The sequence below is a fragment of the Microvirga roseola genome (assembly GCF_020866965.1).
GTDB lineage: Bacteria > Pseudomonadota > Alphaproteobacteria > Rhizobiales > Beijerinckiaceae > Microvirga > Microvirga roseola.
The window spans coordinates 1-57,384 of the sequence record NZ_JAJATX010000006.1 but is presented as its reverse complement, the minus strand read 5'-3'; the positions used below and the strand labels follow the sequence as shown (position 1 = coordinate 57,384).

Here is a 57,384-nt window from a genome sequence, read left to right as displayed (position 1 = left end):
CGTGCCGCTCGATGCGGGCCGCCGCCGCGTCATCGGCCGCAACTACGCCAAGGACGGCTCCGTCGGTTCCGTCTTCGTGAAATTCGCGAACGAGGAGGATATCGAGCCCGGCATCGAGAGCATGACCGAACTGCTGCGGCAGCGTCACCGCATCATGGGCGAGGAGGACGACTTCTCCATCCGCAACCTGACGGAGATCGCCAATACGGCCTCGGCTTCCGCCAACACGCTCTCCATGCTGCTCGCGGCCGTGGCCGCCGTATCCCTCCTCGTTGGCGGCATCGGCATCATGAACATCATGCTGGTCTCCGTGACCGAGCGCACGCGGGAGATCGGCCTGCGGCTCGCGGTGGGCGCGCGCCCGCGCGACATCCTCAGCCAGTTCCTCATCGAGGCGACGACGCTCTCCACCATCGGCGGAGCCCTGGGGGTGGGCCTCGGGGCAGGCGCGGCCTATCTCGTGGCGCAGCTCGCCGGCTGGCCGTCGCTGGTTTCGACCAACGCCATCATCCTCGCCGTCGGCTTCTCGGCCCTGGTCGGCATCTTCTTCGGCTTCTACCCGGCGCAGCGCGCCGCAAGGCTCGATCCCATCGAGGCTCTGCGGAGGGAGTAACCAATCTACTCCGCCGCCATCGGCCGGTAATTCGCCGGATCGTAGTTGAGGATGGGGCTGAGCCAGCGCTCGACCTCCGCCACGCTCATGCCCTTGCGCGCCGCATAATCCTCCACCTGATCGCGCTCCACCTTGGCGACGCCGAAATAATAGGCCTCCGGATGGGACAGGTAGAGGCCGGAGACCGAGGAGCCCGGCCACATGGCGAAGGACTCGGTGAGCGTCACGCCGATGCGGCGCTCTGCCTCGAGCAGACTGAACAGGGTCGCCTTTTCCGTGTGGTCGGGCTGCGCCGGATAGCCGGGCGCCGGGCGGATGCCCTGATAGGCCTCGCGGATCAGGTCTTCACTGGAGCAGTTTTCGTCGGGCGCATAGGCCCAGAACTCCTTGCGCACGCGCTCATGCATGCGCTCGGCGAAGGCCTCCGCCAGACGATCCGCCAGCGCCTTCACCAGGATGGAGCGGTAATCGTCGTTGGCGCGCTCGAACTTCTCCGCAATGCGCACCTCCTCAATGCCGGAGGTCACCACGAAGCCGCCGACCCAGTCGGGCTTGCCGCTCTCGACGGGAGCAACGAAGTCGGAGAGGCAGACATTCGGCTTGCCGTCGCGCTTGGAGAGCTGCTGGCGCAGGCCGTGGAAGGTGGCGAGGTCCTCCGAGCGGCTCTCGCCCGTGTAGAGGCGGATGTCGTCGCCCATCGCATTGGCGGGCCAGAAGCCGATCACCGCCTTCAGGTTGAGCCAGCGCTCCTCGACGAGGCGCTTGAGCATGGCCTGCGCATCCTCCCAGAGCTGGCGCGCTGCCTCGCCCTGCTTCTCGTCCTCGAGGATCGCCGGGAAGCGGCCCTTTAGCTCCCAGGTCTGGAAGAAGGGCGTCCAGTCGATATAGGGCACGAGCTCCGCCACATCGTAGCTGCGGAACACGCGCGCGCCGGTGAAGGTGGGCTTGGGCGGAGAATAGGAGTCCCAATCGAGCTTCGGACGATTGGCGCGCGCCTTCTCGATGGGCAGGCGCTGCTTGTCGGCTTCTGACCGGGCATGGGCCTCCGCCACCCGGCGGTACTCGGACCTCAGCGTGTCCACATAGCCGTCCTTCATCTCGGACGAGAGGAGGGAGGACACGATGCCGACCGCGCGGCTCGCATCCGTCACATAGACGGCTTGGCCCTTGTGGTAGTTCGGGTGGATCTTCACCGCCGTATGGACACGGCTCGTGGTCGCACCGCCGATGAGCAGCGGAATATCGAATCCCTCGCGCTCCATCTCGCTCGCCACGTGCACCATCTCGTCAAGGGACGGCGTGATGAGGCCGGAGAGGCCGATCACGTCCACCTTCTCCTTGCGCGCGGTCTCCAGGATCTTCTGGGCCGGCACCATCACGCCGAGATCGATGACCTCGTAGTTGTTGCAGGCCAGAACGACCCCGACGATATTCTTGCCGATGTCGTGCACGTCGCCCTTCACGGTCGCCATCAGCACCTTGCCGGCGGCGGAGCGCTCGGTCGAGCCGGACGCCTTCTTCTCCTCCTCCATGAAGGGCATGAGATAGGCGACCGCCTGCTTCATCACGCGGGCGGACTTCACCACCTGCGGCAGGAACATCTTGCCCGCGCCGAAGAGATCGCCCACCACGTTCATGCCCGCCATGAGCGGACCTTCGATTACGTGCAGCGGACGCTCGACCGCCTGGCGCGCCTCCTCCGTATCCTGCTCGATGAACTCGGTGATGCCGTTGACGAGGGCGTGCTCCAGGCGTTTCTCGACCGGCCAGCTCCGCCATTCGAGATCGACGATCCTGGCAGCTCCCGCGCCGTCCCCCTTGAAGCGCGGCGCAGCTTCCAGCAGGCGCTCCGTCGCATCGGGGCGGCGGTTGAGCACCACGTCCTCACAGAGTTCGCGCAGCTCGGGATCGATCTGCTCGTACACGGCGAGCTGGCCCGCATTCACGATGCCCATATCCATGCCGACCTTGATGGCATGGTAGAGGAAGACCGAGTGCATGGCCTCGCGCACCGGCTCGTTGCCGCGGAACGAGAAGGAGAGGTTCGACACGCCGCCCGAGATATGGGCGTGCGGCAGCGTCTCGCGGATGATGCGCGTCGCCTCGATGAAGGCGACGCCGTAGCCATTGTGCTCCTCGATGCCGGTGGCGACCGCGAACACGTTCGGATCGAAGATGATATCCTCCGGCGGGAAACCGACCTGCTCGGTCAGAAGCCTGTAGGCGCGCGTACAGATCTCGACCTTGCGCTCCAGCGTATCCGCCTGACCCTGCTCGTCGAAGGCCATGACGACCACCGCCGCGCCGTAGGAGCGGCAGATCCTCGCCTGCTCCATGAAAGCCGCCTCGCCCTCCTTCATGGAGCTCGAGTTCACGATGGCCTTGCCCTGGATGCACTTCAGCCCCGCCTCGATGACGTGGAACTTGGAGGAATCCACCATCACCGGCACGCGGGCGATATCGGGCTCCGAGGCGACGAGATTGAGGAACTCCACCATCGCCTTCTCGGAATCGAGCAGGCCCTCATCCATGTTGACGTCGATGACCTGCGCCCCGTTCGCCACCTGGTCGCGCGCCACGTCGAGGGCGGCGGCGTAATCGCCGTTGGTGATGAGCTTGCGGAACTTGGCGGAGCCGGTGACGTTCGTGCGCTCGCCCACATTCACGAAAGGAATGTCGGAGGTGAGCGTGAAGGGCTCGAGGCCCGACAGGCGCATGAGCGGTTTCGCCTTCGGAATGCTGCGGGGGGCCTTGCCTGCGACCGCCTCGGCAATGGCGCGGATGTGGTCCGGTGTCGTGCCGCAGCAGCCGCCGACGATGTTGACGAGACCGGCATCGGCGAACTCAGCGAGCATCGAGGCCGTCGCCTCGGGACGCTCGTCGTACATACCGAACTCGTTCGGCAAGCCCGCATTCGGGTAGGCGCAGACGAGCGTATCCGCGACCTTGCCGATTTCCTGGATATGCGCGCGCATCTCCCGCGCGCCGAGCGCGCAGTTGAGGCCGATGGAGAAGGGCTCCGCATGGCGCACAGAATACCAGAAGGCCTCCGGCGTCTGGCCGGAGAGCGTGCGGCCGGACAGATCCGTGATCGTTCCCGAGATCATGATCGGGAGCCTCACGCCCTTCTCGGCGAAGACCTGATGGGTGGCGACGATGGCCGCCTTGGCGTTGAGGGTATCGAAGATCGTCTCGATGAGGATGATCTCCGCTCCGCCGTCGACGAGCCCCCTCACCTGCTCGGCGTATGAATCGCGAACCTGATCGAAGGTCACGGCGCGATAGCCCGGATTGTTCACGTCGGGCGAGATGGAGAGCGTCCGGTTCGTCGGGCCGATCGCGCCTGCCACGAAGTGGCGGCGACCATCTTCAGCTTGCGCTATCAGTGCGGCCTCGCGGGCGAGGCGCGCCCCTTCATAGTTCAGGTCGTAGACGATCTCCTCCATGCCGTAATCGGCCTGGGCGATGGAGGTGCCGGAGAAGGTGTTGGTCTCGACGATGTCCGCGCCGGCGCGGAAATAATCGAGATGCACGGCCCGCACCGCGTCGGGTTGCGTCAGAATGAGCAGGTCATTGTTGCCCTTGACATCGTTCTTCCAGTCCTTGAAGCGCTCGCCGCGAAAATCCTCCTCCGAGAAGCGCGAGCGCTGCAGCTCCGTTCCCATCGCGCCGTCGAGAACGAGGATCCGCTTCGCGGCGGCTTCGCGCAACGCCTTGAGGATTTCGGCGCCATCGGCGGGAGTAGGAGAATACGCGGTCATCTTGTTCTCTTTGTCACTCTGGCTTCTTCGGCCATCCACGCCTCAGGGCGCAGCAAATGGAAATGCCCGGATGAGATCCGGGCACATACAATCTCAGGCAGCCGCTTTCACGCGCTGATCGCGCAGTCCGAGCAGATGGCAGATTGCGTAGACGAGATCGGCGCGGTTCATGGTGTAGAAGTGGAACTCGCAGACGCCCCGGTCGACGAGATCGATCACCTGCTCGGCGGCAACCGCTGCGGCGACGAGCTTTCGCGTCTCCACATCGTTGTCGAGCCCCTCGAAGCGGGCGGCAAGCCAGGAGGGAACGCTCGCGCCGGTCTTGGCCGCGAAATTCGCCGTCTGCTTGAAATTCTGCACGGGCACGATACCGGGCACGATGGGGATGTCGATGCCGCGCGCCCGGACGCGGTCGAGGTGGCGGAAATAGACGTCGTTATCGAAGAAGAATTGGGTGATGGCTCGGTCGGCACCGCAATCGACCTTCTCCTTCAGCACGTCGATATCGGCATCGAGGGACGCGGCCTCCGGATGCTTCTCGGGATAGGCGGAAACGGAAACCTCGAAATCGCCGATGGCCTTGATGCCGGCGACCAGATCGCAGGTCCTCTGGTAGCCATGCGGGTGGGCTTCATAGGCAGCGCCGATGCCGGCCACAGGATCGCCGCGAAGGGCCACCACGTGGCGAACGCCGACATCCCAATAGGAGCGGATCACCTCGTCCCTGGAGGCGGCGACGCAGGTCAGGTGGGCGGCGGGCTTGAGATGGGTCTCCTGCACGAGGCGGGAGACCGTGGCGTGCGTCCGCTCGCGGGTGGAGCCGCCGGCTCCATAGGTGACGGACACGAATTGCGGATCGAGAGGGGCAAGACGCTCGATGGACGACCAGAGGGTCGTCTCCATCTCGGGCGTCTTGGGAGGGAAGAACTCGAAGGAGACCTTGAGCGGACAACAGGGTTGCCGGCTGGGGCGGAGATTGAGCGCGGACATCAGGCGACCTCTCTGTCGGGTTCTGCCAGAGGCCAATCCGTCACCACGCGACGGTCCTGGCCGAGCCAAAGGGAAACGGTGAGATGCTCCTCGCCCTTCTTGGGAGGTGCGATGTCCCGGGTGAGCGTGCAGTCGAGACCGGCCTCGTCGAGCCAGCCTGCGACCTGATCCGGGGCGAAGCCGAGACGGCGGTGGGCCTGGGTCTCGCGCAGGAATTCCAGATTGTGCGGAGCGAAGTCGACGACGAGGATGCGCCCGCCGGGCGCCACGAGGCGCGCCGCCTCGCGAATGGCGCGGGCCGGGTCGTCGAGATAGTGCAGCACCTGATGGATCACGACGAGGTCGAAGGTGTTGCGTGGGAAAGGCGGGGCGTAGATGTCCCCCTGGCGCAGCTCGATTCCGCGCAGCCCCACCTTCTCCAGGTTGGCGCGGGCAACCGAGAGCATGGCGTGGCTGGCATCCAGGCCGACCGTGCGCCGGGCGCGCGGCGCCAGCAGCTGCAGCATGCGGCCGGTGCCGGTGCCGAGATCGACGAGATTGTGGATCGGCTTCGGTCCCAGGGCATCGAGTACCGCAGCCTCGACCACCGCCTCGGGCGCATGGAGCGAGCGGAGGCGGTCCCAATCGGGCGCGAGGCGCGAGAAGAAGGCCTGCGCGGCATGGGAGCGCTGGGCCCGCACGGCCTCGAGACGCGTCCGGTCCTCCAGCAGCTGCGGATCGGACCGGTCGAGATTGTCGAGCATGGGACGGACGATGCGCAGGGCCGCGCCCCGGTCGGTGAGCCGGAAAAAGGCCCAGGCCCCCTCCCGGTGCCGCTCCACGAGGCCCGCCTCGACCAGGAGCTTGAGATGGCGGGAGATGCGCGGCTGGGACTGGCCCAGGATGTCGGTGAGGTCGGAGACGGACAGCTCCCCTTCCGCCAGCAGGGCCAGGACGCGCAGGCGCGTCTCCTCGGCGGCGGCCCGCAGGACGTTCAGGGTCAGGTCCAAAGATGGAGATGCGGTGTCCGGCACGGCCAAATCTCGCTCTTACATATAAAGATATATTTATATGTATTTTGATGCAGGAGCAAGCGCGACCTTTACTTCTTTTCCTGCCGGGACGGCAGTCCGCCCTCCTTCAGGAGAGCGGCTTGGTGCGTCGGGGAGGATCGTTCGCCGGTCCGCGGACCGCGCGCGGGCTTACCGGAACGGCGGCTCGTCGAAGCTGCGCAGCTTGCGCGAATGGAGGGACGAGCGCTGGCCGCGCAGGATGTCGAGGGCGGAAAGCCCGATCATCAGGTGCTCGCTGACGGCGCGCTCGTAGAAGGCGTTGGCGGCCCCCGGGAGCTTGATCTCCCCGTGCAGCGGCTTGTCCGACACGCACAGCAGCGTCCCATAGGGCACGCGCAGGCGGTAGCCCTGGGCCGCGATGGTGCCGCTTTCCATGTCCACGGCGATGGCGCGCGAGAGATTGATCTGCCGGCGCTCCTGGCTCCAGCGCAGTTCCCAGTTGCGGTCGTCGTAGGTCACGACCGTGCCGGTGCGCAGCCGCCTCTTCAGCTCCTCGCCGCGTTCGCCGGTGACCTGGACCGCGGCCTCCTGCAAGGCGACCTGGATCTCCGCGAGGGCCGGCAGGGGGATCTCCGGCGGCAGGGCGCCGTCCAGGATGCGGTCGCGCCGCAGATAGGCGTGGGCGAGGACATAATCGCCGATCGACTGGGACTGACGCAGCCCTCCGCAATGTCCCACCATGAGCCAGCAATGGGGGCGCAGGACCGCGAGATGATCGGTGATGTTCTTCGCGTTCGACGGGCCGACGCCGATATTGACGAGCGTCACCCCCTGCCCGTCCTTGCGCAGCAGGTGATAGGCCGGCATCTGGAACCGGTGCCAGGGCGAGGAGCCGATGAGATCCTCGACGGCGGCTTCGTCGAGCCCGCGCTCGATGGCGACGCCGCCCGGCAGGATGAGCTTGGTATATGGCCCGTTCTCGTCCGCCAGCTCCTTCACCGCCCAGCGGATGAACTGGTCCACATAGCGGTGGTAGTTGGTGAGCAGGATCCAGGGCTGAACCGAGCGCCAGTCGCTGCCGGTGTAGTGGACGAGGCGGCGGAGCGAATAATCCACCCGCGCCGCATCGAAGAGCGAGAGGGGACGCGGCTCGCCCTCACGGAAGATCCAGGTGCCGTCGGCGATCTCGTCGCCGACCTTGGCGAGAAGCGGCGTCGGGAAATGCTGGGCGAGCTCGGAGGCTGAATGCGCCCCCCGCCCCAGCTCATCGCCGCGTTCGAAGACATAAGGATAGGGAATTTCCTGATCGCTGACCCCGACCTCCACGGTCGCCCCGTAATCCTTCACGAGATAGTGCAGCTGTTCGAGCAGGTAGTTCCTGAAGAAGGAAGGCTGGGTGATGGTGATGGCGTAGGTGCCCGGCCCCTGGAACTTGGCATAGGCCCGCTGCTTCACCGGCGGCACCGAGGTCGCCCGGTAGTCGAGGCGCAGTTCCGGATAGCGGAAGCGGGATCGCTCGGCCGGCGTCGGGGCCGTTCCCGTGGCGAAGAAGTGCTCCAGAGCCTGGCGTTGCGCCTCGATGGCGCTGTCATGGAGCTGAATGAGCCGCTCGACGGCTTCTTCGGGAGTGGCGACGGACTTGAAGGCTGAAAGCTGATCGGCGGGCACGGAATGTCTCTTCTTCTATCTCGTGCCTCAAGGGTCATACACTGTTTCGTGCCAGAACCCAACCGGCATCATCGGGTTCCCCGGGATTGCCACCCAAAAGAAAAAGGCGGATCGGCATTCTAGCGCCGCCTCCGCCTCTCTCAACGATGGCTTTCTCGGGCTGAACTACCGCGAGAACTTCTTGTACTTGATCCGGTGCGGGATCGTGGAATCGGTGCCGAGGCGGCGCTTCTTGTCCTCCTCGTAATCCGCGAAGTTGCCCTCGAACCATTCCACATGGCTGTCGCCCTCGAAGGCCAGGATATGGGTGGCGATGCGGTCGAGGAACCAGCGGTCGTGGCTGATGATGACGGCGCAGCCGGCGTAGTCCTCCAGCGCCTCCTCGAGCGCCCGCAGGGTATCCACGTCCAGGTCGTTGGTCGGCTCGTCGAGGAGCAGAACGTTCGCGCCGGACTTCAGGATCTTGGCGAGGTGAACGCGGTTGCGTTCGCCGCCCGAGAGCACGCCGACCTTCTTCTGCTGGTCGGAACCCTTGAAGTTGAAGGCCGAGCAATAGGCGCGGGCGTTGATCTCGCGCTTGCCGAGGTAGAGCATCTCGTTGCCGCCCGAGATTTCCTCGTAGAGCGATTTGCTGGCGTCGAGCGTATCACGACTCTGGTCCACGTAGCCGAGCTTCACGGTCTCGCCGATCTCGATCCGGCCCTCGTCCGGCTGCTCCTGGCCCGTGATCATGCGGAACAGCGTCGTCTTACCGGCGCCGTTCGGGCCGATGATTCCGACGATGCCGCCCGGCGGCAGCTTGAAGGAGAGGCCGTCGATGAGGAGCTTGTCGCCGAAGGCCTTCTTGAGGCCGTCGAACTCGATGACGTTGTTGCCCAGGCGCTCCGCGATGGGGATGACGATCTGGGCCGTGGTCGGGCCCTTCTCGTTGGCCTTGGCCACGAGTTCCTCGTAGCGCTGGATACGGGCCTTCGACTTGGCCTGGCGGGCCTTGGGCGAAGCCGATACCCATTCGCGCTCGCGCTCAATGGTGCGCCGGTGGGCCTCGTCCTCACGCCCTTCCTGCTCGAGGCGCTTCTGCTTCTGCTCGAGCCAGGACGAGTAATTGCCCTCGTAGGGAATGCCCCGGCCGCGGTCGAGTTCGAGAATCCAGCCCGTCACGTTGTCGAGGAAGTAGCGGTCGTGGGTGACGATCAGGATCGCGCCCGGATAGGTGCGCAGGTGCCCTTCGAGCCAGGCGGTGGTCTCGGCGTCCAGGTGGTTGGTCGGCTCGTCGAGGAGGAGCAGCTCCGGCTGCTCCAGGAGCAGCTTGCACAGGGCCACGCGGCGGCGCTCGCCGCCCGAGAGCTTGTCCACGGCCCAGTCGTCCGGCGGGCAGCGGAGCGCATCCATGGCCTGATCGACCTGGGAATCGAGATCCCACAGGCCCTTGGCCTCGATCTCGTCCTGGAGACGGGTCATCTCGTCCGCCGTCTCCTCGGAATAGTTCATGGCGAGTTCGTTGTAGCGGTCGAGGATCGCCTTCTTGGCGGCCACGCCCTCCATGACGTTCTCGCGGACATTCTTGGACGGATCCAGCTGGGGCTCCTGCGGCAGGTAGCCGACCCGCGCGCCCTCGGCCACCCAGCCTTCGCCGTTCCAGTCCGTGTCGATGCCGGCCATGATGCGAAGGAGGGTCGACTTACCCGCGCCGTTGACGCCGAGCACGCCGATCTTGGCGTCCGGGTAGAAGGACAGATGGACATTGTCCAAGACCTTCTTGCCACCAGAATAGGTCTTGGTGAGGCCACGCATGTGGTAGATGAACTGACGGGACACGGGAAAAGCCCTGCTTGAAGATGGTCGTGTTGCGGGAGTTGGACGTCAGTTAGCAGGGGCTGACGGCGGGGGCAAGGCGGGCGGATGTCGCCGCTTTTCCCTTTCCCTCGCGTAGAAGGGAAAAGCGGTCGAAGCTCAAAGCCCGAACGGATAGGTCTCCAGCATGCCCTGCCCATGAGCTTTCGTGAGCGGCGTCACGGCCTTGGTCTCCTCGAACCAGACGAAGGCGTCGAACTGCTCGGCCATGACGGCCTCGAAATAGTGGCTGTAAAGCTCCGTCTCCGGGCGATAGACGACCCCGATCGCGCGCTCCAGGCGGGGCCGGGAGAGAACCTCCGTCAGGTCGGCCTGGCCGTTGTCGCGCCAGTCGGTGAGGAAGGTCCCCAGGCCGGTGTCGCGAAAGATCCTCTCGTGGCTGTCGGACCGGGCGGGGAGAACGGTCTTGACCTCCATGGGCTCGCCCCAGTCGCTGGCTGCCGCCACCGTGCCGCGGTCCGTGCCGAAGCCGATCAGGACGGCCTCGTCCCGGTAGGCCTTGCGGCAGAGTTCGCCGATATTGAACTCCCCCTGCCATCCCATGGCCGTCGCCGAGGCGTCGCCGATATGGGAGTTGTGCGCCCAGATGATGGCCTTCGCGTTCTCCCGGCGGGCGAGCAGGCTCTGGAGTGTGTCGAACATGTGCCGGTCGCGCAGGTTCCAGGACTCCGTCGCGCCCTCATACATGATCCTGTAGTAGTGCTCCGCCGCGTGGACGATCTTAGCGTTCTGGACGGCGTCGAAGAACTCCTCGCCGCCGTCGGCCTCAAGGTACTCCATCCGTTTGTCGAGCATGGACTGGAGCTGGGTGAGCAGCGCCTGGTCGCAGGGTTTCTTCTGCCCGGTCAGGACGGCCCGCCCGTAGCGCGCCGGGTCCGACTGCCACGGGCTGAGGCAGCCGTAGCGCCCCCGTGCATCCTGTGCGGCCTCAGGATCGACGGTGTCGAGATACTCCAGAACGGCCCGGATGGACGAGTTGAGGCTGTAGATGTCGAGGCCCCGGAACTCGGCCCGCTCGTCCTCCGGCCGATCCCGGTTGTAGTCGCGCATCCAGTTGACGAAATCGGCGACTTCCTCGTTGCGCCACATCCAGGTCGGAAAACGCAGGAAGGCGGCATCGTCCCCGTCGGGCACATGCCTGTGCCGCACATAGGCATCGATCCGCGCGGCATCGGGCCAGTCGGCCTCGACGGCGACGATGTTGAAGCCGTGATGCTCGACCAGCCGCTTCGTGATGGCAGCCCGGGCGCGGTAGAATTCCGACGTGCCGTGGGTTGCCTCGCCCAGGAGCACGACCTTGGCATCCCCGAACCGGTCGAAGAGGGCCCCGAAGGCTGCCTCGTCCGACAGGGGCGGCAGGGTCTCGCCCTGTTCGCGCACAAGGTCGACGGCCTCCTTGATGGAGGCTTCGTTCTCGCTCTGCTTCCAGGAAAAACGGGCCATGGCCGCACCTCCGAAAAGGACCCCGGCCGCCACCGGCCGGACCTCGCGGACAAACGAGTGCGGGACTCGGCTGGTTCCCGCTCGCAGGCCTAAAACAAAACGGCCGGGGAAGATCCCCGGCCGCGGCGGCTCCGCTGGTGCAGATCAATAGTAGAAATAGAAGTGATCGGCCTTCAGATCCTTGAGCCTGACGTTGAGCAGGGTCAGCGGGTTGTCGCCCTTGAGCCACTCGCCCGTTCCCAGATCCATGACGACGTTCTTGCCCACCTGCTTCATGTGCGGCTTGAGCGTTTCGAAGTCGACGATGCCGGAATGGTTGATGTTGTGGCGGATGAGGAGCATCTCGTTCTGGTAGACCTTGAAGTCCTGGACGATGTCCTGGCCCATGTCCGAATTGAACACGTAGCGGTCGGCGCCAGAGCCGCCCCAGAGCCTGTCATTGCCGGCGCCGGGATCGAGAACGTCGTCCCCGGCCCCACCCCAGATCTGGTCATCGCCGAACCAGCCCAGGACCACGTCCTTGCCGGAGCCGCCATAGAGCTTGTCGCTGCCGTTCTCGCCCTCGATCATGTCGTCGCCGGCGCCGCCCTGGAGGAGGTCGTCGCCTTCGCCGCCGGTAATCTGGTCGTCGTCGGCATCGCCATAGAGCCTGTCGTTGCCCTCGCCGCCGTCGAGGAGGTCGTAGCCGTTGCCGCCACGGACGATGTCGTTGCCTTCATCGCCGTAGAGCATGTCGTCGCCCTCCTCGCCGCGAACCTGGTCGTTGCCCAGGCCGCCCAGAAGGATGTCCGATCCTGCGCCGCCATAGAGCCGGTCGCCGCCGTAGATGCCGTTATTGCCTGCGCCGCCGTCGACGATGTCGTCGCCGGCATCGCCATAGAGCCTGTCGTTGCCGCCCAGCCCGCTGATGGTGTCGCTGCCCTCGAGAGCCCTGATCGTGTTGGCCCTGTCGGTCCCGGTGATCTCGTCATCGCCGGGAGAGGGCGAGGTCGAGGGGCCCGTGTCCCCCTGGCCGTTGAACACGAACCATTCCGCGGCAGGGGTTGCCGCGGTGAGGACGGTCAGGCTGCCGCCATCGGCGAAGGCGATCCGATAGCCGCCCTCGATGGCTGTGATCGTCAGGTCGTCGAAGTCCTCGGCGCCCGTGTCGTTGAGGCGGATCCGGTCGCCCTGGGAGGCGTCGAAATCGGCGACGATGTCCGCGTCATCGCCGCCCGCATAGACGAAGACATCCGCGCCTGCGCCGCCGGTCAGCGTATCATGGTTGAAGCCGCCCAGGATGACTTCGGCGGCGACTGTGCCGACGAGATTGCGCCCTTTGATGGAAGTGGGATTCTTGAAGTATTGCTCGACTAGGTCATCGGCCAGCTTGCCATGGGTGTAGTACCCGTCGTCCGGGCTCGGGTCGGCCGGAAGCTGCCCGGCATCGTAGTTCCACAGCCAGTAGCCGCCGACCCAGCCCTCGTTGGCCCGGTCGGTGATGATCTTGTAGAAGGCCTCGAACATACGAACCTGCTCGACCTCGTCGACGCGACCGCTGCGCCACGTCCACGGGTCGTAGTTGCTGCCGTCGAGGCTGCGGAAGCCCGTCTCGGTGAAGATCAGCTTCTTGCCCGCCTGTTCGGCAATCCGCTGCAGCTCCTCGATGGCGGAGATGTTCTCGCCGAACCGGTCGACGATCGGCTGGCTGACATGCCCGAACTGGGACGGCTTCGTCCAGGCATCGATCAGCTGCTGCACCGTCGGGTTCGGGCTGTCGGTGAAGCTGATATAGGGGTTGGCGCCGACGTAATCGAGCGCATCCCAGAAGCCGACATGGAGCGCCTCCGTCCAGGTGGCGGCATAGGTCAGCTTGTCGGTGTAGCCCACCTCCTCGCGGATGGCCTTGATGATGTCCTTCCAGTGCTCCGTGAAGCGGGGATGGGTCATGCTCTCGCATTCGTTTCCGATCGCGAAAGCCGTTACTCCCTGCTCCTTCGCAAGCCGCGCATAGTGGAGCACGGACTCCTTGTAGGACGCGAACCACGCATCGCCGAACTCCATCCACTCCGCCTCGGTCGGAGGCGATCCGTCCGGGTGATTGGGCGGGCCGATGAGAGCATTCCAGTCGGCATTCTGGATGTTCACATGCAGCTTGAAGATGACTTCCAGACCGCGAGCCTTCGCCTGGGAAATGGCCTCGCGGATGGAGCCGTCGCTTTCCGTACGGGGAGCATCGTCGGTGTTGTAGCCGCCGGGATCGCTGTTGTCGCGATAGACCCGGGTCGAGCTCAGGCTATCCATATAGACGGTCGGAACGATCACGACCTGGGAGGCGCCGTCGCCCTGGATCAGATCGAGATTCGCCTGCGTCCAAGGCATCCGGTAATTGCCGTCCCACCAGGAGGGAAGGCTCTCGGCCTGGAAATCGAATAAGCTCGGCATTTGGTTAGGCCCCTACGGTCTCGGCTGCGCCGTTTCAGCGCGTATTATGCAGATAATACTAAATAACGTTTGCAGGGGGTCTCGCAAGCGCGAAAAGAGCGCTCAGAGTTAAGGTTTTCTTGCCGGGCAAGGTCGGCGGAAGTATTGACCCAAGGAGAGGAAAGTGAGCGCAAGCGCTCTGCTGCTCCGGAATTTCCCTGAAAACATGAGCTTGTTTAGCCGAATACTTCCGGGCACCGGCCGCTCAGGGCATGGCGAAGGCAGCTCGTGGCGCGATGCACATGCCTCGCGCCGGAAGCGCGCCGGGCTGGCGCGCCTTTCCCGTTCCAGACTGGCTCTCAAGGGCCGACTCAGGCGGTCGCGGCCATGATCGCGGCGAAGGCCTCCTCGGCTGCGACCACGGTGGCCATCTGCACCGTATGGGCGAAGCGGTAGGCCTCGCCATAGATCGTCTCGTCGGGGAACTCGGTGATGAGGGTCAGCGGCGTGGGATGTCGCTCCTCCGCCGTGATGAGGCAGGGCACGTCGTTGATGATCTCGTAGGGCGTGCCGCCCGAGTGGATGGAGCAGATCTCGATCTGACGCCGGTTGAACTCCGCCAGTCCCGGAACAGCAGAGAGACCCTTCGTCACCGCCTCGACCAGCGTCCTCGCCGGACCGGCCCAGGACGGGTGGTGCCGCATGATGAGGAAGAAGCCCTTCGGAATCGTCCAGAGTTCGAATCCGCGCGGGAGATAGCCCGTGAAGGGCCGCGTCCATTCATGGGCCGGATAGCCGTGGAGATTGACGTGCAGCTTCGCACCGGAGAGTTCCAGCGCCTGGTTGCGCGCGCCGATCTCGTAGAGCGGCTCGCCGCGCCCGAATTCCAGGTCGTTGCCCAGCGAAGTGTAGCGCGCCGCATGGTGCATGTGGCGCGGGTTGGCCTCGCAGAGCCGTCCGTGAAGTGCGTATCCGTCGGGATTCTCGACCGGGATGAAGGCGACGTTCGTCTCCGGATTGGCGAGCAGTCGGCGCATGGCCCGGAACGCGCCGACGGGCGCCGAGGTCTCGTTCGCGTGCTGGCCGCTCGTGAGGAGAACCGCCGGGCGGGAGCCCGCGCGGTAGATCCCGCGCACCGGCCGCCCCTCGCGGGAGATGCCCTCGAAGGTCTCGCCCGGCAATTCCGCCAGTTCCCGATGGATCTGCGCGAGGCCGGGTGCGGCCTCCGCCGTCTCGAGATCCTGCTCGGGCCTTGCCGGATCCTTCGGCCGTCCGAAGGGGAGAAGCTCCACGCGCACCTGGGCATCGCCCTCGCCTGCCCGGATGTCCGGCACGATCTGTCCCGGCTGCAGGCTGCGGTCCTCGGGCGGACGGCCCGAACGGTGCTTGAAGAATTCGAGCGCCGAAAAATAGAAATCCTCGTGTAGCGCCTCGCGGGTGCTCATGACCTCGTCGCCGAAATCGAGGGCCCGCTCAATGCCGGGCATCACGACCTCGATGGCGAGCGTCTCGGCATAGGGCTCCTCGGCGGGCCATTCGTGTGACGTGATCGCGGCCATCACCTTGTGGAAGACGATCTCCGCTTCCGTCTCCAGCGGCTCGTCGACATCCGGCTCCCCTTGGGGACGCCCCGTCGCCTTCAGCCAGCCGGCCGGCGTCAGGTCGACCTGGTCCAGGTGATTGGTGCGCAGGCGGTTCGGCGCGAAGACGGAGTGATCGACGAAACGGCCGTCCTGGTACTCCGCCTCGATCCGGTAGGTCAGATCCGCCACGCCGGGTTCGAAGGCAGTCTCGACGCCCTGGAGCAAGGCCGCGAGCGGATAGGCCTCCGACAGGAAGCGCAGGCGCGCGGCCTTCTCGTGCACAGGGTAGCGCACGACGACGCGCCTGAGCCCGGCCGTCTCGATCTCCTCGAGGAAGGCGTGGACCAGGGGCTTGTAGGCGCTGCGCAGCCGCGCCTCAATGCCCATTTCGGACAGAACGGCCTGCGCGGCGCGCCGCGCCGCCTCGTCCTCGAAGAGCCAGGCCTCCAGCCGGACGCCGCGGTTTTCCGGCTTGGCCCAGCCGCGCACGAGAATGTCGAGGGTCCTTGGGATCCTCTCGTCGAGAAGAACGGTCATTTCGAGGTCTGTCCTGTCGGATCGAGATAGTCGCGCAGCCAGTCGCCCAGAAGATTCAGGCCGAGCACGGTGAACATGATGGCGAGCCCCGGAAAGACGCTGACCCACCATGCGGTCTGGAGATAGGTGCGCCCGTCCGCCAGCATGCCGCCCCAGCTCGGGATCAGCGGATCGACGCCGAGCCCGAGGAAGGTCAGGCTGCTCTCAAGCAGGATGTTGTTGGCCACGTTCAGGGTCATGAGAATGACGATGGGGCCGAGCACGTTGGGCAGGATATGGGCGAAGATGATGCGCCCGCTTCCGACGCCGATGGCGCGGGAGGAGAGGATGAACTCCCGCTCCCGCAGGGCCAGCACGGAGCCGCGCACGAGCCGGGCATACTGCACCCACTGCGTGACGATCATGACGAGGATGACCTTGTCGATGCCCGCCCCCAGGACGGCCAGGAACATGATCGCGACGAGGATGAAGGGGAGCGCGAGCTGAATGTCGACGAAGCGCATCAGCACGATCTCGGTAATGCCGCGATGGTATCCGGCCACCAGACCGACAAGGGTGCCGATCGTGACGGCGCCGAGCACGGAGACGACGCCGACGGTGAGCGAAATTCGCCCGCCGACGATGACGCGGGCCAGCACGTCCCGCCCGAGCGGATCGGTGCCGAGGATGTGGTCCCAGCTCTGGAACGGCGGAATGAGGCGGGCCATGAGGTCCATGCTCTCGCCCCCGTCCGGAAACAGGATCGGCGAAAGGAGCACCGCCAGGGTAATTCCGCCCGCAAAGAGGATGCCGAGGACGAGCTCGAGCGACTTGAACCGCGAACGCGACGAAGAGGCAGCCTGAGCCGCAGCCATGGACCCTACTCCGTCCGGATGCGCGGATCGATCAGCCCATAGGCGATGTCGACCACGAGGTTGATGAGAACGATGAAGAGCGCCAGCACGGCGATGGTGCCCTGGAGCACCGGGTAGTCGCGGTTCGAGATGGCGTCGAAAGCGAGCGTGCCCATGCCGGGCCAGTTGAACACCCGCTCCACGATCACGATGCTGCCGATCAGGTTGCCGAACTGCAGGCCGATATAGGTGACGAGCGGAATGGCCGAGTTGCGCAGGGCATGCTTGTAGAGCACCACATTGTCGCGCAGGCCCTTGGAGCGTGCGACCATGATGTATTGCTGGGAGAGCGTCTCCAGCATCGATGTGCGCACGAGGCGAACATTCGTGGCCGTGAGGATGATCGCCATGGTGAGCGCCGGCATGACGAAGCTCTCGGGCCCCTCCATGCCGCTCGGCGGCAGGATGCCGAGCATGATGGAGAACAGGAGCACCAGCATGATGGCGAGCCAGAAATTCGGGAAGGACAGCCCCACCAGCGACAGGATGCGGATGAGCTGATCCGGCCAGCGCCCCCGGTGGACGGCGGCATAGATGCCGAGCGGCACGGAGAGCGCGATGGAGATCAGAAGCGAGACGAAGGCGAGAAGGAGCGTCGCCGGAAGGGCCTGCGCGATCAGCGCGGCGACGGGCGTGGCGCCCATGAAGCTGTTGCCGAAATCGCCGACGAAGATCCCCTGAAGGAAGCTGAGATACTGGATATGGAAAGGACGTTCGAGACCGAGCGCCTGCCGGATATTCTGCAAATCCTGCTCGGTGACGTTGCCGCCGCCGCTGAGCAGCATGACGGCCGGATCGCCCGAGAGCCGGACGGCGAAGGACACGATCAGGGTGACGGCCAGGATCACGAAGATCGCCTGCAGCAATCGTTTGAGAATGAAGCCTGCCATGTCGTGGTCCGTCCGGGTCCGTTGTTCTTGCTTTTGAAAGAGGCCCCGCTCGCGCGGGGCCTGCTCATGTCATCGGTGCGCCGTCGCTCCCGACGGGAGCGACGGAACGATCCGCTTACTCCACCGTCGTCTCGGTGAAGCGGAAGCGGCGGTCGGCGGGAGCGTCGAAGTTCTTCACCCGCTTGTTCACGCCGTAGATCGTGTTCTGGTTATAGAGCGGAAGCTCGAGCGCCTGATCGGCCACGTAGCGGGCGACCTCCTGCAGGATCTTCTCACGCTCCTTCACGTCGTAGATCGTCCGCTGCTTCTCGAGAAGAGCGTCGAGCTTCGGATCGTTGCCGTACGGGTTCCACTTCTCGCCCGTGTGGTACATCAGGTAAGCCGTGTTGTCGTAGTCGAAGGTCCAGCCGCCCCAGGACTGGTGCCAGGCCTCGCCGGTCTTGCCGTTCGGGATGATGTCGTTGAGCAGAACCGGGGGCTCGTGCGGCTGGAGCGAGGGCTTCAGGCCCAGCGCCTGCAGATAGCCCGCCGTAGCCTGCGCCACTTCGCGGAAGGTCGCATCGTTGCCGCGGAAGTCGATCCGCACCGGCGCGCCGGCCTGCACCTTCGCGTCCTGCAGCATCTTCTTCGCCTTGGCGAGGTCGAAGGGCAGCGGCTTCATGGCCGGATCATTGCCGAAGGACAGCTCGGACTGGAAGCTGGCGATAGGCTTTGCATGACCGAGGAGCACCGCCTTGATGATCGCATCGCGGTCGACGCCCATGATGAGCGCCTTGCGGACATTCGCGTCCTTCGTGATGCCTTCCTTGGTGTTGAAGCGCAGCGAGACCACCGTCGGGCCGGTGATGCTGACGAGGTCGAGGTTCGGGCTCTTCTCGACCGTCGGCGCAAGGCCGAAGGGGATGAGCGTCGCGACGTCGATACGGCCGGCCTGGAGTTCGGCGACCTGGGTGTTCGCCTCGGAGATGAAGCGGGTCACGACCTTGTCGAGCTTGGGCGCACCGCCCCAGTGCTCGGGGTTGGCTTCCAGAACCAGGTTCACCTTCGGATTGTACTCGACGAACTTGAACGGGCCGGTGCCGACCGGATGGGTGTTGAAGTGGGCGTCACCCTTCTCCTGGATGTATTTCGGCGGCACGATCATCGCGCCGTAGCCGGCGAGCTTGGTGAGCAGAACGGGATCGGGCTGCTTCATGACGAAGTCGACCGTATTCTCGTCCACCACCTCGACATGGTCGATGGAGGTGTAGTTCGACTGCTGCGGTCCCTTCTTCCCCTCCTCGCCGAGCAGGCGATCGAAGGTGAACTTCACGGCTTCCGCATTGAAGGGCTCGCCATTGTGGAACTTCACGTTCTCGCGCAGCTTGAAGCGGATGCGCTTGTTGTCGTCCAGGAGCTCCCAGGACGTGGCAAGACCCGGCTTCAGCTTCATGTCCGCGCCGCGGGCGGTCAGTCCGTCGAAGATGTTGTTGGCGGCGGACGACCAGTCGACGAGGAAGGTATCGATCGGATCCCAGCTGCCGGGATCGATGGCGACGGCCGTCGTCAGGGTGCCGGCGGCCTGGGCGCTTGCCGCCATCAACGGCGACAGGGCCACCGCGGCCGTGAGGCCGAGAGCCTTCATGGTATTAGAGAACTTCATCCTAGTCTCCCTCTTGGTTTTTAGGAGTGTTATGCCGCCCCGCGAAGCCCTTCGGCTTCGATGGCAACCCAATGCCCGGGCTCGACTTCGTGCATGCGGTGAATGGCGGGTTCCTGACCGACCGGACGCACCGGGCTCGGGATCTCGCCTTCGATCCGCATCTTCGCGCGCTCGCGTTCCGGGTCCGCGATCGGCACGGCCGACAGCAGCTTCCGGGTATAGGAATGCCGCGGGTTCTCGAAGATGGCCTGGCGCGTGCCGATCTCGACGATCTGGCCGAGATACATCACGGCCACGCGGTGACTGATCTTCTCCACCACCGCCATGTCGTGGGTGATGAAGAGATAGGACAGGTGCCGCCTTTCCTGCAGCTCCATGAGCAGGTTTACGATCTGCGCCTGGATCGACACGTCCAGCGCCGAGACCGACTCGTCCGCGATCACGAGCTTGGGATCGCTCGCCAGCGCACGGGCGATGCAGACGCGCTGCCGCTGACCGCCGGAGAACTCGTGCGGATAGCGCTTGGCGTGCTGCGGCTGCAATCCGACCTGCTCCAGCAGTTCGTGGACGCGCCGCTCGATGGCCTTACGGTCATTGATGAGGCCATGCACCACGATGGGCTCCGCGATGCTGTAGCCGACCGTGTGGCGCGGATCGAGCGAGGCGAAGGGATCCTGGAAGATGTACTGGATCTGCTGGCGCAGACGGCGGCGCTCGCCCTGGCTCATGGCGGCCATGTCGCGCCCCTCGAAGCGCACCGTGCCGCTCGTCGGTTCGACGAGCTGCTGCAGGGTGCGCCCGATGGTGGACTTGCCGCTGCCGGATTCACCCACCAGCGCCAGGGTCTCGCCGGGATAGATGTCGAAGCTGACCTCCTCCACCGCATGGACGCGATGTGTCACGCGGCCGAAGAATGTCTTGCCCACATCGAAGCGCGTGGTGAGCTTCTCCACTTGGAGGATGGGCTTCGCGTAATCGGCCGTATCCTGGACATGGGTGTCGCCGACCTGTTTCGGCTCGCCGCCGTCGATCACCATGACGGGCGTGCGCTTCGGCAGCGGCTGGCCCGTGAGGCTGCCCAGACGGGGCACGGCGGAGAGAAGCGCGCGGGTATAGGGATGCTTCGGCGCGGCGAAGATCTCGCGCACCGGCGCCTGCTCCACCTTCTCGCCCTTCCACATCACCACCACGTCGTCTGCCATTTCGGCCACCACGCCCATGTCGTGGGTGATGAAGATGACGGCGGTGCCCATCTCGGCCTGAAGGTCGCGGATGATATTGAGGATCTGCGCCTGGATCGTCACATCCAGCGCCGTCGTCGGCTCGTCGGCGATCAGGAGCTTCGGATTGCAGGCGAGAGCCATGGCGATCATCACGCGCTGGCGCATGCCGCCCGAAAGCTGGTGCGGATAGCGGTCGAGGAGCTTGTCTGCGTCAGGCAGACGCACCTTCTGCAGCAACTCCCTGGCGCGAAGCCGCGCATCGCGCATGTTCAGGCCTTCGTGCAAGATCAGCGTTTCCGCGATCTGGTTGCCGATGGTGAAGACCGGATTGAGGGATGTCATCGGCTCCTGGAAGATCATCGCGATGTCGTTGCCGCGGATCTGCCGGAGCTTGCTGTCGGGAGCCTGGACGAGATCGACGGCCGCCGCCTCATCGGGGCGGAACAGCACCTCGCCGCCGACGATGCGGCCGCCTGTATAGTCGGTGAGGCGCATGATCGCGAGCGACGTCACGGATTTTCCGGAACCGGACTCGCCGACGACGGCCAGGGTCTTGCCCGGACGGACATCGAAACTGACGTCCTTGACCGCCTTGAAGGGTCCCTGCCCCGTGCCGAATTCGACCGACAGGGAGCGGACGGACAGGAGAGGTTCGTTCTGAGGGCTCAGCTTCGCAGTGCTATCCGACATCAACCGTGCTCGCGGGAAGGACAGGGCCCGGCGAGCCGGACCCTACCTCTTTGATACCTGCCCTCAATCACAGCCGGAGCGCTCGTCAGTCAACCCCTTGTTTGTGCGGGACAGGCATTCCGGCGCGATGTTAAGCCCAGTGCGACACCAGATGCGAGTCTTTTGTTATTTCGTCACCCACTCGCCGCTGCGCATGAGCGGTTCGGCCTGGCCATCCGCCGTGATGCCGTCCACGTCCACCTGATCGGATCCGATCATCCAGTCGATATGGATAAGGCTGCGGTTGGAGCCGCGCGCCGCCAGTTCGTCCTCGCTCATGCCGCCGCCGTCGCGGATGCACTTGCTGTAGGCCTGGCCCAGGGCGATGTGGCTGGACGCGTTCTCGTCGAACAGCGTGTTGAAGAAGAGAACGCCGCTCTGCGAGATCGGCGAGGAATAAGGCACCAGCGCCACTTCGCCGAGGCGGCGTGCGCCTTCATCCGTGTCGAGAACCTTGTTCAGCACGGCCTCTCCCGTGCGCGCCTTGCTCTCGACGATCCGTCCGCCCTCGAACCGCACCTGGATGTCCTGGATCAGAGTGCCGTTGTAGGAGAGCGGCTTGGTGCTCGTCACATGACCATCCACCCGGTTCTTGTGCGGCGTCGTGAAGACCTCCTCGGTGGGAATGTTCGCGTTGCAGACGAGACCGTTCTTGGCCGTGGTCGAACCGCCGTTCCATTCATGCCCGTCCGCCAGACCGACCCGCAGATCGGTGCCTGGGCCGCGGAAGTGAAGCGCCGCATAGCTCTTGTCGTTGAGCATGCGGGTGCGCGCCTGCAGGTTGGCGTTGTGCGCCTCCCAGGCGGCGATGGGGTCTGGCGTATCGACCCGCGACGCGGCGAAGATCGCCTGCCACAGCTTGGCCACGGCCACGTCCTCCGGATCGTCCGGGAAGACGACCTTGGCCCAGGCGGGCGTCGCGGCAGAGACAATCGACCAGTTCGTGTCGAAGCCCGCGATCAGGTTGAGGGCCGGCATATAGGCCTTGGAGCGCGCGCGGTTGGCGCGGGAGACCTTTTCCGGATCCTCCTTGGCGAGCAGGGACGGATCCTCACCGACGATGGCAAGCCGCGCCGCACCGTTCCTGTAGGCTGCCGCCATGCCTTCGTAGAGCCAGGCGGCCGCGGTATCGAAGCTCTCGTCATGCCCGTATCGGTAGCGCATGAGCATCGCCTCCTCGTCGGAGAAGAACGTGGTGACGAGGGAAGCGCCCGCCTCGTAGGCGTGCTCCGTGATGCGGCGCACCAGGGGGACTGCATCGAGCGGCGCGGTCAGGACGACCTCCTGCCCCGGCTTCAGCCCGAGCCCCACCCGCACGGCGACTTCCGCCAGGCGGTCGAGGAGCATGGCATGGGACTGGGCGTCGGGCAGGTTCCGGATTTGCTCGTTCATGGGATCTCTCGAAAACGAAAAGGCTGCCCGGAAGGCTACACGCCTCGCTCGCCGGCGCAACCGCTATGAAGCAGGCCTCACAGATCCCGCTCGCCTCCAGCGCCGCCGAGCACCTCCCGGTCGAAGGCGATGCTCTTGATGATGGCGTGGACGGGAAGCCCTGGCCTCAAGCTCAACCGTTCAGCCGATTTGCGCGTGATGCGGGCGATAAGACTGTCTCCGCCGCAATCGACTTCGACGTCGATGCTCGGCCCGTCCGGCTCCCCGAAAGAGGAAATGGTTCCGGGCAGGATGTTGAGGGCGCTCATGCCCTCCGGCGGGGTCAGGGAAAGGATGATGTCGCGGGCGCGAAGGCGCACCCGCACCGGCGTCCCGACCGGCAGGTCGAGGTTCGGGACGGTGAGCGTTCCGGCTCTCGTCGCCAGCATCGTCAGGCCGAAAGCTCCCTCGTGTCCCGAGACGCGCGTCTCGATCAGGGCGCCGGTTTCCGCCGGGCCGGCCTGCGGGAAGAAACTCGTGTGGCGCAGGATCTCCGCGGCCGGTCCCGAGGCAATGACCCGCCCGTCCGCGAGAACGACGATCGACGTGGCGAGCCGGGCGATCTCGGCGACGGAATGGCTGACGAGGACGATGGGAACGCCGCCCTCGTCGCGCAGCCGCTCGATGTAAGGATAGATCTCGGCCTTGCGCGCCTCGTCCAGCGAAGCGAGAGGCTCGTCCATCAACAGAAGATGGGGATCGGCCAGCAATGCGCGGCCGATGGCGACGCGCTGCTTCTCGCCGCCCGACAAGGCCGAGGGCCGTCGGGCGAGGAGATGCTCGATCCCCAACAGCTCGACGACCGCGTCGAAGTTCGCGGCCCGCTCGGCCCGCGGCGTGAACCAGCGCCCGAAGAGAAGGTTCTGGCGCACGTTGAGATGCGGAAAGAGACGCCCCTCCTGGAAGATATAGCCGATCCGCCGCCGGTACTTGGGGACGCCGATGCCCCTCTTTGTATCGACGAGCACCCTCCCCTTCACGGAGATCCGCCCATGATCCGGCCGGATGAGGCCGCCGATGGCGTTGACGAGAGTCGTCTTGCCCGAGCCGGAGGGACCGAACAGGGCCGTCAGGCGGCCCTCGGAGCGAAAGCGGGCCTCAAGCGCGAAGGCTCCCTGCCGGTGGCGGATGTCGACGTCGAGGATCATCAGGCGAAGAACCTCCGCCTGGCGCGCCGCGCCAGCCATTCGGACGCCAGGAGCGCGCCGACGGAAATGACGATGGATGCGAGCGTCAGCCGCAATGCGCCGGCCTCGCCGCCCGGCACCTGCGTGAGGGTGTAGATGGCCGTCGGCAGGGTCTGGGTCTCGCCCGGGATGTTGGAGACGAAGGTGATGGTGGCGCCGAATTCTCCCATCGCCTTGGCGAAGGAGAGAACCATCCCGGCGATGATGCCGGGCATGATGAGGGGAAGCGTCACCACCAGAAAGACCCAGGCCGGATTCGCCCCCAGCGTTCCGGCGGCGTCCTCGAGTTTGCGGTCGACCGTCTCGATGGACAGGCGGACGGCGCGGACGAGGAGCGGAAAGCCCATGATCGCGCAGGCGAGCGCAGCGCCGGTCCAGCGGAAGGCGAAGACGATCCCGAACTGCTCGGCGAGGACGGAGCCGATGGGGCCGCGCCGCCCGAAGCCGAGAAGAAGAACATAGCCGACGACCACGGGCGGGAGCACGAGAGGCAGATGGACGAGAACGTCGAGGGCCTGCCGTCCCCAGAACCGCCCGCGCTCCAAAAGGAAGGCGACCAGAATGCCGGGGACGAGGCTCGCGGCCATGGCGGTCAGGGCCACCTTGAGGCTGAGGCGAACCGCAGCCCATTCCTCGGGAGACAGCCAGTCGGTCACGCGTTCGGCCTGTTCAGGACTGTGAAGCCCTGCTTCTCGAAAATGGCTTTCGCCTTTGCCGAACGCAGGAACGCCAGGAAGGATGCAGCCTTGGGATTGGTCGTGCCCTTCGTCAGCGCCGCCGGGTACACGACGGGCGGATGGCTGCCTTCGGGAAAGGTCGCGACGATCCGCACGTTCGGATCGACGGCGGCATCGCTCCGATAGACGATCCCGAGCGGCGCTTCGCCGCGCGAAACGAGGAGCAGAGCCGCCCGCACGTTCTCGGCCTGGGCGACCTCGTTCTTCACGCCCTCCCAGGCCCCGAGCTTCTCCAGGGCCGCCTTGCCGTATCTGCCAGCGGGCACCGCATCCACATTGGCCATGGCGAGACGTCCCGCACCGAGAGCGGGGGAGAGATCGAGACCCGGCTCAAGGGAAACCCGAACCGCCGATTCCTTCGGGGCGACCAGCACGAGCGCATTGCCGGGAAGATCGGTACGGCTTTCAGGTCTGATGAGATCCTTCCCGGCCAGATGATCCATCCATTCGGCATCGGCGGAGAGAAAGACGTCGGCAGGCGCGCCCGCCTCGATCTGCCGGGCGAGCGCATTGCTGCCGGCATAGGAGATCACGGCCTTGTCTCCGGTCTCGGCCTCCCAGGCCGCCTTGGTGTCGTCGAGAGCGTTCTTCAGGCTGGCGGCCGCGAAGACCACCACATCCTTGCCTTGAGCGGAGACCCCGGAGGCAAGGGAAAGACAGGCGAGCGCCAGCCCGATTGCAAGCGCCCTGGCGGAGCGCAGCGGATTCATAGTGATGCCCTTCGACGGAGTTTGCCGTGGGTTCGCATCCTACCCGAGGCGGCTGCGTCTTCAAGCGGCCCGGCGCTTTGCCGGCTTTGGGCGGAAGAAGGCGCGCCAGACCCTGTAGCCGAGGAGAACGGCCACGATGGCGGCATAGATCAGCGGCTCAGGCGGCCAGGCCTTCACCACGAGGATATAGTGAAGGATCGCCCCGATAGCGGCGGCGTAGACGAGGCGATGCAGCTTCGCCCAGGCCTGCCCGCCCATACGCCGGATCGAGGCGTTGTTCGAGGTCACGGCGAGCGGAATGAGAATGACGAAGGTTGCCATGCCGATGGTGGTGTAGGGACGCTTGATGATGTCGGCCACGATGGCCCGGACATCGAGCCCCTGGTCCAGCACCAGATAGGTCAGGAGGTGAAGGGCGGCGTAGTAGAAGGCGAGAAGCCCGAGAGCCCGGCGGTAGCGCAGGAGATTGATGCTGAAGAGCTGTCTGAGCGGCGTGATCGCGAGCGTCGCCACAAGGAAGCGTAGCGCCCACAGGCCCAAGCCCTGCTCCAGAGCGCGCATGGGATCGGCCCCGAGCTGGTCCGTGACGCCCGCATAGAACAGCCACACGGCCGGAATGAATCCGGCAATGTAGACCGCGATCGTGGGCACCTGAGGAAGGGCAAGGCCCTTGCCTCTCCCCTCGGCCGAAGCTCGTCCCGCCATCAGTAGAACTTCCGCAGGTCCATGCCGGAATAGAGGCTTGCCACCTGATCGGCATAGCCGTTGAACATGAGCGTGGGCCGCCGCTTGGCGAAGAGCCCGCCCTCCCCGATCCGCCGCTCAGTCGCCTGGCTCCAGCGCGGATGGTCCACTTCGGGATTCACATTGGCGTAGAAGCCGTATTCGCTCGGGGCCTGCTTGTTCCAGGAGGTCTCCGGCTGCTTCTCCACGAAGCTGATGCGCACGATCGACTTGATCCCCTTGAACCCATATTTCCAGGGCACCACGAGGCGGATCGGCGCGCCGTTCTGGTTCGGCAGGGTTTCGCCGTAGAGCCCGACGGCCAGGATGGTGAGCGGATGCATGGCCTCGTCCAGGCGCAGGCCCTCCACATAGGGCCACTCCAGCACGGGGAAGAAGGAATCCACACCCGTCATCTCGTCTGGCCGGTAGGCGGTCTCGAAGGCCACGTATTTGGCGCTGCCCAACGGCTCCACGCGCTTGATGAGGTCGGCCAGCGGGAAGCCAACCCAGGGGATGACCATGGACCAGCCCTCGACGCAGCGCATGCGGTAGATGCGCTCCTCCAGGGCGGAGGACTTGATGAGGTCCTCGACCCCGAATTCCGCGGGCTTTCCCACCAACCCGTCGACCTTCACGGTCCAGGGCGAGGTCTTGAGCTTGCCGGCGTATTTCGCCGGATCATCCTTGCCGGTGCCGAACTCATAGAAGTTGTTGTAGCTCGTCACGTCCTCGCGGCTCGTCGGCTTGTCGTCCGTCGAGAGCGGGCTCTTCGCGGCGGAAAGCGGCGCGGCCCCGAGGCCCTTCGGCAGGGCGGCGGCAAGCGCCAGCCCGGCGGCTCCGGCCATCCACTGGCGGCGGTTGAAATAGACCTCCCGGGGCGTGGTCTCGGAGGACAGGATATCGGTGGGTCGGCGGATCAGCACGGCAGCACCTCGCTTGAAATTCGCTGACAGGGGTACACCCGTCAGCGCCGAAGGTGCCTTCACGTTTATGTTACGACGTCTCACGAGGAGGCGATGCGCCGGCCTGCCTCATCGAAGAGATGCGCCTGAAACGGGACGGGCTTGAGCGCGATTTCCTCGCCGTATTTCAAAGCGCAGCGCTCCCGCAGCAGGACAGTCAGGTTGCCGCCCTCGGCCTTCACGATCAGTGTCGTGTCCGACCCGGTCGGCTCGATGACGGAGACGGTCGCAGGAATCGTCTCCGGTGTGCCGGCGGGAGCGATCTGAAGGTGCTCGGGCCGGATGCCGTAGGTCAGCATCGTGGCGATCGGAACGGCAGGGCGCATGTCGAGCGGCAGAATCGCTCCGCTCCGGAGGGCGAGCCCGTTCTCCTCGAGACGACCTTCGATGAAGTTCATGGCGGGCGAGCCGATAAAGCCCGCCACGAAGCGGTTCGCCGGCCGGTCGTACAGATCGAGCGGCGCGCCGACCTGCTCGACGACGCCGTCGTGCATCACCACGATCTTGTCGGCCATGGTCATGGCCTCGATTTGGTCGTGCGTCACATAGACCGTCGTCGTCTTGAGCCGCTGGTGCAGTTCCTTGATCTCGCCTCGCATCGAGACGCGCAGCTTGGCGTCGAGATTGGAGAGCGGCTCGTCGAAGAGGAAGACCTGAGGATCGCGCACGATGGCCCGGCCCATGGCCACGCGCTGGCGCTGGCCGCCCGAAAGCTGACGCGGATAGCGGTCGAGGAGCGGCGTGAGGCCCAGCGAAGCCGCCGCTTCCTGCACCCGCCTCTTCTGTTCTTCCTTCGACGTGCCCTTGAGCCGCAGCGAGAACGCCATGTTCTCGGCGACCGTCATATGCGGGTAGAGCGCATAGGACTGGAACACCATGGCGATGTCCCGGTCCTTGGGCGGAACATCGTTCACGACGCGGGAGCCGATGCGAATGTCGCCGCTGGTGATGTCCTCGAGTCCCGCGATCATGCGCAGGAGCGTGGATTTTCCGCAGCCGGACGGGCCGACCAGGATGACGAACTCGCCGTCCTGAATGTCGACATCCACACCCCTGATGACCGGCGTCGCGCCGAAGGACTTCCGGACGTCGCGGATCGATACGTTGGCCATCATTCTCTCCGTCAGACCGATCCAGGCTGCGCGGCCCGGACGAATTTTCTCGTGATTTCGCGAGGGTTGGTGATCGCGGTTCCGACCACCACCGCATGGGCTCCGCGCCGGAAGGCCTCCGCCACCAGTTCCGGCGTGTCGAACCGCCCCTCGGCGACGATGGGAACGGGAAGCGCCGCAACGAGGGCCGAAAGCAGGTCGAGGTCCGGCCCCGCACCTTTTCGGGATTCCGTTTCCGCCGTGTAACCCGACAGGGTCGTCGCCACATAGGTCGCGCCGAAAGCATGGGCCGTCCTGCCCTCGTCCAGCGTCGCGATATCGGCGAAGACCTCACGCCCGAGCTCGCGGCGGATGCGGGCGATCAGGCGCTCTACGGGCTCGCCGTCCCGCGGGCGCGCCGTCGCATCGAGCCCGACGATCTGAGCGCCCGCCCCGGCAATCTGCGCCGCATGGTCGAAACCCGGCGTGATGTAGACCGGGAACCGGTCGTCCCAGACCTTCATGATGCCGATCAGCGGGAGCCTGGTGACGGCGCGGATCGCCGCCACGTCTTCCACGCCGTTGGCGCGGATTCCCTTCGCACCACCGGCCTCCGCCGCCTGCGCCATGGCGGCCATATGGACCGGGCCATGGAGCGGATTGTCGGCGCGGGCCTGGCAGGAGACCACGAGCGCACCCTTGGGGATCAGCACGGTACGACTCTCACTTCACGGCGCCTGCCGTCATGCCCTGGATGAACTGGCGCGACAGGGCGATGTAGAGGAGCGTGATGGGCGCGGCCGCGATGGTGAGGCCCGCGAAGAGCATGCCCCAATCGGTGGTGTACTCGCCCATGAAGGTGGTGAGGCCCTGCGGCAGGGTCTTGTAGTCGTCGGTCTGGATGAAGACGAGCGGGAAGAAGAAGTCGTTCCAGATCGGCACCGCGTTCTGGATTGCGGCGATCGCCATGGGCGGGCGCGCCAGCGGCAGCATCACGGACCACATGATGCGGGGCTCCGATGCGCCGTCGATGCGGGCCGCATCCTCGAGTTCGGCGGGAAGCGAGCGCAGGAAGCCCGCCATGATGAACACGGCGGAGGGCAGCCCGATGGCCGTATAGGTGAAGATGAGGCTCCAGCGGCTGTCGAGCAGGTTCATGTCGCGCAGGAGGATGAAGAGCGGAATGACCGCAAGCTTCAGCGGCAGCATCAGCCCTGCCAGAAAGAAGAGCAGGATGAAGGTGTTCGTGCGGGACTCGTAGCGCGCCACCGCATAGCCCGCCATGGTGCCGAGCACGAGGATCAGGATGATCGACCCGCCCGTGACCAGGATCGAGTTCATGAAGTAGGTCGGCATCGAGGTTTCGCCGAGCACGCGGGTGAAATTCTGCACCTGCGTGAAGTCGGGAAGCCCGAAGGGGTTCTCGAAGATCTCGCCCGTGGACTTGAAGGCCGAGAACACCATCACCACGACGGGGTAGAGCATGATGAACGAGTTCGCGATCAGGACGACTTGGGCCAGGAACGCGAAGGAGATGGGCTGCCGTTCGGCGGGGGAATGCGAAGCGAGGGTCGTCAAAACTGGATCTCCCGACGGCGCAGCCACAGGGTCAGCATCGACGCGAAGACAACGATGAAGAGGAAGATGAGGGTGGCGAGAGCGGACCCTAGGCCGAAGTTCTGGATGCTGGCGCTCTGGTTGCCGAAGGCCGTGCGGTAGAAGACGAGGCCCAGCACATCCGTTGAGCCGAAGGGCGATCCGTCGAGGCCCGCCATGACGTAGGGAATCTCGAACCAGTTGAATGCACCGATGAAGAGCAGCGTGAAGAGGATCGTGGTGCTGGGCGCGACCAGCGGCCACACGATATTCTTCAGCAGTTGCCACTCGTTCGTGCCGTCGAGCCGCGCCGCCTCGATGATCTCGGAGGGAATGCGCTGCATGCCGGCGAGATAGACCAGCGTCGGGAAGCCGATGAAGTGCCAGACATTGGCGAGGATCAGCGCCCAGAGCGCGGTGGAGGAATCGCCCAGCCAGGGCTTCGCCCAGGAATCGAGACCGACCGCATAGAGAGCCTGGTTCACGATGCCGAAATTGGGATTGAGGAAGAGCTTCCAGAGAAAGCCCACGATGATGGTGGAAAGCACCACGGGCACGAAGACGGCGATGCGGTGGAAGCGGAAGCCGAACGGCTCCTTGTAGAGCAGCCAGGCGAGCAGGAACCCGCCGCCGTTCTGGATGATCATGAGCGCGATGAGCGCCTGGACATTGTGCAGGAAGGCGTTCCACACCACGGGAGCCATGGTGGGGCCGAAGAGGACCTGTTGGAAATTCGCCAAGCCGACGAATTCGCCGCGCGCCAGCCCCTGCCACTCATAGAAGGCATAGGCGAAGGCCGAGAGGATCGGATAGACCACGAACAGCGACATGAAGGCGATGGGCGGGACGACGAGAAACGCCACCCAGCTGCGGTGCTTCCATGTGCGGGCCTGCTTTGGCGAGACGGGCATGTACCTTGTAACCTTCGGAAAAAGGCGGCGAGCCGCAGCCCGCCGCCTCCTTGGACAAAGCCTTATTTCTGGAACGGCTTATAGTAGGTCGCGATGCCCTTGTTGATCTCGGCAGCAGCCTGCTCGGGAGTCTGCTGGCCGGCGAGCATCTTCTGCACGTTCGACTGCAGCAGCACCGAGCCGCTCGGCTCCTGATAGCGGAAGTGCACGAGCATCAGGTAGGACATGGCGCCGTCGGCCAGCTTCGTCATTTCCTGCGTCAGCGGATCCTCGACCTTGATGCCCTTGATCGGGGAGATATTCTTCAGCTGGTTGGTGAAGAGCGTGCCGTATTCAGGGGTCGCGAGGAAGCGCACGAACTTGATCGCCGCGTCCTTCTTGTCCGTCTTGGCGTTCACCGCATAGCCGCCGTCATAGAAGCGGGCCACGAGGCGCTCGTCGCCGGCCTTCTGCACCGGCGAGGCGAAGACGCCCAGATCGAGGCTCGGATTCTGCTTCTTGAAGTTCGCCACCTCGAACGAGCCGCCCGCGAACATGCCGGCGCGGCCTGCCACGAAGAGCTGCTGCGAGGACGGGTAATCGACGCCGGTGAAGTTGGGCGCGAAATACTGGCTGATGTCCTTCAGCTTGGCGAGCGCGTTGACGAAGCGCGGATCGGTGAAGTCCGCCTTGCCGGCGACGATGTCGGCCTCGAAGTCCTTGCCGAGCATGGAGGAGAGCAGCGCGCCGACGATGGTTTCGTTCTGCCAGGCCGTCGCCGTGCCGTTGGCGAAGGGCGTGACGTTCTTGGACTTCAGGGTCTGGGAGACCTTCACGAGGTCGTCCCAGGTCTGCGGCGGCTGAACGCCGGCATCCTTGAAGATCTTGTTGTTGTAGATGACCAGCATGGTCTGGGTGGCGAAGGGCACCGCATAGATCTTGCCGTCGGCGCGCAGCGTCTCGGCGGCGAGCGCAGCGTCGGGGAAGTTCGCCAGTTCCGGCACGGTCTGCTTGTCGATCGGGAGCAGGTAGCCGGGGGCCGCGATGGTCTCCAGATTGCCGTAGGCGCGCACCTGGATCACGTCCGGGCCTCGGCCGGCGGCGAGCGCCGTGGACAGGATCGTCTGGTAGTTCTCGGGGGCGAAGGCCTCGAACTTCACCGAGATATCGGGGTTCTTTTCCTGGAACTTCTTGATGATGTCCTGGTAGAAGGCCTTGTCTTCCTGGCGCCAGCTCCAGAAGGTCAGCTCGGTCTGCTGGGCCATGGCTGCTGTGCCCGAAAACAGGAGACAGGCGGCGGCCGCTCCCATCACAATGCGTCGTGTCAGTTTCATTTTGAGTTCCCTCATCGTTGAAGTCCTTCCTCCCACCGGAAAGCTTGCCGTTATTGCGACAGCCGATCCGGAATCCCGTCAGCCGTACGTCTCGGCCGCAATCACGAGAACGGTCGCGTCGTCGTGAGCTTTAACACGCGGATAGGCATCCGCCATCCGGTCGCCACGCTCCCTTTCCCGCAATTCCTGCATCAGTTCGTCTCCCCTGCCCTCGGCCAGCCGGGCGTGGAGCGTCTCGTCCGTATAGGTTCCGAAAAGGTCGACCAGCCGCATGAAGCCGTCGGTGGCCAGCACGACGGGCGCACCCGCCCTCACCTCGGCCTCGAAGCGCAGTTCGCACCCGGCCCAGGCGCGGCGCGGGTTGACCACGAAATAGCCCCCGGAGCGGTTCAGGTGGGCCCGGTTTTCAAGGATCTGGCGCTTGACCACTTCCGGGATCCGGCCTGGCTCGCGCCCACCGGCTCCGAGAGCCGCCAGGGTCTTTCGCTCGAAGGGCTTTGCCCGTTCGTCCGTCCAGCGGCGGATACCGTCCCGCGACGGGACAAGGGCGACGATATCGCCAAGGAAACGTCCTTCCAGAAGAAGTCCGCCGTCCGTCTCCCGTACCTCGATCAGCCCGAGGCAGGCAAAGGGAGCGTGGTGGTCGTCTAGCTCCGGGACATGGGACGTCGCTGCATCGAAGGCGCCCCGGATTTCGGCTTCGAGCCCGCCGAGGATCCCGTCTCCCATCCGTCCGCTGCCCGCGAGGACCTGCAGTCGCTCGCCGATCAGACCCGCCATCCAGGCTGCATCGCTGGCCTCCGCAGTGAGGCGCTCGTCGGTTATCCCGGTCGCGCCGTCGACGATCCAGGCGAAGCGGCCATGGAAGCCCGCCCCGTCCTCGTTGATGTTCGAGCCGGGCGTGGATTGGCGGTACAGGGACCGGAAGCGGGGTTTGAGGCCAGTCGGGTTCACGCCCTAACTGGTCTCATATTGGTCGCCCCGTGTCCATACTGGTCTTAGGGGCTTTTCACATCCTGCGCGGGAAGAGCCTTCAGTAGGGAAGCCCCGTATAATTTTCGGCAAGGGACCGGGCCGCCGCCTCGGAGCCGACCAGATAGTCGAACTCGGCCCGCTGCATCCGCCGCCCGAAGGAATCCGTGTCCGGGAAGGTGTGGAGGATGGAGGTCATCCACCAGGAGAACCGCTCCGCCTTCCAGACCCGCGAGAGGACGCGGGCGGAATAGAAGTCGATCCCGGCAGAGGAGCGCTCGGCGTAGAACTCGACCAGCGCCTCGGCGAGCACGCCCACATCGGTCGCCGCGAGGTTCAGCCCCTTGGCCCCCGTGGGCGGAACGATGTGGGCGGCATCGCCCGCGAGGAACAGGCGCCCGAACCGGAGGGGCTCGGCAACGAAGCTGCGCAGGGGCGCGATGGACTTCTCGATGGAGGGGCCGGTCATGAGGCTTTCAGCCGTCTCCCCGTCGACCCTCCGGCGCAGTTCGTCCCAGAAGCGGTGGTCCGACCAGGCCTCGACCTTCTCCTCCAGCGACACCTGGACGTAATAGCGGCTGCGGGTGGGCGAGCGCATGGAGCAGAGGGCAAAGCCACGCTCGTGATGGGCATAAATCAGCTCGTCGGAAACGGGCGGCCTGTCGACCAGGATGCCGAGCCAGCCGAAGGGATAGACGCGCTCGAAGGTCCGCAAGCTTCCCTCGGGCACGCTGGCGCGGGAAACCCCATGATAGCCGTCACACCCGGCGATGAAGTCGCAGGCCAGTTCGTGCTCCATGCCGTCCTTGATGTAGCGCACCTTCGGCCTGTCGCCGTCGAAATCGTGCAGCGAGACATTCTCGGCCTCATAGACCGTCGTCGCGCCCGAGGCGTCGCGCGCCTGCATGAGGTCGCGGGTCACTTCCGTCTGGCCATAGACCATGACCGTGCGCCCGATCAGTTCGCGGAAGTCGAAACGGTGCCTGTCGCCGTCGAAGCAGAGTTCGACCCCGTCATGGACGAGGCCCTCCGCATGCATCCGCTCGCCGACACCCGCCTTGTCTAGGAGTTCGACGGTGCCCTGCTCCAGAACGCCCGCGCGGATGCGGCTCAGCACGTAGTCCTGCGAGCGGCGCTCCAGGATGACTGTCTCGACGCCTGCGTTCTCCAGAAGACGGCCCAGCAGAAGCCCGGACGGCCCCGCACCGATGATGGCGACCTTGGTGCGCATTCTTGCGTTCCTCCTGCCATGCGGCTCGAGCCGCATTCTTTGGGAGAACAATGGCGCTCAAGCCCCTTCCGGCCAATGGACAAAGCAGGCATCGAATTGGATAATCCGAACATTCCGCCGGAGTTTTCCGAGAGGCGTCCTTGGCCGCGAGCAGCATTCCAACCTACGCTCTCTATGGGGAGTTCAGTGACAATCTAAGCGCGGACTGGGTGCATTGCGAAACGATCCAGTTCCGAAGCCGCTTGCACAATTACAGGATCCAGCCTCACCGGCACGAGACGCTGTTCCAGATCCTCCACCTCACCGGGGGGCAAGCCGAGATCGTAGTCGACGGGCGCGGCAGCATGCTGGAAGCCCCTTCCATCGTCACCCTGCCGCCCATGTCCGTGCATGGCTATGCCTTCTCCCCGGATGTGGAAGGAACGGTGGTGACCCTGTTCGACAGCCGGCTGTCGCAGATTCTCGGGGCGGTGGACGGCATTGCGGACGGCTTTCGCGCCACTCGGCTTCTGTCGCTTCGCGACCATGGGGATGCAGCGCAGACGATTGCCGCCAGCATGGCGGCCATCGCCGCGGAATGCGCGGGCCGCGCGCCGGGGCGGCTCGGCGCGGTCGAAGCGCATCTGGCGCTCGTGCTGATCGCCCTTCACCGCCTCTATGGTGCTTCCCCGAAGCAGCCGCATCGCGGCACTGCGCGCTCCCTCCACCACGCCATGCGCTTCCGCCAGCTCGTGGATGAGGATTTTCACAGCCACAAGCCGGTCGACGCCTATGCCGGCAGGCTCGGACTGACCGCAACCCACCTCAACCGGATCTGCCGCGAGCATCTCGGTGATACGGCGCTCGGGGTCATTCACCAGCGGATTGCTCTCGAAGCCAAGCGCTATCTCACCTTCACGTCCCTGAGCGCGAAGGAGGTTGCGCTTGCCCTCGCCTTCGAGGACCCGGCCTATTTCAACCGCTTCTTCAAGCAGAAGACCGGATTGTCGCCCTTGAGCTTCCGCGCAATGCAGAAGGATGCCTCCTCTTGAGCAGCGAACCGACGCCTCGACAGGACGTTGCCTGACAAAGGAGATGCGCGATGGCCGACACCGAGCGGAAGAGCCCGGGAGACGAGGATTTTCCCGGCACCAAGCAGACCGGTGAGGATATCTGCCCGACCTGCAACGGATCAGGAACGCTCGCCAATAAGCCCTGCCCCGATTGCGGCGGGAGCGGCACAATCACCGTGATCGTCGGGGATGCCTGAGGCTTTCAGGTCTTCGAGGGCGCGAAGCTCATCGACCCCGCAAGCGCCTGAGCCTTGCTCAATCCCGCCGCCGTCGCGACGACCATCTGCGGCAGGATCATCCATTCGAGCGTCCAGGCCGCACCGGAGCGCTCGTTCTCGTGCACCAGCGCCTGGTGGAGCGTGCCGACGAGGCCCGCATTGAAGCGGGCAAGCGTGACGAGGATTTCCGCCTGAACCGGATTGGTTTTGTGCGGCATGGCGGAGGAGCCGCCTCCGGAAGCGAGGCGCACCTCGCCGACCTCATTCTGCGCCATCAGGGCGACATCCTGCCCGATCTTGCCGAGTGTGCCGGAGAGCAGAGACAGCCAGGAGGCGAATTCGCCGATCCGTTCGCGCTGCGAATGCCAGACCGGGCCGAAGGCGAGGCCCAGGCTCTCCGCCATCACCTCCGCCACCGCATCCCCATGGCCCTTCAATTCGCCGCGCGTCCCGATGGGACCGCCGAGCTGCACCACGAGGAGACGCGGCGCGAGTTCACGCAGGGTCTCTTGCTGGCGGTCCAGGGGGGCAATCCAGGTGTCGACCTTGTCGGCTGCCGTGAAGGGAAGAGCCTGCTGCATACGGGTATGCGCCATCAGCCGCACGGAGCCGTCCCGCTCCTTCAGATTGCGGAGCGCTGCGGTAAGCGCATCCAGGCGCCTTTCCAGGATCCTGGCCACCTCCTTCAGCCGCAGCATCAGAGCGGTATCGGTGATGTCCTGGCTCGTCGCTCCGAAATGAACGGCCTTCGCATGCGGCTCGCCGACGGCAGCGCGCAATTGCCTCACGAACTCAGGCACGACCACGCCGTCCCGCGCCAGCCCCTCCGCGAGCTTCGCCCAGTCCGGCTGGAAGGCGCGGCAGGCCTCGACGATCCTCTTTGCAGTCTCAGCCGCAATGAGGCCGGCCTTCGCCTCCGCCTCGGCAAGGGCCGCTTCGGTGCGCAGCATCGCGAGAAGTTCGGCCGCGTCAGAGAAGAACGCCCCCACCTCCTCGTCGCCGACGAGGGCCTGCAGCAAGGGATGGGAAAGCGGCTGTGTCACCATGGGCCGAGCCTAGACGGCCTCGAGAGCGATGGAAATGCCCTGCCCCACGCCGACGCACATGGTGGCGAGGGCCCGCTTCTTGCCCGAAAGCTTCAGCTCCAGCGCCGCCGTACCGGTGATGCGCGCGCCCGACATGCCGAGCGGATGGCCGAGCGCAATCGCGCCGCCGTTCGGATTCACGTAGTCCGCATCTTCCGGGATGCCGAGTTCGCGCAGGACCGCGATGCCCTGGCTGGCGAAGGCCTCGTTCAGTTCGATGAGATCGAAATCGGAAGGCTTCAGCCCCAGACGCGCGCAGAGCTTCCTCGTAGAGGGAGCAGGCCCGATGCCCATGATGCGCGGCGGAACGCCGGCAGTCGCGCCACCGAGGATGCGGGCGATGGGCTCAAGCCCATATTTCCGCACCGCCTCCTCGGAGGCGATGATGAGTGCGGCCGCTCCGTCATTGACGCCGGAGGCATTGCCCGCCGTCACCGTGCCGTCCTTGCGGAAAGGCGTCGGCAGCTTCGCCAGTTGCTCCAGCGTGGTGTCGCCGCGCGGATGCTCGTCCTTGTTCACGACGACCGGGTCGCCTTTGCGCTTCGGGATCGTGACCGGCACGATCTCCTTGGCAAGGCGACCGTTCTCCTGCGCCGCGACGGCCTTCTTCTGCGAGCGCAGGGCGAAGGCATCCTGGTCCTCACGGGAGACGCGGAAATCCTCGGCCACGTTCTCGCCGGTCTCCGGCATGGAGTCGACGCCGTATTGTTGCTTCATCAGCGGATTGATGAAGCGCCAGCCGATGGTGGTGTCGAAAATCTCGGCGGCGCGCGAGAAGGCCGCTTCCGCCTTCGGCATCACGAAGGGAGCGCGGGACATGGACTCGACGCCGCCTGCGATCATCATCTCGGCCTCCCCCGCTTTGACGGCGCGGGCGGAGTCGAGGACCGCATTCATGCCGGAGCCGCACAGGCGGTTGACGGTGACGCCCGTCACCGATCCTGGCAGTCCCGCCAGCAGCACGGCCATGCGGGCCACGTTGCGGTTATCCTCGCCGGCCTGGTTGGCGCAGCCGTAAATCACGTCGTCGACCGCCTCGAGGTCGATGTTCGGGTAACGCTCCATGAGCGCCTTGAGCGGAACGGCCGCGAGGTCGTCGGCGCGCACGCTCGACAGAGCGCCGCCGTAGCGGCCGATGGGCGTGCGCAGATAAGCGCAGATATAGGCTTCACGCATGTCAGCTTCCCTTCTTGGCCCCGTGGGCTTTCTCGGTCCGCGCCTGGAATTCGCGCAAGGTGGCGAGTTCGAGTTCGGTCGGCGGAGGCGTCTCCTCGAGACGGTCGGAGAAGCGCACCTTCCAGCCGCAGGTCTCCTGAATCCTGTCCCGGGTCAAGCCCCGGTGCATGGAGACGACCGTGAACTCCTTGGTCTCAGGATCGGGTTTCCAGACGGCGAGATCGGTGATGAGGAGCGTCGGCCCCTTGGTCTTGATCCCGAGCCGCTCGCGGTGATTGCCGCCCTCGCCGTGGCCGAAGGAGGTGAAGAAATCGATCTTCTCCACCATGCCGCGGGGCGCCTGCTTCATGGTGATGAAGACCTCGCCGCAGGAGGTGGCGATTTCCGGCGCCCCACCGCCGCCGGGCAGGCGGACTTTCGGCTTGTGGTAATCGCCGATGACCGTGGTGTTAATATTGCCGAAGCGGTCGATCTGGGCCGCTCCCAGGAATCCGATGGAAATCCGTCCGCCCTGCAGCCAGTAACGGAACATCTCAGGCACCGAGACGGTCGTCACCGCCGTCTCGCAGAGCTCGCCGTCTCCGATGGAGAGCGGCAGCACGTTGGGTGCTGTGCCGATGGTGCCGCTCTCGTAGATGAGGGTGATGTCGGGCGCGTGCGTGAGGCGCGCCACATTGCAGGCCGCGGACGGTGCGCCGATGCCGACGAAGCATACATCGTCGTTCGACAAGGCGCGCGCCGCCGCAATCGTCATCATCTCGTTGGGAGTGAAGTCCGATAGGTTCGTCATGACTGCAATCCCTTCACGCGAGAGGCGAAGACTTCAGGGCCGGCATCGAGCACGTTCTCCCTCATCCATGCGGTGAAGAGATCCCGGTCGGCGGAGATTATGTCCCACTCGAGATAGGCGGCATTGTCGCGGCTGTAATAGCTGTGGGTGTATGACGGATGCGCTCCGCCCGGCACATGGACGACGGAGGTGACGGTCCAGTGCGGCAGGACGCAGAGATTCGGGTGCAGGTCGTCGAAGTCCTCCACGATCTCCTCGACCGTAACCACCGAGCGCTTGGAGGCAAGAACCGCCTCCTTCTGCACGCCGATGATGCCCTCCACCAGCACATCCCCGCGCCTGCTGGCCTTCTGGGCATGAATGAAGGCGACATCCGGACGGTGTGCCGGTACGGCCGCGAGTTCCTCGCCGGTAAACGGGCAGGTGATACTCCTGATCTCTGGATTGACGTCCTTCAGGCCCGCGCCGCGATAGCCCCGGAAGATCGCGCAGGGCAGACCTGCCGCTCCGGCCTCATAGGCATTGGCCATGGCAGCATGGCTGTGCTCGACGGCCTCGATGGCGCGCGGCCACTCGTTCTCGATGGCATCGCGCATGCGACGCAGCAGTCCGACACCCGGATTGCCGGCATAGGAGAAGATGACCTTCTTCGCGAGCCCCATCCCGATCAACTGATCGTAGATGATGTCCGGCGTCATGCGGATCAGGGTCAGGTCCTTGCGGCCCTGCCGGATCACTTCATGAGCGGCCGCATGGGGAATGAGTTGGGTGAACCCCTCGAAGGCGACGGTGTCGCCATCGTGGAGGTTCTCGGCAACGGCCTCCTTGAGGCTTTGGAGTTTGGCCATGGTCAGCTTTCGGGTCGAGGTCAGATGTCGAAGAAGACGGTTTCCTTCTCACCCTGCAGATGGATATCGAAGGTGTAGGTCGGCATTCCGTTCTCTTCGGGTCGGGAGGCAATCAGCGTGGGCACGCGGACCTTGTGCTCGATGCGCGCCAGAACGGGGCATTCCGCATTCGCCGCCTCCTCGTCGCCGAAGTACATGCGGGTATGCAGGCCGATATTGATGCCGCGCGCCACGATCCAGAAGGTGATATGCGGCGCCATGAGGCGGCCGTCCGGGTACGGCACGCGGCCGGGCTTGATCGTCTCGAAGCGGTATTCGCCCGTCGTCCCGTCGGTCGGCTGACGTCCCCAGCCTGTGAAGTGCGGATCGGCCTTGCCGCGCTTCTCCTGCGGCGAGTTGTAGAGCCCATCCGAATCCGCCTGCCAGATCTCGACCAGCGCGTCCTTCAGCGGTATTCCGCTGCCGTCGAACACACGGCCCTTGAGGATGATGCGCTCGCCCTTGGTCTCCGGCCCGACGAGAACGAGGCCGAGATCCTCCTTCCAGACGCCGGTGATCTCGACCCAGTTCGGCGTCGCGCCGATATGGACGTAGGGGCCTGCGGTCTGGGAGGGCGACTCCTTCAGGCGTCTGAGTGACTGGACCATCAGTTCCCCTCCATCCGGTTCTCGAACAAGGTCGAGCGGCGGCCGCGCAGGACGATGTCGAACTTGTGGGCCAGCGCATCCATCGGCAGCGTGACGCTGCGGTCGAGGGCTGCAACGAGCTGCTCGATGGCGGCCTTGTCAGGGATCGTCTGCACGATGGGGCACTGCCAGATCATCGGATCGCCGTCGAAATACATCTGCGTGATGAGGCGCTGGGCGAAGGCATGGCCGAACACGGAAAAATGGATATGCGCAGGCCGCCAGTCGTTGACGCCGTTCGGCCAAGGGTAAGCTCCCGGCTTGATGGTGCGGAACCAATAGCGGCCCTCCCCGTCCGTGATCGTGCGGCCGCAGCCGCCGAAATTCGGGTCGATGGGGGCGAGATAGGTTTCCTTTTTGTGCCGGTAGCGCCCGCCCGCATTCGCCTGCCAGAACTCGAGGAGCGCCCCCGGCACCGGGCGGGCATTCTCGTCCAGGACGCGGCCATAGACGATGATCCGCTGGCCTATCGGATCGCCGGTCTTGGCGAAGTTGCGGATCAGGTCGTTGTCGAGCGGTCCGATCTCGTCATGGCCGAAGACGGGACCGGTCATCTCCGAGGCCGTGTTGCCGAGCGACAGGAGCGGATATTGCGGCGAGCGCAGGATGGAGGTCTTGTATTGCGGCGTGAAGGCGGGCGGATGCCAGCTTCGATCCCGCTGATAGAAGGATCCTTCATCGGACATTGGGGCCTCCCGACGGCTCTGAACCGGCTTCCATTTCGGCAAGCGTCTTCTTCACGATCTTGAAGGCGTGATTGGCCGCCGGCACACCCGCATAGACCGCCACATGCAGCAGGGCCTCGCGAATATCGTCCTTCGTCGCGCCGGTATTGCGCGTGGCGCGCACATGCATGGCGATCTCCTCGTCCTGGCTGAGGGCCGCCAGCAGGGCGATGGTCACGATGGAGCGCTCGCGTTTGGTGAAGTGCGGCCGCGACCAGACCGAACCCCAGGCTCCCTCCGTGATGAAGGTCTGGAAGTCGGCATCGAACGCGGTCATCTGCGCGTTCGCCCGGTCCACATGGGCATCGCCCAGGACCTGACGGCGAATGGCCATGCCGGCCTTGTAGCGCTCGCTTTGGTTCGTATCAGACAAGTCCAGCCTCCCGTAGGTGTCCACCGATCAGCGAGGCCAAGGCGGCAGGCTGCTCGACGCATGGGATGTGCCCGCAGCTCTCGATGAGCGCAAAGCGGGCATTGGGAATGAGGTTTGCCGTGCCCTGCACGATTTCGGCGGGCGTCGATCCGTCCGGATCGCCCGCCACGCAGAGGGTCGGAACCGCGATCCGGCCGGCATCGGCGGTCAGATCCGTGTCCCGGATGGCTGCGCAGGTTCCCGCATAGCCATGGGCGGGCATTCGGACCAGCATGTTGCGCCACCCGGTCGTTTCGTCGGGACGGGTCTCGCGGAATGCCGGCGTGAACCAGCGCTGCAGGACATTGTCGACGAGAGGCTCGATGCCGCCCGTCTCGACGGCGGCGATGCGCTCGGCCCAGAGATCGGCCGTTCCGATCTTCGCCGCCGTGCAGCAGAGGGTGAGCGCTGCAACCCGGTCCGGAAAATGCACGGCCATCCTCTGGGCGATCATGCCTCCCACGGACAACCCGACCAGGGCGGCCTTCGCGACCTTGAGATGGTCGAGCAGCGCGACGAGATCGTTCACGTGATAGTCCATCGTATAGGGCGCAGGCGGCGCGTCCGAAAGACCGTGTCCGCGCTTGTCGTAAAGGACGACCCTGTAATGATCAGCGAAAGCCGGCGCGACCTCCTGCCAGATGCGGAAGTCGCTGCCTAGAGAGTTGATGAAGACGAGCGTCGGAGCACCGGCTCGGCCCAGCACCTGGTAGTGAAGAACGATTCCGTTTGCGCGTATGAAGGCCATGCCTCACCTCAATGGAGCGAGCCGACGCCGATGTAATGCTCGACGAGGCCCTGATCGGCGCGCAGGGTCTCGCTTGTCCCCTGCCACGCGATGCGCCCGCGCTCCAGGATGAGCACGGATTCGGCGAAGTCGAGGGCGCTTTCCAGGCGCTGCTCCACCAGCAGGATCGTCATCTCGCCGCTGGATGCAAGCCGGGTGAAGGCGGCCATCAAATCCTCGCAGATCACGGGCGCCAGGCCTTCGAGCGGCTCGTCGAGGAGAAGCACCGATGGGCGGCCGAGAATCGTGCGGGCGGTCGAGAGCATCTGCTGCTCGCCGCCGGAAAGCTGCCAGCCGAGATTGGTCCGCCGCTCGTGGAGGCGCGGGAACATATCGTAGGCCTCCTGAATGGCGCTGCGCGGCCGGTCCTTGACCCCGACGATCAGGTTCTCCTCGACGGTGAGCGAGCGGAAGATGTCGCGCGTCTGCGGCACGAGGCCCAGCCCCTGGCGGGCGCGCTCGGAACTCTTAAGCCCGGACACGTCCTTGCCGCCGATGAGGATTTCGCCGCCATAGCGCCGGTTCATGCCCATAAGGGTGGACAGCAACGTGGTCTTTCCCATGCCGTTGCGCCCCAGGATCGACAGGCGCGCGCCGGCAGGCACGGAGAAGGACACATCCTCCAGCACCACCGTCGGCCCGTAGCCGGCGCTCAATCCTCTGACGTCAAGCGACGTTGCGGGCATGGGCATAGTTCCCCAGATAGGCTTCTCGGACCTTGTCGTTTGCGGCGACCTCCGAAGGCAGGCCCTCGAAGATGATCTCGCCTGCGGCCAGCACCACCACGCGCCTGGCGAAGCGGAAGACGAGGTCCATGTCGTGTTCGATCATGAGCACGGCGAGGCTCGGCGGGAGCCGCTCCAAGGCCTGCTCGATCCGCGGCGTCTCGCTCGACGGGACGCCCGCCGCAGGCTCGTCGAGCAGCAGGACCTTGGGCCTGAGCGCAAGGGCAATGGCGATCTCCAGGAGGCGCTGCTGGCCATAGGCGATCTCGCGCACCCTGCGCCGCGCCACCTCTGTGAGGCCCAGCGCTCCGAGGAGGTCCGCCACCTCGTCGGCGATTGCGGAGTTGCCGTGGAAGCGGCCAAGGATGCGCGAGGCCCTTCCCTCCCGCTGGAGCACCGTCAGGGTGACGTGCTCCTCCGGCGTCATCTCGGAAAAGAGCCGGGTGACCTGGAAGGTGCGCACCAGCCCTTTGCGGACGCGCCTGACGGCCCCGAGGCCCGTCACATCCTCGCCGTTGAGAACGACCCGCCCCTCGCTCGGCTTGAGCTGCCCGGTGACCAGATTGACGAAGGTCGTCTTGCCGGCTCCGTTGGGGCCGATCAAGGCAAGGCGCTCCCCTGCCGGCATGTGGAGGGAGATGTTGCGGCTGACGGCGAGGCCGCCGAAGGACTTGGACAGGTTCTCGACCCGGAAAAGATCGCTCACGGCCGACCTCCGCTGTTGCGCTTCTTTCCTGCGGAGATCTGGTCGAGCAGATCGCTCAGGCCGCCGGGTGCGGCGAGCACCACCGCGATCAGCAGCGCGCCGACCATCGTCATCCAGTGGAACGGATTGATGGCAGAGACCACATGCTCGAAGCCCATGAAGATCACCGTGCCGATGAGCGCGCCATAGAGTGTTCCAAGCCCGCCGAGCACGAGCATCACGAGGGCATTGGCGGAGAGTTCGAAACTGACGCTGTCGAGACCGACAACCTGGGTGGAGATGGCGGCAAGGGCTCCACCCGTGCCGGCCACCGCCCCGGAGATGACGAACATCTTCAGCAAAACCGGGAAGACGAAGGCTCCCATGGCGCGGATGCGGATCGGGTCCTCCTTGATGCCGCGGCACAGCATGCCGAAAGGCGAAGACACGACGAATTTCAGGATGATGAAGACGGCGACGAGGAGCGACAATCCGAAGAGGTAGGCGGTCTGCCCCCACAGGTCGAACTCGAAGACGCCAAAGAGTGGTCCCACGAAGAGGCCGGCGAGGCCATCGCTGCCTCCCGTGTAGGCGGAGGCCTTGTTCGCCGCCTCATGGGCAAGCTGGACGATGGCAATGGAGAGCACGAGCTGCGCGAGGCCGTGAGCCCGCAGCATGATCGCGCCCATGACGAGGCCGGCCGCCGCGCCGGCCACGGCTCCGATGGCGATCAGCGTCAAGGGCTCCGTGACCCCGTTCACACAGGCGATGCCGGCGGCATAGGCGCCCGCTCCGAAAAGGGTCGCCTGGCCGAGCGAAGCCACGCCGCAATAGCCGACGATGAGGTCGAGGGAGAGGACGAGCAGAGCGACGGCGATGATGCGCGTCAGCAGCGCAAGGCTGTCCGGGAACAGGAAATATCCCGCCACGCCGGCCGCGACGATCAGGATGACGCCTACAGCGTCACGCGACCAGCGGCGGCGTCCCGCCACGGGTGCGGCCGTCATTCTCTCGGTCTGAGCGACGAACTGCACGTTACTGAGCCCTTCCGAAGAATCCGCGCGGGAACATGAAGACGATGACGATGACCGCCGCATAGAAGAAGAAGTTTCCGAACTCGGGCATGAGATAGCGTCCGCTCGTGTCGACGGCGCCGAGCACGAGGCAGGCGGCGATGGCGCCGAGGATCGAGCCGGCGCCGCCGACCGAAACGACGACGAGGAAGATCACCATGTAGCGCAGCGCATAATAGGGCTCGATGGGCAGGAACTCGGCCGCGACGACACCCCCGAAAGCCGCAAGGCCGACGGCGATGGCAAAGCTCACGGCGTAGATCACCTGCGTGCGCACGCCGAGCGCATCGGTCATGGCCGCATTGTCCACGGTTGCCCGCACCTTGGTGCCGAAGGTCGTCCGCTCGATGAGGTACCAGAGCCCAAAGGCCACGGCGACGCCGCAGGCCATGACGAAGAGCCTGTGGGCGGCAATGGTGCGAAAGCCCAGGTCCACGGGCTCGGCCAGGGCTTCAGGCAGCGGAATGGTTTTCAGCGTCGGGCCGAAGAAGTAGTTGGTGATACCGATCACGCAGAAGGTGATGCCGATGGTCATCAAGACCTGCGTGAGCTCGGGGCTGCCGTAGATCCGGCGATACAGAAGCCGTTCGAGGGGGATCGAGATGATGATCGTCCCGATGATCGCCAGGAAGATCGCGACCCCATAGCCCATCCCGAGATCGCGGGCGGCATAGGATGCGATGTAACCTGCGATCATGGCGAAGGCGCCGTGCGCCAGGTTCACCACCCGCATCAGGCCCATCGTCAGGGATAGACCGATGCAGATGATGAAAAGGGCCATGCCGTAAGCAAAGGCGTCCGTCGCGATGCTGAGGATGGTCTGCATGAGAGCGTCCAGGTCGGCCTATGGTCCAGGCGGTCGGATGAGCGCGGCCTTGGAATGGCCGCGCCAGCTCACTGGGTGGCGAGACCCGGATCCTTCTGGTTCGGAAACGTCTTGATTTTCTTGTTGTAGTACTTGCCGTCCGGCCCCTTCGCGACCTCGCGCAGATAGATGTTCTGCGTGATGTGGCGGGTCTCGGGGTCGATGGTCACGGGACCGCGCGGGCTGGTCCAGGACAGGCCCTTGACCGCATCGATGGCCTTCTGGGCATCCTGCTTGCCATCGGCGGCCTCGATCATCTTGTAGATGAGGTGCATGCCGTCATAGGCGCCGACAGCGGGGAAGGAAAGCTGCTCAGGATTGCCGATCGCCTTGCCCGCGGCTTCGACGAACTTCGTGTTTTCAGGAGAGTCGTGAGAGACCGAATAGTGGAACGAGGTGCGAAGCCCCTCGGCCGCTTCGCCGAGCGCGGGAAGATCGGATTCCTGCGTCAGGTCGCCGGGAGCGAAGAACTTGATATTGCCCTGCTTCAGGCCTGTCTCATTATAGGCCTTCACGAAGCCGAGCGTCGGCGGGCCGGAAGGCAGGAAGGCGAAGAGACCGCCCGCGCCCGAATCCTTCACGCGCTGCATGATCGGGCTGAAATCGGTGGTGTTCATCGGCATGCGGATCGTTTCGACCACCTCGCCGCCTGCAGCCTCGAAGGCCTTCTTGAAGGCGTTCTCCGCATCGATGCCCGGACCGTAGTCGCTGACCACCGTGATCGCCATCTTCACCCCATCGTCAAATGCGACTTGGCCGAGCGGCGTCGTGGTCTGCGCCGTGGTGAAGGATGTCCGCGCCACGAGGGGCGAGGTGTTCATGATGGCGGAAGTCGCCGCGTTGAAGATGACGAGGGGCGTGTTCGCCTGCTTGAGGAGCGGCGTGATCGCCATGGCATCCGGGGTGAAATAGACGCCGCCCAGATACTGGACCTTGTCCTTCACCACCAGTTCCTGCGCCAGCGCACGCGCCTGGGCCGGATTGGCGGTTGGCAGGTCGCGATAGATGACCTCGATGTCATTGCCTTCCACGCTCTTTCCGTTGAGCGCCATGTAGGCTTCGACTCCGGCCTGGAAATTCTTGCCCTGCAAGGCGAACGGCCCCGAGAACGGTCCGATGATGCCTACCTTGACCGTCTCGGCCATCGCGGAGACGGAGCCCATGAGCAGAGCGCCGATGGCTACGCCCAGAAGTGTCTTTGTGGCCTTCATTCGCGTTTCCTTCCCTTGATCCGTCCGGCCTCGTTGATGGACCAGCGGTTTTCCTGTTTCTACGGCTCATTGTGTTCGCAATGCGAACATTTGTTGCCATATCGAACAAAAACTACTATTCTTAACCTCGGTGTCAAGGCCACCATAGTCCGATGCAGGTTTTGCCTAGGAGGCTTTCGGATGCAGGATGCAGAAGTGGATGAACAGGCCGGAGGCGACCGCGACTTCGTTGCGAGCCTCGAGAAAGGCCTGCTGGTCATCGAGGCCTTCGACGCCAGCCGCCCGCGTCTCACCCTGTCCGACGTAGCAAAGCTGACGGGCATCACCCGCGCGGCCGCGCGCCGCTACCTTCGCACGCTGACCCGCCTGAATTATGCGGATTTCGACGGCCGCTATTTTTCGCTCAGCCCGCGCATCCTCAGGCTCGGCTACGCCTATCTGTCCTCCACCTCCCTCTCCATGCGCCTCCAGCCCTTCCTGGAACGGGTCTCGGAGGAGACGGGAGAATCCAGCTCGGCGGCCATCCTCGACGGGGACGAGATCGTCTATATCGCCCGGGCAGCTACCCGCCGGATCATGTCCATCGGGCTTGGCGTCGGCAGCCGCCTGCCCGCCTATTGCACGTCCCTGGGGCGTGCGATCCTTGCGAACCGGCCCGAGGCGGAGATCGAAGCCTATCTCGCGCGGGTCCGCCTCGAGGCGAAGACGCCGAAGACGGTCACGAGCAAAGCGGAACTGCGACGACTGCTGGAGGAAACCCGCAGCCGGGGCTACGCCATCGTCAACGAGGAACTGGAGCTGGGCCTCCGCTCCATCGCCGTGCCGCTGGTCCAGAAGAACGGCCAGGTCACCATTGCCCTGAACATCAGCGCCCAGGCCGGACGGGTGCCTGCCGCCGAGATGGAAGAGCGTTTCCTGCCCGCCCTTGAAGCAGCCGGCGAGGCCCTGCGCTACACGTTCTGAACAGCTCATGTACGGCCCAGCTTCAGGCCGCCCGGGCCATGAATTGATCGAAACCACGGCTTAGGCGTTAACGGTTCAAGAACCGATTTCTGCAGAGGAAAAGCCATGATTACCCTTGAGATCGCTGGCAGGGCGGTTGCCGTGACGAATGCGGATGGGGATCAAGCCCGCGAACTCTTTCTGAGCGAGAGCTTCAAAGACGACCTCATTTCGTTTAAGAGCGAGGGCCGCTCCCTCTGGGACGGCTCAGCTGACCTGACGATCAGGACCGCATCGGAAGACGAGATCGATGCCTTCAATGAGGCCCTGGACGAAGACGAAGTCGAAGACAGCGACGAAGACTATGACAATGACCTCGATATCGATGTCGTGTTCCTGGTGTCGATCGATGAGATAGACGACGGCTCCTCGCCCGGCTGATTATCCTCCCGGAACCCGTCAAGGTTCCCCTCGAACGGTTCAGCCATACTCACATGCCTTTCCCGAAGACCAATCCCAGCCTTGAGCGCGCCCTTGCGGACCGAGGCTACAACGATCCGACCCCCGTCCAGGCCGCCGTGCTCCAGCCGGAAGCCGAGGGCCGGGATCTTCTCGTCTCCGCCCAGACGGGCTCGGGCAAGACGGTCGCCTATGGCCTTGCCATGGCCTCCACCCTCCTTGGTGATGCAGAACGTCTCGGACCGCCCCGCGAGCCCCTGGCTCTGATCATCGCGCCGACCCGCGAGCTCGCGCTCCAGGTCAACCGTGAGCTCGTCTGGCTCTACGGTCCGGCCGGTGCGCGGGTGGCATCCTGCGTGGGCGGGATGGATGTGCGCCGGGAGCAGCGGGCGCTCGCCGACGGTTGCCATATCGTCGTCGGCACTCCCGGGCGCCTGCGGGACCACCTGGAGCGCGGCCGCCTCGACCTATCGAACATGCGCGCCGTCGTCCTCGACGAGGCCGACGAGATGCTGGATCTCGGCTTCCGCGAGGACCTGGAATTCATCCTCGATGCGACGCCGGAAGAGCGCCGTACCCTGCTGTTTTCCGCAACCCTGCCTAAGAACATCGTCACTCTGGCGCGCCGTTACCAGCGCGAGGCGCATCGCATCGATACCCTGGTCGAGAACGAGCCGCATGGGGATATCGAGTACCGCGCCATCCGCTGCGCTCCCAATGAGGTGGAGCATGCCGTCGTCAACGTGCTGCGCTACTACGAGAGTCGCGGCGCCATGGTGTTCTGCCATACCCGTGAGGCGGTGCGGCACCTCCATGCGAGCCTGATCGAGCGTGGCTTTGCGGCGGTCTCCCTTTCAGGCGAGCTGACCCAGAACGAGCGCAGCAATGCCCTGCAGTCGCTGCGTGACGGGCGCGCCCGGGTCTGCGTGGCGACCGACGTGGCGGCCCGTGGCATCGACCTGCCGGATCTGGGACTCGTCATCCATTTCGACCTGCCCAACGATCACGAGACGCTCCTGCACCGCAGTGGCCGTACGGGCCGCGCGGGACGAAAGGGCACCTGCGTGATGCTCGTGCCCTATACCCGCCGCCGTAAGGCCGAGCGGCTGATCGACATGGCAGGCATCGACGTGACTTGGGCCGGCGCTCCCTCGGCCGACGAAATCCGCCTGCGCGACCGCGAGCGGCTGATGCAGGATCCAGTTTTCTCCGAAGAGGCGACCGAGGATGATCTCGCCATGGCGCAGGCCCTCCTGGCCGGACGCTCGGCGGAGGAGATCGCCGCAGCCCTGGCCCGCTTCTTCCGTGCGCGCCTGCCGGCTCCGGAGGAGATCGTCGATGCAACTGCCGAGCGCGAACCGCGCCAGCGTAAGGACAAGCGCGAACGGCAGGAAGAATGGCTGGGCGGGTTCAAGGAGAAGAGTCGTGGCGGCGCGAGCGAGAGCTTTGAGCGCTCGTCCGAGGACATGGTCTGGTTCCGCATGAGCGTCGGGCGGTGCAACAATGCCGATCCGCGCTGGCTCCTGCCGGTGATCTGCCGCCTGGGGCATGTGACGAAGAAAGAGATCGGCTCGATCAAGATCTTCGACCGAGAAACAAAGTTTCAGATCGTGAAATCGCAAGCCTCGAAATTCGCTGCTGCCGTCCGCAAAGCGAATGATGAGGATATCCGCATCGAGCCGGCAGAATTCGCGCCGAGTCAGCGGCGGGACGAGCCGGCGAAGAAGAGCTTCAAGAGCCGGAGCGGCCCCCCGCCCCACAAGGACAGGAATTCACGCCCTCCGTCCAAGGCTGCAAAGGGCAAGCCCGGCTTCAAGGGCAAGCGTAAGAACGCCGAGTAGGACACGCCCCGCCGGAACTCGGCCGATAGCAGGCCGCCGGCAGGCGCAACCCACAAGACCCCTCTGCGTTGTTTCTCGGAACACCAGGGAGAGGTCTCGTGCCAAGCTCGGAAAAAATAGGAACCCCCACCCGGCTGCGGCACGGGGGAGATCACGCGAAGTCGGCGCTCCGGTGGATCGCCCCTGCCCTCCTGGGCGGCGCTGCGGCGCTGGGCGGACTTGCCGTTTACGTCGACAGGCGTGCGCGCGAGGCGGAGCGGCAGCATCCGCCCATCGGGCGTTTCATGACCATCGACGGCGTTCGCCTCCACTACATCGAGCGCGGACGCGGCGATCCGCTTGTGCTTCTGCACGGCAACGGCACCATGATCCAGGATTTCATCACCAGCGGCATCGTCGACCGGCTGGCGGAACGCTACCGCGTGATCGTGTTCGATCGTCCGGGTTTCGGCTACAGTTCGCGGCCGGGCCGTTTGTGGTCTCCGCAGGCCCAGGCCCAGTTGATCTACAGGGCCCTCATTCATCTCGGCGTCGTCAGGGCCGTCGTGCTCGGACATTCCTGGGGTACGCAGGTCGCCCTTGCGCTCGGCCTCGACTACCCCCTCCTCGTCCGCAGCCTCGTCCTCGCCTCCGGCTACTATTATCCGACTGCGCGCGCCGACGTGCTTCTCCTTTCGCCGCCCGCCATTCCCGTGATCGGGGACGCGATGCGCTACACGATATCGCCTCTGGCTGCCCGGCTCATGCTCCCACGCCTGATCCAGAAGATGTTCGAGCCTGCGCCCGTGCCGGAGCGCTTCGACCGGCAGATGCCGAAGGAACTGATGCTGCGCCCTTCGCAACTCCAGGCATCTGCGGAGGAAGCAGCCCTGATGGCCCCCTCAGCCATGGATCTCCAGCATCGCTACCGAGAACTGGCAGTCCCCGCGGTCATCATCACCGGAGCGGACGACCAGATCGCCGATGTGGGCCGCCAATCGGAGCGCCTGCACGATCACCTGCCAGACAGTGAGTTCGTGTCGGTTCCCGGACTGGGTCATATGATCCATCACCTGGCCCCCGACGAAGTCATCGAGGCCATCGACCGTGCAGCACATCGCTCGTCGGATGGAATGAGACGGACCAGCCGGACCGAGGGCGCATCCGCCTATTCAGGCTGACGCAGCCACTCGCAGCGTTGTGGCGGCCTCCGCGCTCTTTCCGTAAAGACCCCGATTGACGGGATCGGGAGACAGCCCGTCCGTCAGGCCGAGCACGGTCTCAGCCGCCCCCAGAAGCAGGGCGCCGTCGGGGGCCATTGCATTCGCAAGTCGCCGCAGCACGTCGGTCTTCGTCGGCTTGTCGAAATAGATCAGGACATTCCGGCAATAGACGATGTCGAAGACGCCGAGGTGGCCGAATTCCTTGATGAGATTGAGCGGCCGGTAATCGACCATCGCCCGGATCTCGGGCGCGATCCGCCACTGATCGCCCTCCTGCTTGAAGTATTTCAGGAGAAGCTGGATCGGAAGGCCCCTCTGGACCTCGAACTGCGAGTAGAGACCGGCCTTCGCCTTGTCCAGCACCTCGGTGGAGATGTCCGTCGCCAGGATCTCAACGTTCCAGCCGGCGAGGCGGGCCGAGGCCTCCTTCACCAGCATGGCCAGGGAGTAGGGCTCCTGCCCGGTCGATGCGGCGGCACACCAGATGCGCAGACGGCGCGCCGAGGCGCGCGAATTCAGGTAGCGCGGCAGCAGAACGTCTCGGAAGAGATCGAAGGGCCCCTTGTCCCGGAAGAAGAACGTCTCGTTCGTCGTCATCGCCTCGACGACCGCGTTCTCCAGGCTGTGGTTGCGTCCCGCCTTGAGGGTCGTCACCAGTTCGGGAAGCGTGTTGACCTCGAACCGGCGGCACACCTGGATCAGGCGGCTCTCGACGAGATACCGTTTCTCGGCGCCGAGCGCCAAGCCCGAGCGAGCCTTGAGGAAGGTGCAAAGATAATCGAAGTCGAGTTCGGTCATGCGGGCGACCCGGTGATGTGGCCCTTGAGAGCAGGACCGATCATGTCGAGAGGGAGGATATCCTGGGCGATGCCAGCCTTCGCGATGCTTCCCGGCATGCCCCAGACGGTGCTTGTCGCCTCGTCCTGGACGATGACGGCGGCGCCTGCCTGCACCAGGTAGCGCGCACCCTGCGTTCCATCGGAGCCCATGCCCGTCAGGACTGCAGCGATCGCCGAGTTGCCGAGCACGGCAGCCGCGTCCCGGAAGAGGACATCGACCGCCGGACGGCAGAAGCTGACGGGAGGCGAATCGTCGAGCCGGATCACCGGGCCTGCCGGGCTCGCGGCCAGCCCCATGTGCCGCCCGCCTGGCGCGATGAAGACGGTGCCCGGGGACAGGGGCGCTCCATCCTCGGGCTCGCAGGCACGCACCCTGAACTGGGCGCGAAGATGCTCCGCAAAGACGGCCGTGAACATCGGCGGCATGTGCTGGACGATCAGAACAGGCACCTTCAGCAAGGCCGGACCCAGCCCCATGAGGACCTGTTCGATGGCTCTCGGCCCTCCGGTCGAGGCGCCGATCAGAAGATATTGCGGACGCGAAGCGACAGGCCTGACGGCAGGACGGGGAACGCTCGTCGCGACCGGGCGAACCGTCCGTGCCCGCGCCCCGGCATGAGCCCTCAGCCTCTCGACCAGATCACGCCGAAAGTCCTCGGCGGTGGTCATCTGCCGGCTGGAATCCGGCTTCGCCAGATAATCGACCGCACCCAGGGACAGGCACTTCAGAGAGATCTCGGCATTGCGCCGGGTCAGGGTGGAAACGACGATGACCTTGAGGCCCGGCCGTCTCTTGAGAAGCAGGGGAAGAGCCTCCACCCCGTCCATCTCCGGCATCTCAAGATCGAGGAGCACGATATCCGGCTCGTACCGATTGATGGAGTCGAGGGCGATGCGGCCGTTTGCGGCGGTGGTGACGACGTCGAAGCCATCGACCTCCTTGAGCCAGCGCGCCATCAGGCCGCGAATGACGACACTGTCGTCGACAATCATGATGCGCGTCCTGGGAACGCTTGGCGAAGTCTGAGGAGAAGCCACGGGGAGCATAAAAATGAATCTCGTGATCGAGTTAAAAATGAGGACAGTGGCAACCCGAGCACCGGTTACATGATGCCGACTTCCTGAAACTTGGCCGTCACGATGTCCTTGTCGAACGGCTTCATGATGTATTCGTTGGCGCCCGCGTCGAGTGCTCGGGAGATGTGGCCCACGTCGTTCTCCGTCGTGCAGAACACGATCTTCGGCTCCCCTCCTCCCGGCATCCGGCGCAGATGCGTCAGGAACTCGTAGCCATCCATGACCGGCATGTTCCAGTCGAGCAGGATGACGTCCGGCATCTCGTTCCTGCAGGCCGAAAGGGCCATCTCCCCATTCTCCGCCTCGGAGACACGAAACGTCATCTCCTCCAGAATGCGGCGGGATACCTTGCGGATCACGGACGAGTCATCGACGATCAAGCAGTGTTTCATGAGCTTGAACTCCCGCTCTCGTGCTATGCGGCCAGCTGCGTTTCGAAAGCGAGGACAGCCTCCACATCGATGATGATGAGAAGTCTGTTCTGGAGCTGGTGCACGCCGCCGGACAGCCCGGCCCAGCGCCGGTTCAGGTGAACCGGGTTGGGCTGCAGGTCATCGGGGTTGAGCTTGAGCACCTCACCCACCTCATCGACCAGGAGACCGTAGGACTCGCCCTTGTGCTCCAGTCCCACCGCCATGCGCCGTCCGTTCGACTCGGCATCCGGCAGCCCCAGGCGCCGGCGCAGCGACACTGCGGTGACGACGCGGCCGCGCAGGTTCAGGAGGCCGACGATCTCGGGCGGCGCAAGAGGCACCGTGGTCATGTCGCTGGCGACGAAGACGTCATGGACGCGGCTGATCGGCAGGCCGAGCATCTGGCCGGCCACCAGAACCGTCACGTAGTCCTCGTGCGCGGAGAAGCTCCGCGCATCGGCATTGTTGTTCGTATTGGCGAGATTGGGGCTCATGCGGCGACCTCAAGCGTTCCATTCATCTCAGACAGCGCCGCGAGCAGGCCGCGGCGATCGAATTTCGCAACCAGTTCGGCAATCTGCAGCTTGTGCGCCCTGTCGATCTGATTGGGATCGTGCGACATCGTCAGGGCGATCACCGGCAGCTTGGCCAGCGGCGATGCGCGCAGAGCCTCGACCAGATCGAAGCCGGATCGGCCCGGCAGGTTCACATCCGTCACCATGACATCGATGCTCAGCCCCTGCGCCAGCAGCTGCAGCGCCTCCTCCGCGGTGCCTGCCGTATGGACATGGAACCCAGCGGTCTTGAGGACAGGCGTCAGCATATCCCGGAAGAAGGACGACCCCTCCACGAGCAGCAGCGACTGCCCCTTCTCACCGCTCGGGCTCGAAGAACGCATCCAAGCCTCGGCAACGAGCGGCAGGTAATGCGCGACGTTCACCACCTCCGTTGCGCGTCCTCGGATGACTGCTGATCCGACGAGGTCCGAACGGTCGGCGACCAGTTCGATATCGAGCCGGTCCTCCACGATGTCGACGATCTCCTCCACGGCCAGTCCCATGGCGAAGGACTCGTCCGAGAACACCACCAGCGCCTGGGAGCCCTCGCTCTTGATCGCAAGCTGCTCATCGCAGGCCACCAGCGGCATCAGGCGGCCACGGTATTGCACCAGCGGACGACCGCTGACCCACTCGATGGTGGAGGCGTCGATCTCCTCCAAGCGGGTGACGAGAGACAGCGGAACCGCTTTGAGGCTCTCGCCCCCTCCCCGGAACACCAGCATGGTCGTTGTATCGGCCACTGCGATGCTTTCCGTCTCCTGAATCGCATCGGCCTGGAACTGGCCGTCCTCGGCGCCGGAGCCCACCATGCGGGCGAGGCCGTTCGGGTCGACGATGAGCACGACCGCTCCATCGCCCAGGATCGTGTTGCCGGAATACAGCTGGATGTGGCGCAGCTTCGAGGACATCGGCTTCACGACGATTTCCTCGGTGTGGAACACGCCATCGACCAGGATGCCGAAGCGCTGGCGCCCTACCTGCGTCACCACGACGAAGCCCTTGTCCGCCATCTCGTCGTCCGCGGAGCCAAGCACCTTGGACAGGGGGACAATGGGCAGGAGCCGCTCGCGAAGGCGCAGAACAGGCGTCCCGTTGATACGCTCGATCACATGCTCGGAGCCGGGAGCGACACGCACCAGTTCCAGCACCGCGACCTGCGGAATGGCGAAGCGCTGCTCGTGGGACGACACGATCAGGGCGGCGACAATGGCGAGCGTCAGCGGGATCTTGATCGTGAAGGTCGTGCCGCGTCCCTGCTCGGACCGGATGTCCACCGTTCCGCCGATCAGCTCGATATTGGTCTTGACCACGTCCATGCCGACGCCGCGGCCGGAAACGGACGTGACCGCCTGCGCCGTCGAGAAGCCGGGGTGGAAGATGAACTTGGCGACCTGCGCCTCGCTCATGCGCTCGACCTCGGTCTCCGTCGCGATCCCGCGTTCCACCGCCTTGCGGCGGATCGCAGCGAAGTTGAGCCCGCGTCCGTCGTCGGCAATCTCGATGGTGATGGTCCCACCCTCGTGATAGGCGTTGAGACGGATCGTGCCGCGCTCCGATTTTCCAACGGCCTTGCGATCATGCGGCGCCTCGATGCCGTGATCGGCGGAGTTGCGCACCATGTGGGTGAGCGGATCCTTGATAACCTCGAGCACCTGCCGGTCGAGCTCGGTGTCCGCGCCCTGCATGACGAGCTCGATCTTCTTGGACAGTTCGGCCGAGAGATCGCGCACCACACGCGGCAGCTTCTGCCATGCGTTGCCGATGGGCTGCATCCGGGTCTTCATGACCCCTTCCTGCAGTTCGGCCGTGATGTGCGACAGGCGCTGCAGCGGCACCTTGTAGCCGTGGTCGTCAACACGACGGGAGATCTCGAGCAACTGGTTCCGGGTCAGCACCAGCTCGGAGACCATCGTCATCAGATGTTCGAGCGTATCCACGTTCACGCGGATGGTCTGCACCTTTGCGAGAGCGCCTTCTCCCCCTTCGCCGCCTTCACTGGCGGCGGGAGCGCCGGCCTGACTTGTGCCTGCATCCTTTTGGGCCGGCTTCTCCTTCGCCTTCGCGACAGGCTCCGGACCAGGAGCCTCGCGGAAGGCGCGCTCCAGTTCGTCAAGGGAGATCTCATCCGGCTTCAGCGGCCGCTCCAGCTCCTGGTGCACCGAAGCACCGGCCGCTTGCGCAGCGGGGGCAGAAACATCCGGTCCGGGGGTCTCGCGGAAAGCCCGCTCCAGTTCGTCCAAAGGCACTTCGCCCGGCTTGAGAGGCCGCTCCAGCACCTGGTACGTCAGGGTTCCCGTTGTCTCGGCAGGGGCGTTGACCGGCTCAGGAATTTCCGCCGAGGCCATCGTCTCCAGCGCATGGATGAGATCTTCGTCCGTCCCTTCAGGCTCGCTGCCCGCGCGTTCAAGCTCGCCCAGGATCTCCTTGATGCGGTCGAGCGTGGCGAGGATGAGCGAGACGGCTGGCGTGGTCACCGGCATGCCGTCGCGAAACTTGCCCATCAGCGTCTCGGCGGCATGGGCCAGAGCCTCGAGGCGCGGCAGCCCAAGGAATCCGCAGGTTCCTTTGATGGTGTGCACCAGGCGGAAGATGTTGCTCAGGATCGCCTGGTTGTTGGGATCCTGCTCGAACCGTACCAGCTCGACGTCCACCGTATCCAGGTGTTCGGCTGTTTCGGTCAGAAACTCACGTAACAGATCGTCCATAACGTCACTCACATACTGCAGGGGAGTGAAGGCAGATGCGTCTTTCGCACCTGCCGCTCATCGAAAACTNCCTCGCCGATGCTGCCGGTCACCGCCTCGGTCCCGCGGGCCGCCTCCTGCACGTTGCGCGAGATCTCCGCGGTCGCAGCGCCCTGCTCCTCCATCGCGGCCGCAATGGAGACCGAGATCTGCGACATCTCGCCGATCGTGCGGGCAATCTCCTGGATCGCCTGCACCGCCTCCGAGGTCGCCTGCTGCACCGAGCCGATCTGGGCCGAGATCTCCTCGGTCGCCTTGGCGGTCTGGTTCGCCAGCTCCTTCACCTCGGACGCGACCACCGCAAAGCCCTTGCCGGCCTCACTGGCCCTGGCCGCCTCGATGGTGGCGTTGAGCGCCAGCAGGTTCGTCTGGCCGGCGATGGTTGCGACTCCTGAGATCCCGATCGAGATCATGCTCAACGCGCCGATGAGCGAGAATATTTTTGTTCTGATGCGCATGTGGCCCCCACCACCTTTTGCGGTCACTGCCGCATCAAAACGCAATCATCTTAAAGCAAGACTAAGAATGGACATATATTTGATGTTTTATTGTAACAGACGCGAAGTCTCGCTACGCATACTTGTATGGCACTCTCCGCCCTTCCTTAGTACATCACCGAAGCAAGTTACCTTCCGTTGCTGATGGAGTTCTACGGCAGGCCGACCAAACCCCGCTCCTGAAAGTCGGTATCGCAACTGCACCTGCACGTCCGGCCTTGAGCCGTTTCGCACCGAGAGCGCCTTCGGCAGGACGCAGAAGCGAGGCTTGATCCCACACGCAGAGCAAAAACATACGTTCTCACGCACCCTCTCGGGCGAGGGGCCACCCTTCTTGCAACTATTGCGTTTGAGTCACAGGGTCTGGGATGTGGCGTTGTCGGG

The 57,384-nt window shown here is 65.0% G+C and carries 50 protein-coding genes and 1 pseudogene (1 of these 51 only partly in view); 7 read left to right on the top strand and 44 right to left on the bottom strand.

Features of this window, described 5'->3' with window-relative positions; all coding sequences use genetic code 11:
* Nucleotides 1-613 carry the 3' portion of an ABC transporter permease gene (locus tag LG661_RS05995; protein ID WP_230530969.1) on the top strand. The gene continues 617 nt to the left of window position 1, outside the view, so only the last 613 of its 1,230 coding nucleotides appear in the window; the start codon falls outside the window, past its left edge; the stop codon is at nt 611-613.
* 5 nt (nt 614-618) lie between these two features.
* Here the strand turns inward: LG661_RS05995 and metH are convergent, their stop codons facing one another.
* From metH to pobA, 25 genes are all read right to left on the bottom strand, one after another.
* Nucleotides 619-4,374 (bottom strand): methionine synthase, encoded by a 3,756-nt coding sequence (gene metH, locus LG661_RS05990; protein ID WP_230530968.1) that lies wholly within the window; start codon nt 4,372-4,374, stop codon nt 619-621.
* A gap of 93 nt (nt 4,375-4,467) precedes the next feature.
* Complete coding sequence (gene metF, locus LG661_RS05985) at nt 4,468-5,364, bottom strand: methylenetetrahydrofolate reductase [NAD(P)H] (RefSeq protein ID WP_230530967.1); 897 nt, start codon at nt 5,362-5,364, stop codon at nt 4,468-4,470.
* Nucleotides 5,364-6,377: an ArsR/SmtB family transcription factor gene (locus LG661_RS05980; protein WP_230530966.1), complete on the bottom strand. Its 1,014-nt coding sequence runs from the start codon at nt 6,375-6,377 to the stop codon at nt 5,364-5,366. The genes metF and LG661_RS05980 overlap by 1 nt, the downstream gene beginning before the upstream one ends.
* A gap of 168 nt (nt 6,378-6,545) precedes the next feature.
* Nucleotides 6,546-8,024 (bottom strand): AMP nucleosidase, encoded by a 1,479-nt coding sequence (locus LG661_RS05975; RefSeq protein WP_230530965.1) that lies wholly within the window; start codon nt 8,022-8,024, stop codon nt 6,546-6,548.
* Nucleotides 8,025-8,189: 165 nt separating this feature from the next.
* Entirely contained in the window at nt 8,190-9,842 is a 1,653-nt protein-coding gene (ettA, locus tag LG661_RS05970; RefSeq protein ID WP_230530964.1) for an energy-dependent translational throttle protein EttA, read from the bottom strand.
* A gap of 135 nt (nt 9,843-9,977) precedes the next feature.
* Nucleotides 9,978-11,321 carry an erythromycin esterase family protein gene (locus LG661_RS05965; protein ID WP_230530963.1) on the bottom strand — a complete coding sequence of 448 codons (1,344 nt, stop codon included), beginning with the start codon at nt 11,319-11,321 and terminating at the stop codon, nt 9,978-9,980.
* 144 nt (nt 11,322-11,465) lie between these two features.
* Nucleotides 11,466-13,745 carry a glycoside hydrolase family 113 gene (locus LG661_RS05960; RefSeq protein WP_230530962.1) on the bottom strand — a complete coding sequence of 760 codons (2,280 nt, stop codon included), beginning with the start codon at nt 13,743-13,745 and terminating at the stop codon, nt 11,466-11,468.
* A 350-nt stretch (nt 13,746-14,095) separates the two neighbouring features.
* Nucleotides 14,096-15,844 carry a M14 family zinc carboxypeptidase gene (locus LG661_RS05955; RefSeq protein ID WP_230530961.1) on the bottom strand — a complete coding sequence of 583 codons (1,749 nt, stop codon included), beginning with the start codon at nt 15,842-15,844 and terminating at the stop codon, nt 14,096-14,098.
* Nucleotides 15,841-16,698, bottom strand: a complete 858-nt coding sequence (locus tag LG661_RS05950) for an ABC transporter permease (protein ID WP_230530960.1) — start codon at nt 16,696-16,698, stop codon at nt 15,841-15,843. The genes LG661_RS05955 and LG661_RS05950 overlap by 4 nt, the downstream gene beginning before the upstream one ends.
* Before the next feature lie 5 nt (nt 16,699-16,703).
* A complete protein-coding gene (locus LG661_RS05945) occupies nt 16,704-17,627 on the bottom strand; it encodes an ABC transporter permease (RefSeq protein WP_230530959.1) in 924 nt (307 codons plus the stop codon).
* Between the two features lie 115 nt (nt 17,628-17,742).
* Nucleotides 17,743-19,269: an ABC transporter substrate-binding protein gene (locus tag LG661_RS05940; RefSeq protein WP_230530958.1), complete on the bottom strand. Its 1,527-nt coding sequence runs from the start codon at nt 19,267-19,269 to the stop codon at nt 17,743-17,745.
* 29 nt (nt 19,270-19,298) lie between these two features.
* On the bottom strand, nt 19,299-21,182 hold the full coding sequence (locus tag LG661_RS05935) for an ABC transporter ATP-binding protein (RefSeq protein ID WP_230530957.1): 1,884 nt from the start codon (nt 21,180-21,182) through the stop codon (nt 19,299-19,301).
* A gap of 165 nt (nt 21,183-21,347) precedes the next feature.
* Complete coding sequence (locus LG661_RS05930) at nt 21,348-22,613, bottom strand: aminopeptidase (RefSeq protein WP_230530956.1); 1,266 nt, start codon at nt 22,611-22,613, stop codon at nt 21,348-21,350.
* A 77-nt stretch (nt 22,614-22,690) separates the two neighbouring features.
* Nucleotides 22,691-23,800, bottom strand: coding sequence for a molybdenum ABC transporter ATP-binding protein (gene modC / locus LG661_RS05925; protein WP_230531064.1), 1,110 nt, complete (start codon nt 23,798-23,800; stop codon nt 22,691-22,693).
* Nucleotides 23,800-24,495, bottom strand: a complete 696-nt coding sequence (gene modB / locus LG661_RS05920) for a molybdate ABC transporter permease subunit (protein WP_230530955.1) — start codon at nt 24,493-24,495, stop codon at nt 23,800-23,802. The genes modC and modB overlap by 1 nt, the downstream gene beginning before the upstream one ends.
* On the bottom strand, nt 24,492-25,286 hold the full coding sequence (gene modA / locus LG661_RS05915) for a molybdate ABC transporter substrate-binding protein (RefSeq protein ID WP_230530954.1): 795 nt from the start codon (nt 25,284-25,286) through the stop codon (nt 24,492-24,494). Before modA ends, modB begins: the two co-directional genes overlap by 4 nt.
* Before the next feature lie 60 nt (nt 25,287-25,346).
* Complete coding sequence (msrQ, locus tag LG661_RS05910) at nt 25,347-25,991, bottom strand: protein-methionine-sulfoxide reductase heme-binding subunit MsrQ (protein ID WP_230530953.1); 645 nt, start codon at nt 25,989-25,991, stop codon at nt 25,347-25,349.
* Nucleotides 25,991-26,935 carry a protein-methionine-sulfoxide reductase catalytic subunit MsrP gene (msrP, locus tag LG661_RS05905; protein ID WP_230530952.1) on the bottom strand — a complete coding sequence of 315 codons (945 nt, stop codon included), beginning with the start codon at nt 26,933-26,935 and terminating at the stop codon, nt 25,991-25,993. Before msrP ends, msrQ begins: the two co-directional genes overlap by 1 nt.
* Nucleotides 26,936-27,015: 80 nt before the next feature.
* The gene (locus tag LG661_RS05900) at nt 27,016-28,086 is read right to left on the bottom strand and encodes an ABC transporter ATP-binding protein (RefSeq protein ID WP_230530951.1); all 1,071 of its coding nucleotides are present in this window, start codon (nt 28,084-28,086) and stop codon (nt 27,016-27,018) included.
* A gap of 11 nt (nt 28,087-28,097) precedes the next feature.
* Nucleotides 28,098-28,778 (bottom strand): N-acetylmannosamine-6-phosphate 2-epimerase, encoded by a 681-nt coding sequence (locus LG661_RS05895; RefSeq protein WP_230530950.1) that lies wholly within the window; start codon nt 28,776-28,778, stop codon nt 28,098-28,100.
* Nucleotides 28,779-28,788: 10 nt separating this feature from the next.
* A complete protein-coding gene (locus tag LG661_RS05890; RefSeq protein ID WP_230530949.1) occupies nt 28,789-29,643 on the bottom strand; it encodes a carbohydrate ABC transporter permease in 855 nt (284 codons plus the stop codon).
* Entirely contained in the window at nt 29,640-30,572 is a 933-nt protein-coding gene (locus LG661_RS05885; RefSeq protein WP_230530948.1) for a carbohydrate ABC transporter permease, read from the bottom strand. Before LG661_RS05885 ends, LG661_RS05890 begins: the two co-directional genes overlap by 4 nt.
* A 62-nt stretch (nt 30,573-30,634) precedes the next feature.
* Nucleotides 30,635-31,885 carry an extracellular solute-binding protein gene (locus LG661_RS05880; protein ID WP_230530947.1) on the bottom strand — a complete coding sequence of 417 codons (1,251 nt, stop codon included), beginning with the start codon at nt 31,883-31,885 and terminating at the stop codon, nt 30,635-30,637.
* A 78-nt stretch (nt 31,886-31,963) separates the two neighbouring features.
* A complete protein-coding gene (locus tag LG661_RS05875) occupies nt 31,964-32,839 on the bottom strand; it encodes a hypothetical protein (RefSeq protein WP_230530946.1) in 876 nt (291 codons plus the stop codon).
* A 79-nt stretch (nt 32,840-32,918) separates the two neighbouring features.
* Entirely contained in the window at nt 32,919-34,088 is a 1,170-nt protein-coding gene (gene pobA / locus LG661_RS05870; RefSeq protein WP_230530945.1) for a 4-hydroxybenzoate 3-monooxygenase, read from the bottom strand.
* A 140-nt stretch (nt 34,089-34,228) separates the two neighbouring features.
* Here pobA and LG661_RS05865 point away from each other — a divergent pair, with 140 nt between their 5' ends.
* Nucleotides 34,229-35,119, top strand: a complete 891-nt coding sequence (locus tag LG661_RS05865; RefSeq protein WP_230530944.1) for a helix-turn-helix domain-containing protein — start codon at nt 34,229-34,231, stop codon at nt 35,117-35,119.
* Between the two features lie 50 nt (nt 35,120-35,169).
* Nucleotides 35,170-35,337: a hypothetical protein gene (locus LG661_RS05860; RefSeq protein WP_230530943.1), complete on the top strand. Its 168-nt coding sequence runs from the start codon at nt 35,170-35,172 to the stop codon at nt 35,335-35,337.
* Nucleotides 35,338-35,342: 5 nt separating this feature from the next.
* On the opposite strand, the gene LG661_RS05855 is transcribed toward LG661_RS05860, so the two are convergent.
* From LG661_RS05855 to LG661_RS05795, 13 genes are all read right to left on the bottom strand, one after another.
* Nucleotides 35,343-36,404 carry a 3-carboxy-cis,cis-muconate cycloisomerase gene (locus LG661_RS05855; protein ID WP_230530942.1) on the bottom strand — a complete coding sequence of 354 codons (1,062 nt, stop codon included), beginning with the start codon at nt 36,402-36,404 and terminating at the stop codon, nt 35,343-35,345.
* 9 nt (nt 36,405-36,413) lie between these two features.
* Nucleotides 36,414-37,619: a 3-oxoadipyl-CoA thiolase gene (gene pcaF, locus LG661_RS05850; protein ID WP_230530941.1), complete on the bottom strand. Its 1,206-nt coding sequence runs from the start codon at nt 37,617-37,619 to the stop codon at nt 36,414-36,416.
* A 1-nt stretch (nt 37,620) separates the two neighbouring features.
* Entirely contained in the window at nt 37,621-38,409 is a 789-nt protein-coding gene (locus LG661_RS05845; RefSeq protein ID WP_230530940.1) for a CoA-transferase subunit beta, read from the bottom strand.
* Nucleotides 38,406-39,257, bottom strand: coding sequence for a CoA transferase subunit A (locus tag LG661_RS05840; protein WP_230530939.1), 852 nt, complete (start codon nt 39,255-39,257; stop codon nt 38,406-38,408). Before LG661_RS05840 ends, LG661_RS05845 begins: the two co-directional genes overlap by 4 nt.
* Nucleotides 39,258-39,277: 20 nt before the next feature.
* Nucleotides 39,278-39,904, bottom strand: a complete 627-nt coding sequence (gene pcaG / locus LG661_RS05835; protein WP_230530938.1) for a protocatechuate 3,4-dioxygenase subunit alpha — start codon at nt 39,902-39,904, stop codon at nt 39,278-39,280.
* Nucleotides 39,904-40,629 (bottom strand): protocatechuate 3,4-dioxygenase subunit beta, encoded by a 726-nt coding sequence (gene pcaH / locus LG661_RS05830; RefSeq protein WP_230530937.1) that lies wholly within the window; start codon nt 40,627-40,629, stop codon nt 39,904-39,906. The genes pcaG and pcaH overlap by 1 nt, the downstream gene beginning before the upstream one ends.
* Nucleotides 40,619-41,002 carry a 4-carboxymuconolactone decarboxylase gene (gene pcaC / locus LG661_RS05825; RefSeq protein WP_230531063.1) on the bottom strand — a complete coding sequence of 128 codons (384 nt, stop codon included), beginning with the start codon at nt 41,000-41,002 and terminating at the stop codon, nt 40,619-40,621. The genes pcaH and pcaC overlap by 11 nt, the downstream gene beginning before the upstream one ends.
* A 31-nt stretch (nt 41,003-41,033) precedes the next feature.
* Entirely contained in the window at nt 41,034-41,828 is a 795-nt protein-coding gene (gene pcaD, locus LG661_RS05820; protein WP_230530936.1) for a 3-oxoadipate enol-lactonase, read from the bottom strand.
* 8 nt (nt 41,829-41,836) lie between these two features.
* Nucleotides 41,837-42,553, bottom strand: a complete 717-nt coding sequence (locus LG661_RS05815) for an ABC transporter ATP-binding protein (protein ID WP_230530935.1) — start codon at nt 42,551-42,553, stop codon at nt 41,837-41,839.
* Complete coding sequence (locus LG661_RS05810) at nt 42,534-43,298, bottom strand: ABC transporter ATP-binding protein (protein WP_230530934.1); 765 nt, start codon at nt 43,296-43,298, stop codon at nt 42,534-42,536. The genes LG661_RS05815 and LG661_RS05810 overlap by 20 nt, the downstream gene beginning before the upstream one ends.
* A complete protein-coding gene (locus tag LG661_RS05805) occupies nt 43,295-44,284 on the bottom strand; it encodes a branched-chain amino acid ABC transporter permease (protein ID WP_230530933.1) in 990 nt (329 codons plus the stop codon). Before LG661_RS05805 ends, LG661_RS05810 begins: the two co-directional genes overlap by 4 nt.
* A gap of 28 nt (nt 44,285-44,312) precedes the next feature.
* The gene (locus tag LG661_RS05800) at nt 44,313-45,176 is read right to left on the bottom strand and encodes a branched-chain amino acid ABC transporter permease (RefSeq protein WP_230530932.1); all 864 of its coding nucleotides are present in this window, start codon (nt 45,174-45,176) and stop codon (nt 44,313-44,315) included.
* Nucleotides 45,177-45,244: 68 nt separating this feature from the next.
* Complete coding sequence (locus LG661_RS05795; protein WP_230530931.1) at nt 45,245-46,426, bottom strand: ABC transporter substrate-binding protein; 1,182 nt, start codon at nt 46,424-46,426, stop codon at nt 45,245-45,247.
* Between the two features lie 180 nt (nt 46,427-46,606).
* On the opposite strand from LG661_RS05795, the gene LG661_RS05790 reads away from it, so the two are divergent.
* The 4 genes from LG661_RS05790 (at nt 46,607) to LG661_RS05775 (ending at nt 50,828) form a co-directional block, all read left to right on the top strand.
* Nucleotides 46,607-47,389, top strand: a complete 783-nt coding sequence (locus LG661_RS05790; RefSeq protein WP_230530930.1) for an IclR family transcriptional regulator domain-containing protein — start codon at nt 46,607-46,609, stop codon at nt 47,387-47,389.
* A 105-nt stretch (nt 47,390-47,494) separates the two neighbouring features.
* Complete coding sequence (locus LG661_RS05785) at nt 47,495-47,809, top strand: hypothetical protein (RefSeq protein WP_230530929.1); 315 nt, start codon at nt 47,495-47,497, stop codon at nt 47,807-47,809.
* Between the two features lie 53 nt (nt 47,810-47,862).
* The gene (locus LG661_RS05780) at nt 47,863-49,668 is read left to right on the top strand and encodes a DEAD/DEAH box helicase (protein WP_230530928.1); all 1,806 of its coding nucleotides are present in this window, start codon (nt 47,863-47,865) and stop codon (nt 49,666-49,668) included.
* Nucleotides 49,669-49,802: 134 nt separating this feature from the next.
* A complete protein-coding gene (locus tag LG661_RS05775; RefSeq protein WP_230531062.1) occupies nt 49,803-50,828 on the top strand; it encodes an alpha/beta fold hydrolase in 1,026 nt (341 codons plus the stop codon).
* Here the strand turns inward: LG661_RS05775 and LG661_RS05770 are convergent.
* The 6 genes and pseudogenes from LG661_RS05770 to LG661_RS05745 all read right to left on the bottom strand — a co-directional run.
* Nucleotides 50,820-51,668: a CheR family methyltransferase gene (locus tag LG661_RS05770; protein WP_230530927.1), complete on the bottom strand. Its 849-nt coding sequence runs from the start codon at nt 51,666-51,668 to the stop codon at nt 50,820-50,822. The two genes, LG661_RS05775 and LG661_RS05770, sit on opposite strands and share 9 nt — an antisense overlap.
* Nucleotides 51,665-52,702 (bottom strand): protein-glutamate methylesterase/protein-glutamine glutaminase, encoded by a 1,038-nt coding sequence (locus tag LG661_RS05765; protein WP_230530926.1) that lies wholly within the window; start codon nt 52,700-52,702, stop codon nt 51,665-51,667. Before LG661_RS05765 ends, LG661_RS05770 begins: the two co-directional genes overlap by 4 nt.
* Nucleotides 52,703-52,812: 110 nt before the next feature.
* The gene (locus LG661_RS05760) at nt 52,813-53,178 is read right to left on the bottom strand and encodes a response regulator (protein ID WP_230530925.1); all 366 of its coding nucleotides are present in this window, start codon (nt 53,176-53,178) and stop codon (nt 52,813-52,815) included.
* 23 nt (nt 53,179-53,201) lie between these two features.
* Nucleotides 53,202-53,693: a chemotaxis protein CheW gene (locus LG661_RS05755; RefSeq protein WP_230530924.1), complete on the bottom strand. Its 492-nt coding sequence runs from the start codon at nt 53,691-53,693 to the stop codon at nt 53,202-53,204.
* On the bottom strand, nt 53,690-56,464 hold the full coding sequence (locus LG661_RS05750; RefSeq protein ID WP_230530923.1) for a hybrid sensor histidine kinase/response regulator: 2,775 nt from the start codon (nt 56,462-56,464) through the stop codon (nt 53,690-53,692). The genes LG661_RS05755 and LG661_RS05750 overlap by 4 nt, the downstream gene beginning before the upstream one ends.
* A 71-nt stretch (nt 56,465-56,535) precedes the next feature.
* Nucleotides 56,536-56,889 (bottom strand): annotated as a pseudogene (locus tag LG661_RS05745) (methyl-accepting chemotaxis protein); the annotation flags it as partial.
* Nucleotides 56,890-57,384 lie beyond the last annotated feature (495 nt).

What these genes read in the sequence shown, in the direction of transcription:
- metH (WP_230530968.1), bottom strand. Translation starts at nt 4,374, where the DNA reads ATGACCGCGTATTCTCCTACTCCCGCCGATGGCGCCGAAATCCTCAAG.
- metF (WP_230530967.1), bottom strand. Translation starts at nt 5,364, where the DNA reads ATGTCCGCGCTCAATCTCCGCCCCAGCCGGCAACCCTGTTGTCCGCTC.
- LG661_RS05965 (WP_230530963.1), bottom strand. Translation starts at nt 11,321, where the DNA reads ATGGCCCGTTTTTCCTGGAAGCAGAGCGAGAACGAAGCCTCCATCAAG.
- LG661_RS05960 (WP_230530962.1), bottom strand. Translation starts at nt 13,745, where the DNA reads ATGCCGAGCTTATTCGATTTCCAGGCCGAGAGCCTTCCCTCCTGGTGG.
- LG661_RS05955 (WP_230530961.1), bottom strand. Translation starts at nt 15,844, where the DNA reads ATGACCGTTCTTCTCGACGAGAGGATCCCAAGGACCCTCGACATTCTC.
- LG661_RS05950 (WP_230530960.1), bottom strand. Translation starts at nt 16,698, where the DNA reads ATGGCTGCGGCTCAGGCTGCCTCTTCGTCGCGTTCGCGGTTCAAGTCG.
- LG661_RS05945 (WP_230530959.1), bottom strand. Translation starts at nt 17,627, where the DNA reads ATGGCAGGCTTCATTCTCAAACGATTGCTGCAGGCGATCTTCGTGATC.
- LG661_RS05940 (WP_230530958.1), bottom strand. Translation starts at nt 19,269, where the DNA reads ATGAAGTTCTCTAATACCATGAAGGCTCTCGGCCTCACGGCCGCGGTG.
- LG661_RS05935 (WP_230530957.1), bottom strand. Translation starts at nt 21,182, where the DNA reads ATGTCGGATAGCACTGCGAAGCTGAGCCCTCAGAACGAACCTCTCCTG.
- LG661_RS05930 (WP_230530956.1), bottom strand. Translation starts at nt 22,613, where the DNA reads ATGAACGAGCAAATCCGGAACCTGCCCGACGCCCAGTCCCATGCCATG.
- modC (WP_230531064.1), bottom strand. Translation starts at nt 23,800, where the DNA reads ATGATCCTCGACGTCGACATCCGCCACCGGCAGGGAGCCTTCGCGCTT.
- modA (WP_230530954.1), bottom strand. Translation starts at nt 25,286, where the DNA reads ATGAATCCGCTGCGCTCCGCCAGGGCGCTTGCAATCGGGCTGGCGCTC.
- msrQ (WP_230530953.1), bottom strand. Translation starts at nt 25,991, where the DNA reads ATGGCGGGACGAGCTTCGGCCGAGGGGAGAGGCAAGGGCCTTGCCCTT.
- LG661_RS05900 (WP_230530951.1), bottom strand. Translation starts at nt 28,086, where the DNA reads ATGGCCAACGTATCGATCCGCGACGTCCGGAAGTCCTTCGGCGCGACG.
- LG661_RS05885 (WP_230530948.1), bottom strand. Translation starts at nt 30,572, where the DNA reads ATGCCCGTCTCGCCAAAGCAGGCCCGCACATGGAAGCACCGCAGCTGG.
- LG661_RS05880 (WP_230530947.1), bottom strand. Translation starts at nt 31,885, where the DNA reads ATGAAACTGACACGACGCATTGTGATGGGAGCGGCCGCCGCCTGTCTC.
- pobA (WP_230530945.1), bottom strand. Translation starts at nt 34,088, where the DNA reads ATGCGCACCAAGGTCGCCATCATCGGTGCGGGGCCGTCCGGGCTTCTG.
- LG661_RS05860 (WP_230530943.1), top strand. Translation starts at nt 35,170, where the DNA reads ATGGCCGACACCGAGCGGAAGAGCCCGGGAGACGAGGATTTTCCCGGC.
- LG661_RS05855 (WP_230530942.1), bottom strand. Translation starts at nt 36,404, where the DNA reads ATGGTGACACAGCCGCTTTCCCATCCCTTGCTGCAGGCCCTCGTCGGC.
- pcaF (WP_230530941.1), bottom strand. Translation starts at nt 37,619, where the DNA reads ATGCGTGAAGCCTATATCTGCGCTTATCTGCGCACGCCCATCGGCCGC.
- LG661_RS05845 (WP_230530940.1), bottom strand. Translation starts at nt 38,409, where the DNA reads ATGACGAACCTATCGGACTTCACTCCCAACGAGATGATGACGATTGCG.
- LG661_RS05840 (WP_230530939.1), bottom strand. Translation starts at nt 39,257, where the DNA reads ATGGCCAAACTCCAAAGCCTCAAGGAGGCCGTTGCCGAGAACCTCCAC.
- pcaG (WP_230530938.1), bottom strand. Translation starts at nt 39,904, where the DNA reads ATGGTCCAGTCACTCAGACGCCTGAAGGAGTCGCCCTCCCAGACCGCA.
- pcaH (WP_230530937.1), bottom strand. Translation starts at nt 40,629, where the DNA reads ATGTCCGATGAAGGATCCTTCTATCAGCGGGATCGAAGCTGGCATCCG.
- pcaC (WP_230531063.1), bottom strand. Translation starts at nt 41,002, where the DNA reads ATGGCCATTCGCCGTCAGGTCCTGGGCGATGCCCATGTGGACCGGGCG.
- pcaD (WP_230530936.1), bottom strand. Translation starts at nt 41,828, where the DNA reads ATGGCCTTCATACGCGCAAACGGAATCGTTCTTCACTACCAGGTGCTG.
- LG661_RS05815 (WP_230530935.1), bottom strand. Translation starts at nt 42,553, where the DNA reads ATGCCCGCAACGTCGCTTGACGTCAGAGGATTGAGCGCCGGCTACGGG.
- LG661_RS05805 (WP_230530933.1), bottom strand. Translation starts at nt 44,284, where the DNA reads ATGACGGCCGCACCCGTGGCGGGACGCCGCCGCTGGTCGCGTGACGCT.
- LG661_RS05800 (WP_230530932.1), bottom strand. Translation starts at nt 45,176, where the DNA reads ATGCAGACCATCCTCAGCATCGCGACGGACGCCTTTGCTTACGGCATG.
- LG661_RS05795 (WP_230530931.1), bottom strand. Translation starts at nt 46,426, where the DNA reads ATGAAGGCCACAAAGACACTTCTGGGCGTAGCCATCGGCGCTCTGCTC.
- LG661_RS05790 (WP_230530930.1), top strand. Translation starts at nt 46,607, where the DNA reads ATGCAGGATGCAGAAGTGGATGAACAGGCCGGAGGCGACCGCGACTTC.
- LG661_RS05785 (WP_230530929.1), top strand. Translation starts at nt 47,495, where the DNA reads ATGATTACCCTTGAGATCGCTGGCAGGGCGGTTGCCGTGACGAATGCG.
- LG661_RS05780 (WP_230530928.1), top strand. Translation starts at nt 47,863, where the DNA reads ATGCCTTTCCCGAAGACCAATCCCAGCCTTGAGCGCGCCCTTGCGGAC.
- LG661_RS05770 (WP_230530927.1), bottom strand. Translation starts at nt 51,668, where the DNA reads ATGACCGAACTCGACTTCGATTATCTTTGCACCTTCCTCAAGGCTCGC.
- LG661_RS05765 (WP_230530926.1), bottom strand. Translation starts at nt 52,702, where the DNA reads ATGATTGTCGACGACAGTGTCGTCATTCGCGGCCTGATGGCGCGCTGG.
- LG661_RS05760 (WP_230530925.1), bottom strand. Translation starts at nt 53,178, where the DNA reads ATGAAACACTGCTTGATCGTCGATGACTCGTCCGTGATCCGCAAGGTA.
- LG661_RS05755 (WP_230530924.1), bottom strand. Translation starts at nt 53,693, where the DNA reads ATGAGCCCCAATCTCGCCAATACGAACAACAATGCCGATGCGCGGAGC.
- LG661_RS05750 (WP_230530923.1), bottom strand. Translation starts at nt 56,464, where the DNA reads ATGGACGATCTGTTACGTGAGTTTCTGACCGAAACAGCCGAACACCTG.